The 55,423-nt window shown below is 52.4% G+C and carries 62 protein-coding genes (2 of these 62 only partly in view); 36 read left to right on the top strand and 26 right to left on the bottom strand.

Translation table 11 applies throughout. The features are described from left to right. The 5 genes from IE073_RS08385 to dapB form a co-directional block, all read left to right on the top strand. A protein-coding gene (locus tag IE073_RS08385) for a TetR/AcrR family transcriptional regulator (RefSeq protein WP_189584243.1) crosses the window boundary here: on the top strand, positions 1-158 show its 3' portion. Its footprint begins 430 nt before the window's first position; only the last 158 of its 588 coding nucleotides appear in the window; its start codon lies beyond the left edge, outside the window; its stop codon occupies positions 156-158. Continuing rightward, positions 158-958 carry a lysophospholipid acyltransferase family protein gene (locus IE073_RS08380; RefSeq protein ID WP_189584240.1) on the top strand — a complete coding sequence of 267 codons (801 nt, stop codon included), beginning with the start codon at positions 158-160 and terminating at the stop codon, positions 956-958. The genes IE073_RS08385 and IE073_RS08380 overlap by 1 nt, the downstream gene beginning before the upstream one ends. 8 nt (positions 959-966) lie before the next feature. Further along, positions 967-2,316 (top strand): MFS transporter, encoded by a 1,350-nt coding sequence (locus IE073_RS08375; RefSeq protein WP_189584237.1) that lies wholly within the window; start codon positions 967-969, stop codon positions 2,314-2,316. Between the two features lie 86 nt (positions 2,317-2,402). After that, positions 2,403-2,921 carry an invasion associated locus B family protein gene (locus tag IE073_RS08370; protein WP_189584234.1) on the top strand — a complete coding sequence of 173 codons (519 nt, stop codon included), beginning with the start codon at positions 2,403-2,405 and terminating at the stop codon, positions 2,919-2,921. 27 nt (positions 2,922-2,948) lie between these two features. Next, entirely contained in the window at positions 2,949-3,782 is an 834-nt protein-coding gene (dapB, locus tag IE073_RS08365) for a 4-hydroxy-tetrahydrodipicolinate reductase (protein WP_189584231.1), read from the top strand. Between the two features lie 3 nt (positions 3,783-3,785). Here the strand turns inward: dapB and IE073_RS08360 are convergent, their stop codons facing one another. Next, on the bottom strand, positions 3,786-4,289 hold the full coding sequence (locus IE073_RS08360) for a hypothetical protein (RefSeq protein ID WP_189584229.1): 504 nt from the start codon (positions 4,287-4,289) through the stop codon (positions 3,786-3,788). A 207-nt stretch (positions 4,290-4,496) separates the two neighbouring features. Here IE073_RS08360 and IE073_RS08355 point away from each other — a divergent pair, with 207 nt between their 5' ends. From IE073_RS08355 to IE073_RS08335, 5 genes are all read left to right on the top strand, one after another. Continuing rightward, positions 4,497-5,042: an NADPH-dependent FMN reductase gene (locus IE073_RS08355; protein WP_189584226.1), complete on the top strand. Its 546-nt coding sequence runs from the start codon at positions 4,497-4,499 to the stop codon at positions 5,040-5,042. Between the two features lie 3 nt (positions 5,043-5,045). Then, the gene (gene nth / locus IE073_RS08350; RefSeq protein ID WP_189584223.1) at positions 5,046-5,729 is read left to right on the top strand and encodes an endonuclease III; all 684 of its coding nucleotides are present in this window, start codon (positions 5,046-5,048) and stop codon (positions 5,727-5,729) included. Positions 5,730-5,988: 259 nt separating this feature from the next. Further along, positions 5,989-7,452 carry an outer membrane protein gene (locus tag IE073_RS08345; protein WP_189584220.1) on the top strand — a complete coding sequence of 488 codons (1,464 nt, stop codon included), beginning with the start codon at positions 5,989-5,991 and terminating at the stop codon, positions 7,450-7,452. Positions 7,453-7,607: 155 nt separating this feature from the next. Further along, complete coding sequence (locus tag IE073_RS08340; protein WP_189584217.1) at positions 7,608-8,021, top strand: hypothetical protein; 414 nt, start codon at positions 7,608-7,610, stop codon at positions 8,019-8,021. A gap of 13 nt (positions 8,022-8,034) precedes the next feature. After that, entirely contained in the window at positions 8,035-8,874 is an 840-nt protein-coding gene (locus IE073_RS08335; RefSeq protein WP_189584214.1) for a DMT family transporter, read from the top strand. Here IE073_RS08335 and IE073_RS08330 read toward each other — a convergent pair. After that, positions 8,871-9,809, bottom strand: a complete 939-nt coding sequence (locus IE073_RS08330; RefSeq protein WP_189584211.1) for an ATP-grasp domain-containing protein — start codon at positions 9,807-9,809, stop codon at positions 8,871-8,873. The genes IE073_RS08335 and IE073_RS08330 overlap by 4 nt on opposite strands. Before the next feature lie 117 nt (positions 9,810-9,926). Between IE073_RS08330 and IE073_RS08325 the strand changes: the two genes are divergently transcribed. The 3 genes from IE073_RS08325 (at position 9,927) to IE073_RS08315 (ending at position 12,595) form a co-directional block, all read left to right on the top strand. Further along, complete coding sequence (locus IE073_RS08325) at positions 9,927-10,946, top strand: adenosine kinase (RefSeq protein WP_189584208.1); 1,020 nt, start codon at positions 9,927-9,929, stop codon at positions 10,944-10,946. Positions 10,947-11,024: 78 nt separating this feature from the next. Then, entirely contained in the window at positions 11,025-11,708 is a 684-nt protein-coding gene (locus tag IE073_RS08320; RefSeq protein WP_189584205.1) for a LolA family protein, read from the top strand. Between the two features lie 53 nt (positions 11,709-11,761). Further along, positions 11,762-12,595, top strand: a complete 834-nt coding sequence (locus IE073_RS08315; RefSeq protein ID WP_189584202.1) for an exodeoxyribonuclease III — start codon at positions 11,762-11,764, stop codon at positions 12,593-12,595. Positions 12,596-12,639: 44 nt separating this feature from the next. Here the strand turns inward: IE073_RS08315 and IE073_RS08310 are convergent, their stop codons facing one another. From IE073_RS08310 to IE073_RS08300, 3 genes are all read right to left on the bottom strand, one after another. Further along, positions 12,640-13,284 carry a lysoplasmalogenase gene (locus IE073_RS08310; protein WP_189584199.1) on the bottom strand — a complete coding sequence of 215 codons (645 nt, stop codon included), beginning with the start codon at positions 13,282-13,284 and terminating at the stop codon, positions 12,640-12,642. Positions 13,285-13,361: 77 nt separating this feature from the next. Continuing rightward, the gene (locus IE073_RS08305) at positions 13,362-13,742 is read right to left on the bottom strand and encodes a hypothetical protein (protein ID WP_189584196.1); all 381 of its coding nucleotides are present in this window, start codon (positions 13,740-13,742) and stop codon (positions 13,362-13,364) included. 21 nt (positions 13,743-13,763) lie between these two features. Beyond that, positions 13,764-14,471: a response regulator transcription factor gene (locus IE073_RS08300; RefSeq protein ID WP_189584193.1), complete on the bottom strand. Its 708-nt coding sequence runs from the start codon at positions 14,469-14,471 to the stop codon at positions 13,764-13,766. A 107-nt stretch (positions 14,472-14,578) separates the two neighbouring features. On the opposite strand from IE073_RS08300, the gene IE073_RS08295 reads away from it, so the two are divergent. Together IE073_RS08295 and IE073_RS08290 are read left to right on the top strand one after the other, a co-directional pair. Next, complete coding sequence (locus tag IE073_RS08295; RefSeq protein WP_189584190.1) at positions 14,579-15,091, top strand: L,D-transpeptidase family protein; 513 nt, start codon at positions 14,579-14,581, stop codon at positions 15,089-15,091. Continuing rightward, a complete protein-coding gene (locus tag IE073_RS08290; RefSeq protein ID WP_189584187.1) occupies positions 15,088-15,654 on the top strand; it encodes a cysteine hydrolase family protein in 567 nt (188 codons plus the stop codon). The genes IE073_RS08295 and IE073_RS08290 overlap by 4 nt, the downstream gene beginning before the upstream one ends. Before the next feature lie 22 nt (positions 15,655-15,676). Here the strand turns inward: IE073_RS08290 and IE073_RS08285 are convergent, their stop codons facing one another. Beyond that, the gene (locus IE073_RS08285; RefSeq protein ID WP_189584183.1) at positions 15,677-16,348 is read right to left on the bottom strand and encodes a YggS family pyridoxal phosphate-dependent enzyme; all 672 of its coding nucleotides are present in this window, start codon (positions 16,346-16,348) and stop codon (positions 15,677-15,679) included. Here IE073_RS08285 and IE073_RS08280 point away from each other — a divergent pair. The 3 genes from IE073_RS08280 (at position 16,347) to IE073_RS08270 (ending at position 18,834) form a co-directional block, all read left to right on the top strand. Next, on the top strand, positions 16,347-17,264 hold the full coding sequence (locus tag IE073_RS08280) for an N-acetyltransferase (protein ID WP_189584180.1): 918 nt from the start codon (positions 16,347-16,349) through the stop codon (positions 17,262-17,264). The genes IE073_RS08285 and IE073_RS08280 overlap by 2 nt on opposite strands. A gap of 140 nt (positions 17,265-17,404) precedes the next feature. Next, positions 17,405-18,043, top strand: a complete 639-nt coding sequence (locus tag IE073_RS08275; protein WP_189584177.1) for a class I SAM-dependent methyltransferase — start codon at positions 17,405-17,407, stop codon at positions 18,041-18,043. A gap of 431 nt (positions 18,044-18,474) precedes the next feature. Then, positions 18,475-18,834 carry a hypothetical protein gene (locus IE073_RS08270; protein ID WP_189584174.1) on the top strand — a complete coding sequence of 120 codons (360 nt, stop codon included), beginning with the start codon at positions 18,475-18,477 and terminating at the stop codon, positions 18,832-18,834. A gap of 44 nt (positions 18,835-18,878) precedes the next feature. Here the strand turns inward: IE073_RS08270 and IE073_RS08265 are convergent, their stop codons facing one another. Continuing rightward, positions 18,879-19,220 carry a hypothetical protein gene (locus IE073_RS08265; protein ID WP_189584171.1) on the bottom strand — a complete coding sequence of 114 codons (342 nt, stop codon included), beginning with the start codon at positions 19,218-19,220 and terminating at the stop codon, positions 18,879-18,881. Positions 19,221-19,229: 9 nt separating this feature from the next. Continuing rightward, on the bottom strand, positions 19,230-21,092 hold the full coding sequence (locus IE073_RS08260; RefSeq protein WP_189584168.1) for a porin: 1,863 nt from the start codon (positions 21,090-21,092) through the stop codon (positions 19,230-19,232). A 225-nt stretch (positions 21,093-21,317) separates the two neighbouring features. On the opposite strand from IE073_RS08260, the gene IE073_RS08255 reads away from it, so the two are divergent. Continuing rightward, entirely contained in the window at positions 21,318-21,749 is a 432-nt protein-coding gene (locus IE073_RS08255; protein WP_189584165.1) for a DUF3576 domain-containing protein, read from the top strand. Between the two features lie 11 nt (positions 21,750-21,760). On the opposite strand, the gene IE073_RS08250 is transcribed toward IE073_RS08255, so the two are convergent. Further along, entirely contained in the window at positions 21,761-22,327 is a 567-nt protein-coding gene (locus tag IE073_RS08250) for a hypothetical protein (protein WP_189584162.1), read from the bottom strand. 143 nt (positions 22,328-22,470) lie between these two features. On the opposite strand from IE073_RS08250, the gene leuS reads away from it, so the two are divergent. From leuS to IE073_RS14270, 6 genes are read left to right on the top strand one after another with little or no spacing between them, the layout of a single operon-like run. Beyond that, complete coding sequence (leuS, locus tag IE073_RS08245; RefSeq protein WP_189584159.1) at positions 22,471-25,137, top strand: leucine--tRNA ligase; 2,667 nt, start codon at positions 22,471-22,473, stop codon at positions 25,135-25,137. Next, positions 25,134-25,688 (top strand): LPS assembly lipoprotein LptE, encoded by a 555-nt coding sequence (gene lptE, locus IE073_RS08240; RefSeq protein ID WP_189584156.1) that lies wholly within the window; start codon positions 25,134-25,136, stop codon positions 25,686-25,688. Before leuS ends, lptE begins: the two co-directional genes overlap by 4 nt. Before the next feature lie 59 nt (positions 25,689-25,747). Then, positions 25,748-26,800: a DNA polymerase III subunit delta gene (holA, locus tag IE073_RS08235; RefSeq protein WP_189584153.1), complete on the top strand. Its 1,053-nt coding sequence runs from the start codon at positions 25,748-25,750 to the stop codon at positions 26,798-26,800. Positions 26,801-26,803: 3 nt separating this feature from the next. Next, positions 26,804-27,643: a mechanosensitive ion channel family protein gene (locus IE073_RS08230; protein WP_189584151.1), complete on the top strand. Its 840-nt coding sequence runs from the start codon at positions 26,804-26,806 to the stop codon at positions 27,641-27,643. A gap of 10 nt (positions 27,644-27,653) precedes the next feature. Continuing rightward, the gene (locus IE073_RS08225; protein WP_189584149.1) at positions 27,654-28,259 is read left to right on the top strand and encodes a flavin reductase family protein; all 606 of its coding nucleotides are present in this window, start codon (positions 27,654-27,656) and stop codon (positions 28,257-28,259) included. Positions 28,260-28,290: 31 nt separating this feature from the next. Then, a complete protein-coding gene (locus IE073_RS14270) occupies positions 28,291-28,806 on the top strand; it encodes a septal ring lytic transglycosylase RlpA family protein (RefSeq protein ID WP_189584146.1) in 516 nt (171 codons plus the stop codon). Between the two features lie 68 nt (positions 28,807-28,874). Here IE073_RS14270 and IE073_RS08215 read toward each other — a convergent pair whose 3' ends face one another. From IE073_RS08215 to mnmE, 5 genes are all read right to left on the bottom strand, one after another. Continuing rightward, complete coding sequence (locus IE073_RS08215) at positions 28,875-29,876, bottom strand: ParB/RepB/Spo0J family partition protein (protein ID WP_189584144.1); 1,002 nt, start codon at positions 29,874-29,876, stop codon at positions 28,875-28,877. Positions 29,877-29,893: 17 nt separating this feature from the next. Continuing rightward, positions 29,894-30,673, bottom strand: coding sequence for a ParA family protein (locus IE073_RS08210; RefSeq protein WP_189584140.1), 780 nt, complete (start codon positions 30,671-30,673; stop codon positions 29,894-29,896). Positions 30,674-30,686: 13 nt separating this feature from the next. Then, positions 30,687-31,367 (bottom strand): 16S rRNA (guanine(527)-N(7))-methyltransferase RsmG, encoded by a 681-nt coding sequence (gene rsmG, locus IE073_RS08205; protein WP_189584137.1) that lies wholly within the window; start codon positions 31,365-31,367, stop codon positions 30,687-30,689. Then, entirely contained in the window at positions 31,364-33,241 is a 1,878-nt protein-coding gene (gene mnmG / locus IE073_RS08200; RefSeq protein WP_189584134.1) for a tRNA uridine-5-carboxymethylaminomethyl(34) synthesis enzyme MnmG, read from the bottom strand. Before mnmG ends, rsmG begins: the two co-directional genes overlap by 4 nt. Before the next feature lie 124 nt (positions 33,242-33,365). Then, positions 33,366-34,718 (bottom strand): tRNA uridine-5-carboxymethylaminomethyl(34) synthesis GTPase MnmE, encoded by a 1,353-nt coding sequence (gene mnmE / locus IE073_RS08195; protein WP_189584131.1) that lies wholly within the window; start codon positions 34,716-34,718, stop codon positions 33,366-33,368. A gap of 11 nt (positions 34,719-34,729) precedes the next feature. Here mnmE and IE073_RS08190 point away from each other — a divergent pair, with 11 nt between their 5' ends. After that, a complete protein-coding gene (locus IE073_RS08190) occupies positions 34,730-35,650 on the top strand; it encodes a glycerophosphodiester phosphodiesterase family protein (protein ID WP_189584128.1) in 921 nt (306 codons plus the stop codon). 61 nt (positions 35,651-35,711) lie between these two features. On the opposite strand, the gene IE073_RS08185 is transcribed toward IE073_RS08190, so the two are convergent. The 7 genes from IE073_RS08185 to IE073_RS08155 form a co-directional block, all read right to left on the bottom strand. Next, complete coding sequence (locus tag IE073_RS08185) at positions 35,712-37,862, bottom strand: hypothetical protein (RefSeq protein ID WP_189584124.1); 2,151 nt, start codon at positions 37,860-37,862, stop codon at positions 35,712-35,714. A gap of 537 nt (positions 37,863-38,399) precedes the next feature. Continuing rightward, entirely contained in the window at positions 38,400-38,867 is a 468-nt protein-coding gene (locus IE073_RS08180) for a CYTH domain-containing protein (RefSeq protein ID WP_189584121.1), read from the bottom strand. A 5-nt stretch (positions 38,868-38,872) separates the two neighbouring features. Continuing rightward, positions 38,873-39,592: a DNA polymerase III subunit epsilon gene (dnaQ, locus tag IE073_RS08175; RefSeq protein WP_189584118.1), complete on the bottom strand. Its 720-nt coding sequence runs from the start codon at positions 39,590-39,592 to the stop codon at positions 38,873-38,875. Positions 39,593-39,652: 60 nt separating this feature from the next. Then, the gene (coaE, locus tag IE073_RS08170) at positions 39,653-40,243 is read right to left on the bottom strand and encodes a dephospho-CoA kinase (RefSeq protein ID WP_189584114.1); all 591 of its coding nucleotides are present in this window, start codon (positions 40,241-40,243) and stop codon (positions 39,653-39,655) included. Further along, positions 40,240-41,106 carry a shikimate dehydrogenase gene (aroE, locus tag IE073_RS08165; protein WP_189584110.1) on the bottom strand — a complete coding sequence of 289 codons (867 nt, stop codon included), beginning with the start codon at positions 41,104-41,106 and terminating at the stop codon, positions 40,240-40,242. Before aroE ends, coaE begins: the two co-directional genes overlap by 4 nt. A gap of 10 nt (positions 41,107-41,116) precedes the next feature. Continuing rightward, positions 41,117-41,710 (bottom strand): Maf family protein, encoded by a 594-nt coding sequence (locus IE073_RS08160; protein ID WP_189584107.1) that lies wholly within the window; start codon positions 41,708-41,710, stop codon positions 41,117-41,119. A gap of 13 nt (positions 41,711-41,723) precedes the next feature. Next, complete coding sequence (locus tag IE073_RS08155) at positions 41,724-42,587, bottom strand: pyruvate, water dikinase regulatory protein (protein ID WP_189584104.1); 864 nt, start codon at positions 42,585-42,587, stop codon at positions 41,724-41,726. Between the two features lie 544 nt (positions 42,588-43,131). On the opposite strand from IE073_RS08155, the gene hemE reads away from it, so the two are divergent. Then, positions 43,132-44,163, top strand: coding sequence for a uroporphyrinogen decarboxylase (gene hemE, locus IE073_RS08150; protein WP_189584101.1), 1,032 nt, complete (start codon positions 43,132-43,134; stop codon positions 44,161-44,163). Between the two features lie 280 nt (positions 44,164-44,443). Next, entirely contained in the window at positions 44,444-44,884 is a 441-nt protein-coding gene (locus tag IE073_RS08145) for a hypothetical protein (protein WP_189584097.1), read from the top strand. On the opposite strand, the gene IE073_RS08140 is transcribed toward IE073_RS08145, so the two are convergent. Further along, positions 44,859-45,524 (bottom strand): DUF2959 domain-containing protein, encoded by a 666-nt coding sequence (locus IE073_RS08140; RefSeq protein ID WP_189584095.1) that lies wholly within the window; start codon positions 45,522-45,524, stop codon positions 44,859-44,861. The genes IE073_RS08145 and IE073_RS08140 overlap by 26 nt on opposite strands. Positions 45,525-45,674: 150 nt before the next feature. Here IE073_RS08140 and hemJ point away from each other — a divergent pair, with 150 nt between their 5' ends. Further along, positions 45,675-46,115, top strand: a complete 441-nt coding sequence (gene hemJ / locus IE073_RS08135) for a protoporphyrinogen oxidase HemJ (RefSeq protein ID WP_189584092.1) — start codon at positions 45,675-45,677, stop codon at positions 46,113-46,115. On the opposite strand, the gene IE073_RS08130 is transcribed toward hemJ, so the two are convergent. The 3 genes from IE073_RS08130 to IE073_RS08120 form a co-directional block, all read right to left on the bottom strand. Beyond that, positions 46,112-47,218, bottom strand: coding sequence for a DUF922 domain-containing protein (locus tag IE073_RS08130; protein WP_189584088.1), 1,107 nt, complete (start codon positions 47,216-47,218; stop codon positions 46,112-46,114). The two genes, hemJ and IE073_RS08130, sit on opposite strands and share 4 nt — an antisense overlap. 23 nt (positions 47,219-47,241) lie before the next feature. After that, positions 47,242-48,060 (bottom strand): esterase/lipase family protein, encoded by an 819-nt coding sequence (locus IE073_RS08125; RefSeq protein WP_189584085.1) that lies wholly within the window; start codon positions 48,058-48,060, stop codon positions 47,242-47,244. Positions 48,061-48,145: 85 nt separating this feature from the next. Next, entirely contained in the window at positions 48,146-49,717 is a 1,572-nt protein-coding gene (locus IE073_RS08120; protein WP_233349935.1) for a WS/DGAT/MGAT family O-acyltransferase, read from the bottom strand. Between the two features lie 295 nt (positions 49,718-50,012). Between IE073_RS08120 and rho the strand changes: the two genes are divergently transcribed. Next, entirely contained in the window at positions 50,013-51,278 is a 1,266-nt protein-coding gene (gene rho, locus IE073_RS08115) for a transcription termination factor Rho (protein WP_373298703.1), read from the top strand. Between the two features lie 12 nt (positions 51,279-51,290). Here rho and IE073_RS08110 read toward each other — a convergent pair whose 3' ends face one another. Continuing rightward, the gene (locus tag IE073_RS08110) at positions 51,291-51,773 is read right to left on the bottom strand and encodes a hypothetical protein (protein WP_189584079.1); all 483 of its coding nucleotides are present in this window, start codon (positions 51,771-51,773) and stop codon (positions 51,291-51,293) included. A 50-nt stretch (positions 51,774-51,823) separates the two neighbouring features. On the opposite strand from IE073_RS08110, the gene IE073_RS08105 reads away from it, so the two are divergent. The 6 genes from IE073_RS08105 to IE073_RS14155 all read left to right on the top strand — a co-directional run. Further along, positions 51,824-53,020, top strand: coding sequence for a PQQ-dependent sugar dehydrogenase (locus IE073_RS08105; protein ID WP_189584076.1), 1,197 nt, complete (start codon positions 51,824-51,826; stop codon positions 53,018-53,020). 75 nt (positions 53,021-53,095) lie between these two features. After that, positions 53,096-53,287: a (2Fe-2S)-binding protein gene (locus IE073_RS08100; protein ID WP_189584073.1), complete on the top strand. Its 192-nt coding sequence runs from the start codon at positions 53,096-53,098 to the stop codon at positions 53,285-53,287. A 132-nt stretch (positions 53,288-53,419) separates the two neighbouring features. After that, entirely contained in the window at positions 53,420-53,908 is a 489-nt protein-coding gene (bfr, locus tag IE073_RS08095) for a bacterioferritin (RefSeq protein ID WP_189584071.1), read from the top strand. A gap of 18 nt (positions 53,909-53,926) precedes the next feature. After that, a complete protein-coding gene (locus tag IE073_RS08090; RefSeq protein WP_189584068.1) occupies positions 53,927-54,535 on the top strand; it encodes a hypothetical protein in 609 nt (202 codons plus the stop codon). Positions 54,536-54,622: 87 nt separating this feature from the next. Further along, a complete protein-coding gene (locus IE073_RS08085) occupies positions 54,623-55,225 on the top strand; it encodes a hypothetical protein (protein WP_189584065.1) in 603 nt (200 codons plus the stop codon). 1 nt (position 55,226) lies between these two features. After that, positions 55,227-55,423 carry the 5' portion of a MotA/TolQ/ExbB proton channel family protein gene (locus tag IE073_RS14155; protein ID WP_233349933.1) on the top strand. The gene runs 154 nt beyond the window's last position, so the window shows 197 of its 351 coding nt (coding positions 1-197); the start codon lies at positions 55,227-55,229; its stop codon lies beyond the right edge, outside the window.

The raw sequence follows: 55,423 nt of genomic DNA, 5'->3' as shown, positions 1-55,423 counted from the left end.
TGCCCGCTGCGGTAGCGCCTGATCTTTTGGCTTCAATGGCCTTGGGCGTCGTCTTGCAAGCCGCCCATGGTAAGCTGTTGGGCGCAAACATCGAAGCCTTGTCCGACCACATCGACATGTTTGAGCGGGCCGTAATGGCCGTGTTGGAGGACGCGTAATGCGCACCTTAGCCTTTAATATTTTCTTCTTCCTCGCGACATTTATCTATGGTCTGAGCTGTCTGATTTGTTCGCTCATTCCCGGCCGCAAAGCCCTCATGGGGGCGCTCAAGCGCTATACGAAAATCATGGTTTGGGGGATGCGCCGTATTGGTGGCATGGATATTGAAGTGCGCGGAAAGGCTAATATTCCAGCGTCGGGTCCCGTGATTATTGCGTCAAAACACCAATCCTATGGCGATGGATTCGTCATCTTCTCACAGTTCGAAGACCTAAGCTTTGTAACAGGGGATCACTTGGAGAAGTTTTGGGGCCTGAAACGCATCCTGACCAAAATGAACGCCGTGGTCATAGACAGTTGCGGAGGCTCGGATTCCCAAGCCAAAATGGAAAAGCAGGCGGCTGCGGTTCGGACAGAAGGGCGGCGGCTTCTAATCTTTCCAGAAGGCCATCTGTCACGGATTGGAACCCATCACCGCTATCGCAAAGGTGTTTGGCACCTACAACAAGACTTCAATTGTCCCGTAATTCCCGTCGCCAACACATTGGGTCAACGCTGGAACCAGTCGGATTGGGCCAAATTCACGGGTAAGGCCGTTGTCGAATTTATGGAACCGATCCAACCCGGCCTCGACAAGGAAGCCTTTATGGAGCTGTTGCAAGATAAAATCGAAGGGCAGTCCATCGCTCTGCTGGATCTGGAGAATTTGGGCGCGCTGAATCCTGCCGATATCGGAAAAGAAGAAGAGAACCACGTTGCGCTCGCCAAAAGGTTGGCACGCGAAGAGAAAGCGGTTTAGGCACATCCATGGCTAATAACAAAATGATGAAGATCGACGTCAAACCTCGACCCCTTCTCCTCTCACGGCGCTTCGCCCCGCTGTTCGTGTTATTTCAGACAGGAACATTTAACGATAACGCGCTGAAGAATGCGTTGATTGCGTTGATTACTTATGTCGCCGTAATCGACGAGTCTTTTAACTTCCTACCAGGACTGCCCGAAGAGGCGAAAGTCCCGATCGCGGCCTTGATCTTCACAGGCCCGTTTTTAGTCTTCTGCTCTATTGCGGGGCAAATTGCGGATAAGGTCGATAGAGGCCAGATCTTCCGCTGGATCAAACGCGCTGAAGTCGGGATTATGTTATTGGCGAGTTTTGGTTTTGTTTTTCAGAACATTACAATTCTGGCGATTTCCTTGGGCCTAATGGGCACGCAATCGGCCTTTTTCTCGCCCACTAAAAATGCGGTCCTGCCACAATGGTTGACTAGTGATGAGTTGATCAAGGGCAATGGTTTAATGTCGGGGGCGCAGTTTGCCTTTTTGCTGATTGGCACAATTGTCGGCATCCAATTGGCAACCAACCACCCCCTCATTCTAGCTGGACTTCTCATGGGGCTTGCCATTGTAGGCTGGATAGCCGCCGAGACGTGCCCGCCAGCGGCTGCACCCAATCCAGATTTGAAGGTCAATTATAACCCCGTCACGGCAATCATCGGCGTCTTGAAACAAATTTTTCAAAACCAAGACGTCTTGCGGCCTTGGTTGGGGATCGCTTGGTTTTATGCGCTTTCCACAATTTTCATCACTGCCTTCCCCAGCTTTATCGCCAATGTGATGGGCTATGAGAAAGGTGTCCTTCAAGTCGTTTTAGTTGTTTCCACCGTCGCAATCTTAATCGGCTCATTAATCACCATGTTTGTCGGCAACTGGAAAATTTGGGGTCCAGAAGCAATCCGTCTCGTCGCTGTCGGAATTTTGGGCGTCACGGGTTTTTCGCTTTTGCTGTATCTCGCGCCGTCTCCAAAATATTTTGGCCCAGAGGCATTTGGTCCAGCGGGCGAGTTTTTGAAAGACCCAAATACGCCGTTATTCTTGGCGAGCGTCGCTGGCGCATCGATGTTTAACGGCATGTTTGTTGTGCCTTTACAGGCCATGGCACAGCGTCGGGCGCACCCAAAAATTCGCGCCCAGCTGATGAGTGCAGGGTCCGTGCTCTATAATTTCTTTGTAAACATTGTAACGTTCGGGCTGATCGGTTTGGCGCTGTTGAATATGCCGCCAAAAGCGCCGTTTCTGATGGTTGTTATCGGCAGCGCTTGCGTCGCGGCTTATGCGATTTGGCGGATGTTCCATCTGGAAAATCGCAAACAGTATTAGAGGTGACGGCTAATCTGTCATTGCACCTGTTTTCGCATGGATATTTAACGCAGGATTAACCGTGAGGGGCGCAAAGTTGAGGCCTTATGACACGACGCACATCCACAATTGTTCTGACCTATATCGCGGCGGCGGCTTTGACGACGAGTCCCGCCTTTGCGAATACCGATGCACGGCTGGCGGGAAAGCACGGCGACTGGTCTGTTTACACACAGGGCTCTGGGGCGAAACAAATCTGTTACGTCTTGAGCGAGGCACTGGCGAAATCCCCTAATAATGTGAACCATGGGGATATTTATTTCATGGTGTCGAATTGGAAGAATGGCGCCGCGACAGAGCAACCGTCATTCTTGGCCGGTTATGAGCTTAAAACCACACGCGCCCCGAAAGCGCAGGTAGGCTCAACAGCTTTGTCAATGTTTGCCGCCGATAATGAAGCTTTCATCTCAGAGAATAGTGACGAGCGAAAGCTTGTCTCAAAAATGCGCGCGGGATCAACAATGACCGTTTCCGCCGTATCCAAACGCGGCACGCAAACGCGCTACACATTTTCGCTTAAAGGCGTCACGGCGGCGCTTAAGCAAAGCAAAACGGCTTGCAGCTAAAGCCTGTTGCAGGATAGAGGTCGGGCCATGACACATAATGGCAAGACAACAAACATCGGCATTTTGGGCGCAGATGGCCGCATGGGCGCGGCCGTCATACGCGCCATCGCCGAACACCCAAATGCGCGATTGACAGCGGCCGTAACAGCCCCGCAATCCACAGAACTGGGGAGAGATGCCGGCGTTGTTTCAGGTGGCTCCGAAATCGGTGTGAGCTTAAGCGCCGATCTGAAATCAGCATTAAACGCCTGCGATGTTTTGATTGATTTTTCCGCGCCGAAAGCCGCCATTGACGCGGCTTTGATATTGGCGGGCACGGGTCATTCTGGGCGATGCCATGCGATGGTTTCGGGCACCACAGGCTTTACCAAGACAGAGGACGCCGCCTTTGAAGCGGCCGCGAATGAGATATCTCTATTGCGGTCGGGTAATTTTTCGCCGGGCGTCACAGCACTTTCGGCACTGGTCGAACTTGCCACAGAAAAATTAGGACGCGGCTGGGATATTGAAATCCTGGAGATGCATCACCGTCACAAAGTCGACGCACCGTCGGGCACAGCTTTGCTGTTAGGGGAAGCTGCGGCCAAAGGCAGAGGGCTGGATCTAAGCCAATCCCAAGTTCTCTCTCGCGAAGGAATGACGGGGACGCGTCGAGATGATGACATTGGCTTTGCAACCCTACGCGGCGGCGGCGTAGTCGGAAGTCATGAGGTGCGTCTAGCCTCCAGTTTGGAAATGATCACCTTATCCCATGATGCCTTTGACCGATCTGTTTTCGCTAGGGGCGCGTTGTCTTCTGCACTTTGGCTCGTGGATCAACCAAAAGGCCTCTATTCGATGCGGGATGTCTTGGGCTTTTAGGCCTTAAAATTCATCGCCAATATCGGAGCCGCCATAGAGGTGCTGGTCAATTTCATATTGTAAATTTCCCGGTGCAGTTTGATGATAACGTCGGGACGCGGCATAGCCAATGCCGACCCACGTCGCGATCATTCCGAAGAACAGGAAAAACTGCCAGACCAAATATCCGGGCTCGATCACACGGCTTTGACCCGACAGGTTATAAATCAGGTTTAGAAACGCTTCGAATCCCAACATTGCCAGAGGTGTGAGTACAAGGATTGCTAAGGCGCCGACTGCCGCATGGGCAGGCCCGCGCGGGCCATACACCCGTCTGTAAATGCGTTCATATTCGTCACGCGAAAGCGCGTCAGGCACCATGCCGTTCCCTTTTTTATAGTCGTAATCATCGCGCGCGTCGTCGCGCACACGGATCCAACCGATCACCGCCCGCAACCCTAAAAAGAGCGCAAGCGCGCCCATCATGATCAAGGCCCACCAAAATGAAATTCCGTCAAAACTACGCATAGTTACAATATAACGATACCCGTTCTGCGTTACAAGTGCGCGGGTCCGCACGCACTATTATTTCTACGGCGAGTCCCCTTTAGCTTGGGTCGCCAACTTTGTGACATCTAAAATGCTTTGCCCCAAATATATTGCTATGACGTATTAACGACAGTAGGCGACGTTCTATCGCCTTGTCACCAGATTTATTTGCTTAGAAAGTTTTCAATGTCCGCTGAAACTCCTCCCGTCATTGGCCTCGTGTGCGGATCTCTGCGTCTCGGGTCGATCAATAAAACCCTCGAAAAAGCGCTTATCAAAAAATTCAAACGTGCAGGTGCGAAAACGACCTCCATTAATTTAGCGACCTATGACCTTCCCCTTTACCACGGCGATATCACGCTGCCAGAGGGTGTTAAAAAGCTGACGCGCAAATTGCGGTCCTGTGATGGCATTGTCATAGTTAGCCCTGAATATAATGGCGGTCTGCCGCCGGTGTTGAAAAATGCAATTGATTGGACATCGACGGATGACACAACCCATTTTCGCGAGCGCTATTGGGGCATCGCCTCTTGCACGCCCGGCCCAATGAGCGGCATCATGTGCATGCGTCAGATTAATTATATTTTGATGCGCGTCGGCTGTCACGTATCACCCATTCAGGTTGGTGTTGGGAATGCATCAAAAGCTTTCGACGCGAAGGGTGAGCTAATAGCGGAACCTTCCGCCAGCCTCGCTGACAAAATGATCGCCGATATGTTGGCTCACGTTTGATCCATGGCGGCCAAAGAAAAGCTTTACAAAGATCTTCCGCGCCCGAAGTTAAATAGGGCGCAGATCGAAGAGATCTATCGACGGCTATCCGTGGAGCGACCGTCGCCAAAGACGGAATTGGATTACGTCAATCCTTATACGCTCGTCGTCGCTGTGGCCCTGTCGGCGCAGGCTACGGATGTTGGCGTGAACCGCGCGACCAAAGACTTGTTTGTTATTGCCGACACGCCCGAGAAAATGCTGGCCCTGGGTGAAGACACTGTCCGCGATTACATCAAAACGATTGGTCTATATAAAACCAAAGCCAAGAACGTGATCAAACTCTCGCAGCTTCTGGTCGACGAATATGACAGCAAAGTTCCCGATACGCGGGAAGACCTAATCCGACTGCCTGGCGTCGGACGAAAAACGGCCAATGTTGTCCTACATGAGATTTTTGGCCAGCCGACAATGGCGGTCGATACGCATATTTTCAGAGTTTCAAACCGCACAGGCATGGCCCCGGGCAAGGATGTCTTGGAGGTCGAGTTGAATCTTTTGCGGGTAACGCCAGAGTCCTATTTGATTGGCGCGCATCACTGGGTTTTGCTGCACGGGCGCTATGTCTGCAAAGCCAGAACCCCCGAATGTTATGCCTGCCCCATCCAAGACATTTGTCAGTATAAAAAGAAAACCCCCGCGCCTTAGCTGGGTTGCCAGTTTCGTCAAATCGCCCATCTTTCCGAGTGGGTTTTGACGTTTGGAAAGCGCTATTCCCGCCCGAATAGGGGCCTAATCATGCCCACAAATGAAGATGAACGTCCGTTAAATGCCCAACCCCTCGAAATAGGGCATTCAGAAAACATTCATATAGGGTGTGACCAAAGGAGGGCCTTAATGTTTAATTCACCTTAATTTTCATGAAGTTCGTTCGTGTTGATTTCGGAGATGGGATGGGGAATCCACAATGAAGGTTCTATTATTTACCGCAGCGTCAGCCATGAGCTTGCTTGCTGCAACGTCGGCATCCGCGGATGATAGCGAAGGTTGGTATCTGCGCGGCAATGCAGGTGTTGGCATCCACACAGACGCCGAAGTTCAGGGCGATATGACCTCGACAATGCATGGCAATGGCATCCAAAGCCAAGTTAACCCGGCTGCCTCTTTGGGCTTGGGCTATGATTTCGGCGACAATTGGCGCGTTGAACTAGATGCGGATACGCTTTGGACAGACTTTGGCTCGATCAGCCAAATCCCATCCAGCGCAGCAAAGCTTCGTACAAATACACTGATGTTGAATGCGCTTTATGACTTTGACGGTTTTGGGAAATGGGAGCCTTATGTCGGTGCAGGCCTCGGATTGGTCCAAGGTAAAGCCAATTTGACAGCGCATGATTTTCCGAGCGCAGAAAACATTCTAACGCGTACGCCAGCTTGTCTGGGCGCGCGTACACTCGACCAAGCTGAAAGCTGTGATATCTCCGATAAGGATTCAGGTTTTGGTTGGCAGTTGATGGCTGGCTTGGGTCGTCAAATTTCGGACAATTTAACGTGGGATACCCACTACACATATATGAACGGCCCAGATTTGGACGTCGAGGGACTTCGGACAAATGGTGTTACGGGCGGCTCGACACCAATCTCTGCAAAAATGTCTGATGTTGGCGCACATACCGTTATGACAGGTTTGCGTTATACATTTGGCAATCGCACGCAATCCATGCCGAAAATCGTAGCGCCAACACCCGCGCCAGCCCCTGTTCGCCGCCCAGACTTTACATGTTGGGATGGTGCCATGGTACAAGATGCCAGCCAGTGTGCCGCCAAACCTGCCCCTGCTGTTGAAGTTATCAGCTGTTGGGATGGATCGGCTGTTCCAGTTGGAACAAGCTGTCCTGCCGAACCCGTTGTTGCAGAGACTTTCACCTGTTGGGATGGATCGGTTACTTATGACTTGTCCACTTGCGCAGTTGAGCCGGCGCCTGTCGTTCAGCAAACCAACTTGAATGTTTGTGGTAGTTCGCCTGTCGCGATCTTTGATGTTCCGACGAATAAGGCGCCAAAGCAAATGGCCCGTTTAGGTACAATGCCTGAATTCGGCGATAGCCACGGCCTGACACCAACGCAGTTCTATGAAAAGCTCGACGCCCGCTACAATGCGACGGCCAATGATAAGGCCTATTTGAACTATCTGTTCAAATCTATGGGCTACAGCAATGGCTGGGCAGACGCGCAACCTTATATGTTTAGTGAAGAAGTTTTGCCTGTCGGCACACGCGGTATCTTGGGTCTGGGAGAGCAGCATCACTATAGCTACTCAATCCTCCCGACCAATGATCATGATCGCCAAGCGTTCCGCATCCAAAGCGCAAATGGCGTGGTTGTGCATTTCATGAAAACTTGTGGGAACTATATGTACGCGTGTGAGTAAATCATATGACTAGAATAGCTGCGGCATCTTAAGATGCTGCAGTTTGAAACCCGCGCGATGCCCCTGCGCGGGTTTCTTTTTGACTTTAAGAAATCGGTTCCTCGCCAAGCCTGTATAGTGCAAGGACAGCCCATTGCTTTTTAAGGTCCCTTATTATGACAGTTTCATTTTGGCTTTTCTTGCTTGCGACCCTTGCCACGCTGTTGATTGGGGCGGTGTATGCGACGCGTAAAACGGTCATGCCCTATCATCTGGACGCCCTCGAAACCTCATGGGCGGAGATTGATCCCAAAACTCAATTCATGCTCAAAGCCCTGTTAAACGGTGGCGGTTATTTTGGCCTTTCAACGGGGGTCTCAATGCTCATTCTGTTGAGTATTCCTTTTCGGAACGGCGAAGTCTGGGCGGGGTTTGCAATTGGCGCTATCGGCTTAATCGGCGCTTTTCCCCTGGGCCTGATCGTTCGCCATGTAAAAAAGAATACAGCAGGAAATCCACCCCTGATGGTGATGGTCGTGATCAATGCCCTGCTCGTCTTTGGGCTCATCGCTTTCGCATTAGGGTTTTAAACGCGCCCCTCTCATGCGCGTCGCCCTCCTCACACTTGTGGTTCTGATTGCCTTTGCGGGAAATTCTATTTTGGCGCGTTTGGCCTTGAGCGGGGGCGACATTGGTCCTTGGAGTTTCTCTTTGATCCGCTTTGTATCGGGCGCGGGGGTATTGCTCATACTCGCCAAACCGCTTGCAAGTTGGCGCAGCGGTCATTGGGGAGCCGCCCTTGCGCTTTGTGCCTATGGCGTGTTTTTTTCTTACGCCTATTTAAAACTCGCGACGGGGACGGGCGCGTTACTTTTGTTCGCGTCGGTACAGTTGACGATGTTGATCATCGCCTTTTCACGCGGAGAACGACTGCGCCTCTCGCAAACACTCGGCTTAGCGCTGGCCGTGGCGGGATTAATTTATTTGCTCTCGCCCGGGTTAGATGCCCCATCTCCCATTGGGGCAGTCCTCATGGCAGCGTCAGGGATCGGCTGGGGTATTTATTCCGTTTTAGGCAAAAGCGAAGGTGACCCCGTCGCGCGGACGTCGGGAAATTTTGCAAGAGCGGCGATCTTGCTCCTGCTTGCAACGCCAATATTTCTGACCATGTCGCCTGAAAGTATCCCAGCGCCCGATGGGATTGGGTTGGCCGTTTTATCTGGCACATTAACATCAGGCCTCGGTTACGCGCTTTGGTATCGGGTGTTGCGAGACCTTTCGGTCACGACCGCATCCATCTCGCAACTCTCAGTCCCCGTCATCGCCGCGATCGGCGGCGCGCTACTTGTATTGGAACCTGTGACGCTGTCTTTTGCACTCGCCTGTGCGACCGTCTTGATCGGCGTCGGACTTGCAACCGTCAACGTCAGGAAACCCAGCTAAGGTTTAGCTTTTTCATTTGCCGTCGCGAGGCGCTCTAACCGCGTTTTCAATGCGAGTGCGAATTTCTGCGCGCCTTCATTCTCTCCCCCATCCCCTTTGGCATGAGGTAGATAGAGATAGGGCTCGATCAGTTCCAACTCGATCAGCTTCAATGTCCCGTCACGTCCGCGCAAGAGGTCCACGCGCGCATAGAGCGGGGTGAAATCCAATACGTCCAAAATATCACTAGCCGTTTCACGTTCGAGCGGCGTCGGGACATAGGTTTCTTCCGAACCGCCATAGATCGACTGTATCCGGTAATCGCCAGATTTCGGTGTTTTGCGCGCCGCATGAGAAAAGCGACCGCCGAAATAGAGAAAAGAATATTCGCCCTCTTCCAATACGCTCGGCAGGAAGGCTTGCAGCAACGCGCCTTCGGGTGGCATCTCGCTCGCAGGCGGAAACGGGTCGCCCTTTTTATACAGAACTTGACGCCACGCCCCACCGCCGACGGTTGGCTTAATGACGAGCGTATCTGTTTCCAGCGTCTCAAAAGCGCGCGCAACATTTGTTTTTGTAACGCCATCCACAGTGATCGTCCGAATGACGGGCGCGCCCCGGGCTTCTAATTCTTCAAGATAAGACTTGTCGGCATTCCAGTTTAAAACATCAAAGGTGTTGAAGACGGGCGTGATCGCTTCGGCCTTGGCAATGGCCGACAGAAAGGCATCTTCATTGCCTTCAAAATAATCCCAAACCATCAGCGGCAGGATCGCGTCAAATTCGGCGGCACGCTCAGCGATTTCGCGCCAGCGGACTTCGACCAACTCCATATCCTGCGCCGCCAAAGCGGGTGATAGTTTCCCAACTTCTTCGGTCAATTCAAAACGGTCGGGTCGAGCATTTTCGGCCGTAGGCAGAAGATTATCCGAGATGAGGAGGGCAATTTTCTTCATCGTGCAATTCCATATAGTTTGCGCGGCATAAATACGGTAGGCGCGCGGTGTTGTACGCGCGGGCTACGGGGTAAATCCGTAGGACGCAATTTGAATTTTACCGTGAGAGTTCTGGACATGACTAAAGATATTGACGTTTTGGGCATCGGCAATGCCATTATGGATATTATTGCCCCTGTTCCAGATGGGTTCCTCTCGGCCCAAGGGATTGAGCGCGGATCTATGACATTGGTCGATGAGCCGCGTGCTTTATCTTTGAATGCGGCGTTGAAATCAGAAGCTGATCTTCGCGAAATCGCGGGCGGGTCGGCTGCCAATACAATGGTGGGGATTGCTGGTTTAGGTGTTCGCGCAGGCTATATCGGGAAAATTGGTGAAGATGGCGTTGGGCAACGTTTGGCCGAAGGTTACCGCGAAGCCGGCGTTTGGTTCGCGACCAAGCCAACGACGTCAGGCACAGCCTCTGCACGCTGCATGATCGCCGTAACCCCAGATGGCCAACGCTCGATGAGCACATTCCTGGGTGCAAATGCGGATTTCAGTATTGACGATATTCACCGCGACGAAATTGCGCGGGCCAAAACGATCTATCTCGAAGGCTACCTCTTTGACAGTGATACGCAAAAGGCCGCCTATGTGCAGGCGGCTGAACACGCCCAAGCCACGGGCGGCCAAGTTGCCCTGACATTATCCGACAGTTTCTGCGTCGCCCGACATCGCGCTGGGTTCCGTCACTTGGCTGAACATCAAACTGACATCCTCTTTGCTAATGAAGAAGAACTGCTGGCATTATTTGAAACCGACAGCTTGGACGCCGCGCTGGACGAATTGACAGACATGCGCCCTGTTGTCTGCGTCACGCGCAGTGCCAAAGGCTCCATTATTCAGATTCCAAAGTCGCGCCCAGAAGACGGCGGCCCACGCCGCCACCTTGTCCCGGCCGCCCCGATCAAACAGATCGTGGATACCACGGGTGCCGGTGACCAATATGCCGCAGGTGTTTTGGCAGGTCGCGAAATGGGCCTGAGCTGGGCTGATGCGGGCTATCTTGGCTCATTGGCCGCCGCCGAAGTCATTCAGCATTATGGCGCGCGCCCTGAAACCCCTGTTCACTTTATCGCGGCGGCAACGGCTTAGATTGCTGTTGCGAATTTGTAATGAAGATGTCTTCTTTATTCAGGCCCGGTTAAACCGAAATCCGCTATGGCGTTGAACATGATGAAAAAACTTATTCTTCCCATACTCTTGGTCACCACCGCTTTGGGGACTGCCGTCGGCACCGCTGTCGCGCAATCCTCTAAGACTGCGATGGGTCAAATCAGCGCCAAGACACAATATGCGGCGCCCTTTACGGACCCCGCAAATGTGCGTGCAGATTTGGCGCGGATTGATGCTAGCATGAATGCGACGACGACCTTTCAGGGTGACTTCACGCAAGTTGCGCCCGATGGAGTTGTCTCTAATGGCCGGATTTGGTTGCAACGCCCCGGTAAGGTGCGGTTTGAATATAATGAGCCTAATCCGCTTTTGATCGTCTCTGACGGTGTAACGTTGGTACAAAACGATCGCCAATTAGAAACCTTCGACCGTGTCCCGCTGTCCGCGACACCGCTGAATTACTTTCTGAAAGAAAATATCAACCTCGCCGAAGATACTGAGGTCACAGCGCTTCAGAAATATCCCGGTCAGTGGATCGTGACGGCTCGCGATGGGTCGGGTGAGCAAGAAGGCACGATGACGCTCGTCTTTGACTCTGAAACGCTCGCTTTGCAAACGTGGATTATTGCCGACGACTTTGGGGGCGCAACCCGTGTACAGCTATCGAACCTGCAATATAATGGTCGTATCGATCCGCGTAAATTTGTTCTGCGCGAAGATAGTAATCGCCGCGGGCGGTAAGTAATTCCCTTTCGGGGCTTTTATCCTTTCGCGGGGGCGGCTATCCCCGCGACATGCAAATCAAAGTCGCCACTTGGAATATTAACTCTGTCCGCTTGCGGATTGATCAGGTCATTCAATTCCTGACAGAGCAGCAGCCCGACGTCTTGGGCTTGCAAGAGATCAAATGCGTCGAAGAGCAATTTCCCTACCAGCCTTTCCGCGACATCGGATATGAATTTATCGAGGTCAAAGGCCAAAAGGGCTATCACGGCGCGGCAACCGTTTCGAAATTGCCGATGGAACGCTTGCCAACCAGCTTTTGCCCCTTAGATCATGCCCGTCACGTCTCTACACGGGTGATTGCCGGGGATCAGGACTTTGAATTTCACAATTTTTACGTCCCGGCGGGCGGCGATATTGCGGACCCTGTGGTCAATGATAAGTTCGCCCATAAACTCGAATTCTTAGAGAATATGCGGTGTTATTTTGAAGAGCGTTTCGCCACGGGCGACGCACAGCAAATCCTCGTGGGGGATTTCAATATCGCGCCGCATGAACATGACGTTTGGGGCCACAAGCAGCTTTTGAAAGTTGTCTCCCATACGCCGATGGAGGTCGAAATCCTCAACACGCTTTTGAAGACGCATGATTTCACGGATACCTCCCGCCTCTTCGCGGGCGATGAGGAAAAGCTCTATAGCTGGTGGTCCTACCGCGCCAAAGATATCATGAAATCTAATCGCGGGCGACGTCTTGATCATATTTGGGTGAGCCCAGCCCTAAAGCCAGCCGTCGAAGCGATGGGTAAGGCGGGCCACGAAATCCACGTGCCGTGCCGCACGTGGCACGCCAAGCCATCAGATCATGTGCCAATGACACAGGTCCTTGACCTGACGGCCAAGTGACGGCGACGCAGGTGTTGGATTAATCCGCCGCGTAACATGCGTCACTAAAACACGACCTTTGCCGACACCGCGATCAACGCCTGCGCGCCAAAATAAAGCGGCGTAATCGCCAGCGCATTTTTCGGCGTCCGCGTGACGAAGCGATCTCGCGCGACAAACATATCGGACACGGCAAACATCACGGCGCCGATCATCGCGAGGCGAGAATAGGCCAAAGGTGGGAGACCCAATGCGCTCACCACCATCACCAAAATTATCAGCGTATAAAGTCCAACTGCAATACGCATATCCTGCGGAAGCTTGGGTTTAAGCCAGATATAAAAACCAATCGTGCCCGCAATCACAACGGCACTCAGAACCACCCTACCCGTGGAATATGTGCCGCTTTGCAAGGTCAGAAATGCGCTGACATAGGCGATATGTCCTAACGCAAAGGCCGCCATACCCGCGAGAAATAATTTTCGTGAATTGCGAGAAAGCAATAGAACGTCCCCGACCGCACAAGCCGCCAAGCCCGCGAAAATAATCAGGCCATAAGTCGTGAGTAATGCCGTGCTAGAAAAAGCAATGAAAAGAAAGCCAAGGGCGGCCAGTGGTTTGAGAACACATTGCGCGCGGCGGTGTTCGGTCAGTTCCGCAATCGTGAGCGCCAAAACAAGTACGGCGTAGATCATGAGGGTTATGGTCATGCCCTGACCCTAAACGCCAAAATGCAAATTTAATAGGTCACACTGACGCGAACGAAGGCTCCCATGTGACGCTTGTTTTAAGATACATCCACTAACGGACCCGCAACTTCACCCTCGGGAAGGGTATAACCACATTCGGCGCATAACTTAGCAAGCGGCGTGCGAAAAGGTTTGTCACAAGAGGGGCAAATGCGGCCATATTGGGAAGCTTTCAAACACGGAGCCGCTAAAGGGTGGTCGAGCACCACACCAGACAATCTCTCGCTCAACGCAAGAACCTTTTTACCTGCTTCGACTTCCAAATATTGGTCTTTCAAAAGTATGAAACCCGTGCGGCGCTTATGTTCTTTTGCGTGTGCCAACATGTCAGACATTGCCGCCTTAATAGGAGCATATTCAACCTCGTTCAAAAGGTTGGCTGTCAACTTTAATTTATATGAATAAGTGAAAACGGACATGCTTTTCACCTATTCACATATTTAACTCATCGCTAGCGAATAACCGCCAGGTTGCGTGAGCAGCAATGTTGCCTCACCTTTGACGGGTTCGATTTTCTGACGGAGGCGATAAACATGTGTTTCGAGCGTGTGGGTTGTGACGCCGGAATTATAGCCCCAAACTTCTTCGAGCAGCTCATCACGCGCGACGGCTTTTCCACCCGCGCGGTAAAGATATTTCAGGATGTTGGTTTCTTTTTCCGTCAAACGAATGTCGCGCACAGGACGACCCGATGGATCTTCGGGTGGCGTCAATTTCTTCGCAGCAGGCTTAAAGCTGAAGGGACCGACGGTGAAAACCGCGTCTTCGGATTGCTCAAATGTGCGCAGATGGGCGCGCAAGCGTGCGAGCAAGACACCAAAACGAAACGGCTTGGTTACATAGTCATTTGCACCTGAATTTAGCCCAAGGATTTCGGAGGCTTCGCCTGTATTACCCGTCAGCATAACAATCGGTGTCGCAATCCCTGCGGAACGGATCAGTTGCGCGACATCCGTGCCTTGCATATCGGGCATGTCGACATCGAGGATAATCATATCAAAGGTCTGGGATTTTGCGAGGCTCAAGCCTTCGGCGCCTGAACCCACATCTACAGTTTCGAACTCGTCATAGAGCGCGAACTGCTCGACCAGCTCGCTGCGGAGCATTTCGTCATCATCAACGACAAGGACACGTTTCTTGACAGCCATTGCGGATTCCCTTCAGGTGTCTTTATTCAATTCAGGGGGCTATGCGCGTCGGCCCCGTAAAATGCTAATAACGGATAATCGCGATCACATCACAAAAAAGCGACCAAGTGAATATTACAATTCAAATAGACACCACGCAATTGACCCTAACCTGTGGCGACCTCGTGCTTCCCTGCCGCGTTGGTATGGACGGATTCGTGGCCATGAAAGACGGTCGCGAGGGTGATCGGAAGACGCCATTAGGCGACTACGCTCTGCGATTTGGGCTCTATCGGGCAGATCGCTTGCCCCCGCCGCGTTCGGCGCTGACATTTCGCCCCCTAAGAGAAGACGATGGATGGTGCGATGACCCAGACAGCGCCGCCTATAACCGCTTCATCCGCCTGCCCGCCTTGGTGAGTCACGAAAAGATGTGGCGAGAGGACGGGGCTTACGACATTATTCTCGTGATAAGCCATAATGACAGCCCGCCCGTCCCGCATTTGGGCAGTGCGGTGTTTATTCATGTCGCCCAACCCGATGATCGCAAAACCATGGGTTGCGTCGCCCTTGCGCCAGATGAGATGGCACAGTTGCTCCCCCATTTGAGAATGGGCATGACCGTCAGGATCACGTCATGACACAGTCGCTTCACGGTGCGCCCTTGGTGATTATTGATCTGCAGATGGCAATCGACCACCCCGACTGGGGCCCGCGTAATAATCCGGACGCCGAACGCTCAATCGCAAAACTTTTGACCGTTTGGCGCGAAAAGGGCTGGCCCGTCATTCACGTGAAACATAATTCTTCTCATTCGAATTCGCCCTATCGCCCTGGCCAAAGCGGAAACGATTTTAAACCCGAGGTCGCCCCGATTGCGGGGGAAAATATTATCGCGAAAACCACCCATAGCGCCTTTATCGATCCGGCCTTAGGCACCGCGCTCGCAAAGTTAAAAACCAAAACCCTCATCATCGCGGGGGTGAAAACAAATAATTCCATCGAAACCACGGTGAGGCATGGCGAGAACTTGGGCTATGATATTCACCTGCTGGCGGATGGGTGTTTCACTCACGACCAAGTCGATTGGAATGGCAAGAGCTGGAGCGCAGAGGACGTGCATGCACACGCGCTCTCAAACCTGGATGGAGAGTATTGCCGCGTGACGACGATAGATGCACTCTTATCAGAGATTTCAGCTTAGAGGTTTTCGGCGAAAAAGCCGCTCAGCCGTAATCCCGCGCACCGAATAAGGCGGATCCGACGCGGACGCTGGTTGCGCCCATTTCTGCGGCGATTTCATAATCCCCGCTCATGCCCATCGACAAACCTTTGATGCCATTGGCGTCGGCCAAATTTGACAATAGCCAGAAATGCGGGCTGGCGGCTTCCCCCATTGGCGGAATACACATCAGGCCTTCTGGTTCTAAATTATAAGTCTCGCGCATGAGCTTTAAAAACGCGGGAAGGTCAGCGGGCAGGACGCCAGACTTCTGATCTTCCTCGCCCGTATTCACTTGCACGTAGAGGCGTGGCATTTTCCCGTGGTCCTCACCCGCCTTCACCAGCGCTTTCAGCAATTTTTCACGATCAACGGTTTCAATAACGTCAAATAAGGCGACAGCATCCGCGGCCTTATTTGTTTGCAATGGCCCGATCAGGCGCAGTTCCAATTCCGCGCGATGGTCAGCGAAAGTCTCACCCCAACGCGTTTGGGCTTCTTGTACGCGGTTTTCGCCGTAAACGCGTTGTCCCGTTGCCAGCATGTCGGCAATGCGTTCATCAGGCTGAACCTTTGACACCGCCACAAGGGTCGGGACATCGCTTTGCTTTCCGCGCTTTGACGCGGCGGTCAACTTCGCTAGGACTTCGGTATGTTTTTGGGAAATATCTGACATGACCGCCCTCTATTCCGACTGGACGAAAAAGAAAAGCGTGCTTGCGCGTGTGGCGGGCGAATTACGTCAAGAGAGCAAATTGCGCGTCCATGAAAACACGCACCGCATTTCACCGTTAATTTTCATGACCGACCCTGATCGTGTGCCAGACCCGGTATCGGTGGCGCGGCGATTACCTGAAGGCAGTACGATTATTTATCGCCATTTCGGAAACCCCGAACATGCAGAAAATTTACGCCAAATCACGCGTGAACGGGGCCAACAGCTTCTCATCGGCAATGACCCCGAGCTTGCAGAAAAAATCCACGCAGAGGGTGTTCACTTTGCGCGGGACCCAAAGCTAGTCGGACCCATAACTTGGCGCGCCAAACACCCCGATTGGATCATTACAATGGCGGGGTTGAAGGACGGCGCCTATCTCGCGCCGCTCGACAGTCTTGACGCCTTGTTCGTCTCCAGCATTTTCCCCAGCCGCAGCGCATCGGCGGGAACACCCATTGGGGTCGAGGCGTTACAAGATCGTGCCGCCCGCCTGCCCGTCCCCATTGTGGGGTTGGGCGGCATAGATGCAGGCACCGCGCCCGCATTATTGGGGACAGGCATAATCGGATTAGCCGCCATAGAAGGATTGATCATGGATGTGAAAAAAGAAGTGACGTCGAGCGGCCACCGCTTCGTTATAAAAACAAAGGCCGGTGAAGCCGAATTGACCCTAGCCAAAGCGGGCAACGGCATATTTAACGCCAATCATACATTCACGCCAAATGCTTTGCGTGGACAGGGCATCGCAGGGAAACTCTACGCCGCCATGGTCGCCGACGCGAAAAAGAGCGGCTATAAAATCATCCCTGGCTGTCCCTATATTAAAGTGAAATTTAAACGGCATCCAGAGGATCGAACGGCCGTTGGAGCTTAGGGGACGGCGTAAATTTTCACGTTGTTGTGGTTCAACATGGTAATTTCTGAGTGTCTTACTTGAGGCGATTTTAAGCCGCTTGGCGAATAACTGCTTTCGGAGATTTGCAAACATATACTCGAAAAGCGTTTCATAAACTAATGTCTGATGCTAATATCTCACTCAAGTTATTTTCACCGGACTCTTTATTGACCCAAGATTTTTCAAATGGATATGAGGCGATTGCTGAGCGTTATATGGCAGTACGGTCACGGTCTGGTCGAGCATTAGTACAAAACTGGGCGGAGACACTACCGCAAGGTGGGTCAATCATTGACATTGGCGCGGGAAATGGACAACCGATAACGTCGGCATTAATCGAAGCTGGTTTGCAAGTATCAGCCCTCGATGCTTCGCCGAAAATGGTAGCAGCATTTCAGGCCTACTTTCCAGACATTAGAATTGCTTGCGAAGCAGCCGAAGACAGTTCTTTCTTCAATGACACATATGATGCTGCATTGGCAGTTGGCTTGATTTTTCTTTTATCCAAAAACAAGCAGAGACATCTTATTCAGAACGTCGCGAATGCGCTTAAAGAAGGAGGTAAATTTCTTTTCTCTTCCCCTTATCAAATTTGTGATTGGGAAGACAGTTTGACGGGTGAAGGTTCGCGCTCATTAGGCAGAGAAGAATATCACCGCATTCTCAAACAATCAGGTCTCTCACTCATCAGTGAGTCAGAAGACGAAGGCGGCACGCATTATTTCGAAGCTGAAAAAATCAGACATCTGATGGCATGACTTCCGCGAAATTCTATACCACAGGCACATCTCCTAATTCCTCCGCGGAATAGGTTTGGAAACCCAACACTTTCACCTGAAAGGAAGGCTGAACAGGCTGCAATCCCTATGGCGGAGCCCACCGTTTCCTATTATTTATTTGGTAGAGGTTGAGCAGCTTACTTTGGGCGTTTTAAGTCTCTGATATAAAGCCAACTACCGATTTTAAACGCGCCTAAACTTTATGCCCCAGCCACGAGTCCATATTCGCGCCTTCCGTTGCGCGGTTGGGGATTGTGTTTGGACCGATGTTGTCGAGTTACAAGGTATTACGCCGTAATGATCGGGCGCTTTTTCGTGCTGTGTACAGGTTTGGCTCATTTTAATCTTGGGTCACATCGGAACCACTTGTTCCTCGGAGCGTACCGTCAGGGAGAACAAGGAGACCCATAATGCGTAAGACTCGGATCGTTATTTTGATTGCAGCTCTCGGCTTGGTGACATCCTCAAGTTTGGCTTATGCGGATGAGATACGTGTCCTCGCCGATGAAGTCACATCGACATTTAAGTCAGCGACAACGCCTTATAAATATACGCCCACGATCGCGACGGAATTGGTGCCGGGCCTAAAAGTATATGCGGAAGACGGTCAATTACTCGGGACGGTTTCGGCTTTCACGCAACGCGATGGCGTCACCAAACGAATTTGGTTCGCCGATAGGTTTGCGGATGGCCAGCAAATTCGGCTTGGGAACGGGAAAGTCATTCTAATAGCGGACACACCCACGGGCGTCACGGGGTCAAACACTTAGTCAGAACGCAAGGTCCGTCATAGCGGAGTCGAATGACTTAGGCGTTATGGTCGGATGTGTTCGCCCATCAGAATTTTTTCGATGTTGCCTTTGGTTTTGAAGCTCAGCACGAGGAGATAGATACTGAGAAAGAGCATCCCACCAAAAAAGGCGAGGAGGCCCAAACCCAAACCCTTGGCCGAAAACTGATTCCGCCACATCGTCCAGAGCGCGGACAGGGCCAAGAACCACATAAAATCGAAATTAAATTGTCCGGGCCACGCCATGGCTTTCATATCGCCAAAAAAAACGGGAAGCAGGTTCAACCCGTGATTAGAGATCGTAATGCCTGTATAGATCAGAAGGCCGATCAAAGCAGCCAGAAGAAAAAGACGAAAACCCTGCATTGAAAACTCCTAAAACTTAAAGCTGCCTTGTACGAAGGCGCTGGTCGCGGTTTGGTCGAGTGGCGTTAGGACGCCGCCGACGAGGCCGTCGCTGGTGCGGCTCACATATTGAACGCCCGTGCCGAGTGTGAATTTGTCGAAATCATAAGTGACACCAAAGACCGCTTGGTCAGAGGTCAGGTTTACGTTCTCGTCCTCTGCATGGCCGTAATTCAGCGTGAAGCCCAGCGCGCCAGGTTTCCATGTCACGCCTGCATCATAGGCCGTGTAGTCGCCATCGAACAGACCATTATTGGACTGCAACCAAGAGCCGCCCAACGTCCAATCGCCATACCCAAGTTCGAGACCCGCGCCATAGCTTTGGAGATCATCTAGACCTGCGAAGCCTGATTTTTCAGAGCCGCGCGCATAAGAGAACGTCCCTTCGACGGACATGCCATTTTCAAATGTACGGTCGAGGGCGAGACCTGCTTCGAACACGTCTTCGATCTCAGGACGGATGAGGCCTGCGATGTCGCGATCGACACAATAATCGACGCCGCATGCATCAGCCTTGAGCGCATAAGACACGCCCAATTGTACGCCGACACCGATTTGGTCACCGAGCAAACGTGGCGAGGTATAAGTAATTTTCTCAGCAAAGCCCGATGCGTCATTGACCGTCTTCACACTGTCATAGCCTGTATAATCGACGGGCGAGTTTGAGGCCCCAATGGCGAGCAAGGTCGGTGCGCCGAGACTGAACAGATAGGCCGCGCCGTCGTCACGCCCCACGGTCACGTCACCATAGGCCGAACGCAGAAAGATATGCGCGCTTTCGAGCTGCGCTTGGAAATCTTCGGCTGTGTCTTCGCCGACGGTATAGAATTGCGATGTATGGCCTTTCAGACCCGAACATCCCGCGACAGAGGGCGGGCAATCGGCCAAGCGGCCCCCAAAACCACGACGGTAAGCATCATGTTGAGCCCGCGCGGCCAAGTTCAGGCCATATTCAAGGCCACCTTGCGTGATCGCGCTGACTTCGAATTCGACTTCGGCGTCACCGATAAAATCTTCGGACCACGCGTCATCTGGGCCAATTTGGTTTGGCGGTTGATCGCGATAGGTCGCCGCCGCGCCGAGGCTAAATTTGCCACGCAACATGGTCGCCAAATTACCGAGACCAAGACGATCTTTCCAACTCTGCGGCTGTTGCGGGGCAGGATAAGAGGTCGGACCTTGATTAGGGTAAGGCTGGCCAGAGGGTTGCCCTGTTGGCGGATAGGGTTGCTGATATCCCGCTTGCGGCGGGATTGACTGTCCCCCGCCATAGGGCGAGCCGTAATTTGGCGTGGCCGTCGACGGCGCTTGGGTGGTTTGTGCACGTTGCGGCGCGTAAGGCGAAGCCGAGGGTGCGGCGCTTTGATAAGGGGAGGCTTGACGCGGAAGACCCGGTGGCAGGTTCCCACCCGCCAGAGAGATCGGCTTTCCGAAGTCTGGCGTTTCGGAAACAACCGGCGCTGGGCGCGGATTATAATTATAGTCAGACCCAGAGACGGGCTTAGTCGCGGCCAGCGACTGCGCATTGGTACGCATTGGCGCATAGGCGGGCGCTTCGGGTTGATAGATCCGGCCCACATTGACGACGGGCTGACCCGTTGGCGGTGTCGACGACCCACGCGGATAAACAGGTGCGGTGTTTGGCGCGCTATAGGGTTGATAGGTCGAAGGCTGCGCGGCCGTTTGGGGGGCCGTAGGTATTGGCATATCCCAGGCTTGTTGCTTTTTCTTGGTCGCAAAGGGCGAACTGGATTGCGCCGACGCCAGTCCCATGCCGGCAACCGCCAAAATGACGAAGGGCGTGGCAGTAGAAAGTAAGCGCGAAGCAGACATGGATGGACCTTCAGCAGGCAAAGGGTGAATTTTGTTAACCTTTGCCCCACGCCGCCCTAAAAAAGGGTTAACGCATCTTTACCATAAGGTGTTTTTGCCCCTTTCGGGCGCTCACCCCTGCTTTCTTGCCATGAATTTATGAAAACGGCTCTGGTGGCGGACGACAGAGCGGTTTAAGACGACGCACGATATCTGATACAGATTTGCATTTGGGATGCCCATAAGATGACTTTTAAACCTGCCATCGCTGCCGTTCTCGCAACGACCCTTGTTCTGGGCGGTTGCGCGTCTAAATCTAAACCTCGCGCTTCGGCGCAGGCGGCCGCGCCAAATATGGGCGTGAACACATACCTCTGGCGCGCGTCCATGGAGACATTGAACTTCATGCCGCTCGAGCAAGTCGACCCCTTTGGTGGTGTCATCATCACGGATTGGTACGCGAACCCAACAACACCCGCCGAACGTTTCAAAGCCAATGTCTATATCTTGGACACAAATCTGCGCGCCGATGGTTTGAAGGTGTCAATCTTTAAGCAAACGCAAACAGCGGCAGGTTGGGCCGATGCGGCCGTTGACGGCGACACAGCGCGCAAGATTGAGAATGCAATCCTGACAAAAGCCCGCGAGCTTTACATCGCGACCGAAGACGCGCGCTAAACCCAACACCTCTAGAAGACGGTTCTGTCTTCTGGAAATTTTGTGACACGCTGAAAGATACTGGCCCCCGCCGCACAAAAGGGGGCCGTGAGTATGATCCAAAGCACGGCGTTATAAATCGCCGAAGTTGAGTACCCACTTGGGACATCCGCGAAGGCGTCAGAGTCCACTCCAGCTTCCGCAAGGCTATCGGACGCCGAGGTAAAAAACGCTTTAAACTGATAGTCTAAAAACAGACCGTAACCCAAAGTCATGAGAAGTTGCAGGCCGGTTGCAATGACCAGCGCCGTGACAAAACTTATCCGCCATTGGCTCAATTTCGCAGGGTCATCAATCCGACGCAGCCACCCGCAGGACAGCCACGCGGTCAGAGGCGACAAGATAAACAAACATAGAGCCGGATAAGCGACGGGCGAAATCATCATAAGGATCGAGGTCTGGCGCGTGTGCCCCACGGCTATATCGACAGCTAAATAAACGAAGCCGAACCCAAATATGATCGGAATGGCGCAGGCCCACATCGCGCCGCGTAACATTTTGGTCTCGCGGCCGGCTTGCATCTTTTTGATGGCTGTCATGAACCCGTCCTGCCTGCATTTGAGCGTCTAATCCAGAACCTTTGCGGGGACCGCAGACCTATCACGACGCAGGAAATGGACTAGCCGCCTTTTTCAGGTCTGCTATAGGTCCGCTTCGTCCCGCTTCCCTTTCGAGTAAAATAATGTCCGAAAATCCTAACGCACCTGAAAAGTATAATGCGGCAGAGGTTGAACCGCGTTGGCAGTCCGTCTGGAAAGCGCGCGATGTGTACCGCGCCCATGATGACAGCGATAAGCCAAAGTTCTACGCGCTGGAAATGTTTCCCTATCCGTCGGGCCGTATTCACATGGGCCATGTGCGCAATTACGCGATGGGCGATGTCGTGGCGCGCTATAAAAAGGCGCAAGGCTTTGAGGTCCTGCATCCAATGGGCTGGGATAGTTTCGGCATGCCTGCGGAAAATGCGGCGATTGCCACAGGCGGTCACCCGAAAGATTGGACCTATAATAATATCGATGAGATGCGCACCCCGATGCAGCGCCTCGGCTTTGCGCTGGATTGGTCCCGCGAATTCGCAACCTCTGACGTCGCCTACTATAAAGAACAACAACGGATCTTCCTGAAGTTCTGGGAAAAAGGTCTGGTCTACCGCAAAACTGCCAAAGTGAACTGGGACCCCGTCGACAATACGGTCCTGGCCAATGAGCAAGTCATCGACGGCAAAGGCTGGCGCAGCGGAGCCGTAGTCGAGCAACGCGACATGGACCAATGGTTCTATAAAATCACAAATTACGCCGAAGATTTATTGAAAGGCTTGGACGGATTAGACCGCTGGCCTGAGAAGGTGCGGACGATGCAAGCCAATTGGATTGGGAAATCCGAAGGCGCGTCAATTTGGTTCGGTTTTGCTGAAAATACTGAAACTTCTTCTCCTAAGAAAGAGTTGTTTGATGAAGCATTAGCGACGGACCAAGATGGCGGAATAGAGGTATTTACTACCCGACCTGACACATTGTTTGGTGCTAGCTTTCTAGCGCTATCTCCAGACCATCCTTATTCTAAGTGGCTAGCAAACAATTTGCCCGAAGCAGAAGCATTTCGCGCGGAATGTGCAAAAATCGGAACATCTGAAGCCGATATTGCTACAGCGCCAAAGCTTGGGTTCGACACAGGCCTTCGTGTTAAACATCCGTTCGTTGAAGGCGCGACTCTACCCGTTTGGATCGCGAATTTCGTGCTCATGGGCTATGGTACAGGCGCGGTCTTTGGCTGCCCTGCACATGATCAACGCGATTTAGATTTTGCGCGGAAATATGATTTGCCTGTGAAGGCTGTTGTCCTGCCCGACGGCGAAGATGCGGCCACTTATGATGTCGGCACCGAAGCCTATACGGGCGAAGGCAAGCTGTTTAACTCAGGCTTCCTTGATGGCTTAAATAAATCCAAAGGCATTAAAGCCGCGATCCACAAAATCACTGAAATGGACTTCGGCGAGAGCGTGACGAATTATCGCCTGCGCGATTGGGGTGTGTCCCGTCAGCGCTATTGGGGTTGCCCAATTCCTGTTATTAAATGCGGGGATTGCGGTTCTGTGCCTGTTCCAGAAGATCAGCTGCCTGTTGAACTGCCTTATGACATTAGTTTCGAGAAACCTGGCAATCCGCTGGACCATCATCCAACATGGAAATCCGAAGGCGTTACCTGCCCCACATGCGGGAAAGCAGCCGAGCGCGAAACCGATACGCTGGATACATTCGGTGATAGCTCTTGGTATTTTGCGGCCTTTGGCGGTTCGCTCTCTGCCGATGGTATGGATTGGGACGCGGCATCAAAATGGCTGCCCGTCGATCAGTATGTCGGCGGCGTCGAACATGCTGTTTTGCATTTGCTCTACGCGCGCTTCTTTACACGCGGATTAATTGATTGCGGATTATTGGACCTCTCCCACAGTCAATTTGGCGGCGAACCTTTTGCGGGATTATTTACGCAGGGCATGGTCACCCATGCGACCTATGCGTTGGCCGATGAAAGCATTGAGAAAGACTCTTGGGTCTTGCCCGAAGACGTTGACGCCAATGATGACGGGACTTTCGTCCATCTTCCAACAGGTCGCCCCGTTATTAAAGGCGACATCATCAAGATGTCCAAGTCCAAGAAGAACGTCGTCGACCCGAATGAAATCATTCAGGGCTATGGCGCAGATGTGGCGCGTTGGTTCGTGCTGTCCGACTCCCCGCCAGAGCGTGATGTGGAGTGGACCGAATCTGGCGTGATTGGCGCGTGGCGGTTTTCCAAGAAAGTTTGGAATGTTGTCTCCGATACAACCTCCGCAGAGGGACCATTGGCCGTTGCATCAGACGCATCGGGTGACGCGTTGGAGCTTCGGAAACTAGCCCATCGGGCGTTGGAAAAACTCACGGCTGGCATTGAAGCGTTCCGTTTCAACACCTCCGTGGCGCAAATCTATGAGCTGACCAATGCGCTGTCCAAATATAAGGGCCAAGATGCGGCCCGTATGGAAGCCCTCGGCATTTTGATCCGGGCGATTGCACCCTTCATGCCGCATCTGGCCGAAGAATGTTGGTCCAAGGTCGGCGGAGAAGACCTTGTCTATCACGCGCCGTGGCCTGTGGTGGATCCGAAAATGCTGGTGGATGACACGATCACCCTGCCTTTGCAGGTCAATGGCAAGCGCCGCAGCGAGTTGAATATCCCAAAAGACATGCCCAAGGACGAGATTGAAAAACTCGCCCTCGCTGATGAAGCGGTACAAAGGTCGATAGGTGACGCAACTGTCAGGAAAATCATCGTTGTACCTGGGCGTATCGTCAATATAGTGGCGAAATGATGCGCACTCTTTTCACCTCTTTAGCGGTTACAACGACCCTCCTCCTCAGCGGATGTGGGTTCACGCCTATGCATGCGACGGGATCTTCGGGAAAAACTTTGCAAGATGTCGTGGTCAACACGAAGAAGGTCACGAATGTGGCCGATAATAATGCTGGGTTCTTGATCACCCAACGCCTTCGGGACCGCATCGGTGTGCCAAGTTCTAGCACCCGTTACACATTGGAAGTGACACCGAAATATCGTCGGGCGCGTCTGGGCCTGACCGATGGTGATGTGGCCTCCCGTTACGATGTCACGGTCCAAGCCCGTTGGAAATTGATCAATAATAAGAACGGGCGGGTGCTCGGCTCAGGTAGTGTCTCTACGGTTTCGACCTTTGGTGCACCTGCGGGTCCCTATGGCGTGATCACGGCCGATAACGTCGGGGTCGAGCAAGCCGCGACGGAAACGGCCGATAAATTGGTGATCGAAATGGCGCGCGCCTTTGCCAAACGCGATAAAAAACGGGCCGAAGAGAAAAAGAAACTAGACGCCGCAGCTCAGCCATAAAGCGCTGTGACGCGCGCACGCCGCGTTGCAAAACCTACTTTTTATGAAAATAAAATCCGATGAAAATTACTGGTGCGCGACAAAATAGGTTCCTCTCTGCTCCGCCTGCGGACATCATTGGTGTTCTGATTTTTGGTCCGGATCGCGGACGCGTTAAATCGCGGGGCGCGGCGTTGTCCCAAACTTTTGTGCCAGATGTGGACCCGACATTTGGGTCGACCTTAATTACCGCAGATGATCTGTCTTCGGACCCCGCTAAACTTGCCGATGAAATGAGCGCGATGAGCCTGCTTGGCGGTGGACGGCTGGTGCGGTTGCGCCTCGACCATGAACGCCAAGCCGCTGCGATTGCCAAATTGATTAAGGGGTTCGATACAGACCCCTCGCGCGCCGAAGCCAAACTTATCATCGAAGCGGGGGACATGACGCCGCGCTCTGCCATTCGGAAAGCCGTCGAAGCCGCCAAACATTTCGCGGCTGTGGCGTGTTACGCCGCCAGCACAAATGATTTGAAAGACCAAATTCGCGAAGGTTTGGACGCGCACGGCATTCGGATCACGCCCGAAGCCCTCGAAAATTGGCTGCCCCTTGTCGAAGGTGACCATGCCCTCGCCGCCGGTGAGATTGAGAAGATGGCGCTCTATAAAGGATATGGCTCTGTTGAAGGCGCGGTTGTGTCCCTCGCCGATATTCAAGCCGTCGCCGCGGGCGGGCAGTCGGCCTCTATTGATACCATCGTCACGGAAGCACTTTCCGGTGAAATTGATGCGATGGACGCCAGTTTCCGCCGGGCTGTCGCGGGCAAAGTCAGCCCCATCGGCATTCTATTCGGCTTGCAACGCCAAATTATGCGCCTGACCGAAGCGGCCATCGCAATGGATTCGGGGCAACCCAAGGGCCAAGCGATGAAAGGTCTGCGGCCGCCCGTCTTTGCCATGCAAGAACGCGTTTTTTCGCGGCAGCTCGACATTTGGGGATTGCGGATGTTGCAACGCAGTTTACTGGAATGCCAAATGGCCGAACGCGCGTCGAAAACAGCTGGCGCCCCCATCGACTCGATTGTATCGCGCCTCTTATTGGCCCTCGCGGGATATGCCGCGAAACGGAGATAGATCATGGAACAAGCTCTCTCTTATTGGACACTGGCACGCGATCAATTCCCGATGCTCCTCAGCCTGATGGGGAACGTGGTTTCCGCGCTCATCATATTTGTTATCGGCATGATTGTCGGGCGCTGGGTCCAACGTCGCGTTCGCGGGACAAAAGTTGGCGGCTCGCATCTCGACGCCACTTTGAAACCCGTCTTGGCGTCGGTTTTCTTCTACATCATTCTGGCGATGACGCTTTACGCTGTCTTGATCAAACTGGGCGTTCCACCCTCTGCGATCATTCCGATTTTTGGCGGCGCAGCCCTAGCGATTGCCTTGGCGCTCAAGGATACCTTGTCAAATATTGCGGCGGGATTGATGCTGCTATTCTTGCGCCCCTTGAAGGTGGGCGAATATGTTGATTTGCCAAATTCGTCTGGGACAATTCAGGAAATTGGGCTTTTCTCAACCAGTCTAACCTCCCCCGAAGGTGTTTATAATTATGTGCCAAACTCCCAAGTATGGAGTGGCCGTATTCAAAATTTCGGGCGGCATACAATCCGTCAGTTCCGTCTGGATATTGGCGTAAGCTATGACACAGACTTGCGCCACGCGCGGGCCGTGATTATCGACACGCTAGCCGCTGCGAAAGATCGCGTCCTTGAAACGGCGCCGACCCCGCCTGAAGCCTTTGTCATTAATTTTGGAGATAGCTCCGTGAATTTCAATTGCCGCGTGTGGCTGCCAGGAGACGCGTGGTTCGCGCGGACCTCTGAATTGCGCATTGAAATTTTTGAAGCTCTCGGCAACGCCAATATCGAAATTCCATTCCCGCAGCGTGTTGTGACAATGAAAAAGGGCGATTAAGGCCCACAATATGCATTTTGAAGCGGATAAAATCTCTTCGGCGACTGCGTATAAATTGCTGTCGTCGACAATATTGCCGCGTCCCATCGCTTTCGTCACCTCGATGAATGCAAGTGGGCAGTTGAACGCGGCCCCGTTTAGTTTCTTCAACGCGATGGGCAGTGCGCCGCCCGTCGTCGTGCTAGGGTTTCAACCCAATGCCGACGGGTCGCAAAAAGATACGCCCAATAATATTATGGAGACGCGAGAATTTGTGGTGAATCTGGTGGACGAACCACTAGCAGCCCAGATGAATATCTGCGCGGCGACTTTACCCGCTGATATTGATGAGGTCGCGCTCGCGAAATTGGAAACAACGCCCTCTCTGGGAGTAAAACCGCCAAGACTGTCGGCCTCACCGGTGAGTCTTGAATGTAAATATTTCTCGGACACGGTGCTGGGCGGAGGCGGTCGCATTATCATTGGCGAGGTCCTGCATTTTCACTTGCGCGATACTATCGTCAGCAGCCTAAACCCGCTCCGCATTGATATAGACGCCCTCGCGCCGATCTCTCGTCTGAACGGTCCGAAATATGGTCGTATTACAGATCAGTTTGAGATTGAACGCCCAAAGTAATTCGCGCTATGACCGGTCAAGAGGTGCAAAGATGACGATAATTAATTCAACCGTGAGAAATTTTGTCGCCCTCGCCTTTTTGGGCGCAAGTTTCGGCTTTGTCGCCTCTGGCTGCTCAAGCGGTAAATCCACAAAACCCGTCAGCGCTGCAAAGTTCAAACAAAACCACGTCGAAAAGGCGCTTCAACCCAATCAAATCGTCGGTAAAAAATATAAAGTCAGGGGCAAAACCTATCGCCCCAAACATGAACCAAAATATGACGAAACGGGCACGGCCTCTTGGTACGGCGCTAAATTTCACGGAAAACCGACCGCGACAGGCGAGCCGTTTAACATGTATGCCCTAACGGCGGCGCATCCGACCTTACCCCTAAATAGCCTGCTCCACGTCACAAATTTGGACAATGGAAAACAGATCATCGTGCGCCTGAATGACCGTGGCCCTTTCACAGATAAACGTATTATCGATCTCTCAAAATCAGCGGCCGATAAATTAGGCATTCAGGGACTGGCGAAAGTGCGAGTTCAATATGCTGGGCCAGCCTAGGGCAACCCTCTTGCAAGCTCGTTTTTCTCATGGGTTTTGGAGTTAGACATCGAAAGAGAAGAAAAGCGCTAATTCTTCAAACGCCGCATCACCTCTTCCAGCTGTGCACCGCTTTTATATTTGATTTTTAGCTCTCCGCTTGGGCCCTTGTGGTTCAGCGAGACTTTTAGACCCAGCAGATCTGAAAGATCACGCTCTAATGCGGTGATGTTCGGGTCCGTTTCACGTGGGACGCTGAGATTTGATACTAGCGGCGCGCCCTCTTTATAACGTTTTACATATTGTTCGGTGGCGCGAACGGACAGGCCTTCGCGGATCACCATATCGGCGGTTTCGGTCGGGTCAGGCATCGTCATGATAGCTTTGGCGTGACCAGGGGTAATACGCCCCAATTCCACCCAGCGCATCACTTGGTTCGGCATCTCCAAAAGTCGGAGCAAATTAGCAATGTGACTGCGCGCTTTGCCAATCGCTTCAGAGACTTCAACTTGCGTTCGGCCAAAATCATCCATGAGCGCACGGTAGGCGCGGGCTTCCTCGATCGGATTCAGATCGGCACGTTGAACATTTTCGACAACGCCGATTTCAAGGACTTCTTGATCGTTCAGGTGACGGATCAAGACGGGCATGGCGTCGAGCCCAGCTTTTAATGAGGCCTGCCAACGCCGTTCGCCCGCCACGATCTGAAAATCAACAGAGGCAGATTCAGATTTTGAACGCGCACTTTCAGGAATGGGTCGCACGAGGATGGGTTGCAACACACCCTTGCGTCGGATGGATTCTGTGAGTTCAGCCAAATCCTTTTCATTGAACATTTTGCGTGGCTGATCGGGGTTGCGATCAAGGCGCGAAATAGCGATGAATTGGACGTTGCGAGAGCTGGTATCGGGCGTGTCGGTGATTTTATTGGCAGTTGAAGATGAGGCTTTAGACTCTTCGGCGGAGGCTGTGTCAGGGGCTTCGACAGGCACGGAAACATCTGCCATCAATGCGGATAAACCTCGACCCAAACCGCGCGCACTTGCTTTTTTCGCAGTTGATTTTTTTGAGGGTGTCTTATCGTCTGACATAAGGTTAACCTATTGTTTTATCTGCGGTTTCTATGCTTTTTAATCAATTCATCGGCCAAATCCAAATAGGCTTTCGCCCCCTTGGAGGCTGGCGCATATGTAATGACAGGCTGGCCGAAACTTGGAGCTTCGGCAATGCGGACATTGCGCGGAATGATCGTTTCAAATACGGCGCGCCCCAGATGCTTACGAACATCTTCTGCCACCTGCGCCGACAGACGGTTCCGTCGATCATACATTGTCAGCATAACCCCATCGATTGCCAACGCCGGATTGATTGAAGACTTCGCCATCTCGACGGTCTGGAGAAGCTGACTCAATCCCTCGAGGGCAAAGAATTCGCATTGCAGGGGCACGATCACAGAGCGAGCGGCTGACAGGGCATTGATTGTCAAAAGGTTCAGTGAAGGTGGGCAATCGATCATCACATAGTCAAATTCGGACGTCGCGGCCTGTAAAGCGTCCCGCAACAAGCGTGTGCGGCCTTCGGCATGGCCAATTTCCATCTCTGCCGCGGATAAATCGACATGACTTGGCACAACGGACAGGTTTGGAACCTCCGTCGCACAAATTGCGGCGTCAATTTCAAGGCCTTCGGTCAAGACATTATATATGGTCGTTGTGCGTTGCGCCCGCGAAATACCTAATCCCGTCGAGGCATTGCCTTGTGGGTCCATATCGATGAGCAAAACACGCAGGTTTTTCGCGGCCAAAGCCGCAGCCAGATTGATAGAGGTCGTGGTTTTTCCCACGCCGCCTTTTTGGTTCACAATGGCGATAATGCGATCAGGATTCATGTGCGTGCGTTCATTAGGTTGAGCCTGTTTTGGCGGTTGGACCTGTTTTGGCACGTAATTCTGTAATGCGGAGAATCGATGCGCTGGGGTCAGTTGCGCTTGTGAAGGCCTCTAGGTTGAAATTCCAGTCCACGCGGGCGTCTTTGACTTCGTTATCCGCAGTTTCTCCCTTTGGAAGGATGAGAATTCCATCAGGTTTCAAATGTGGCGCGGCATAGGCAAATAATTTGGGAAGCGGCGCAAAAGCCCGCGCTGTGATCACATCTGCATTGAGGGGCGCAAGCTCTTCGACCCGTTCGGTATGTACCGTGACCGGCAAGCCAAGTTCACGGGTCACAGTTTTGAGGAAACTCGTCTTCTTACCCACTGATTCTACCAGATGAACCTCGCTTGATCCCCGGGCTTTGGCAAATATACCCAGCGAAAGCCCTGGAAAGCCTCCCCCCGAACCCAGATCGACCAGACGGTCCCACGTCTCTGGCAAATATTGATTTAACTGATAAGAATCAAAGGCATGGCGGTTCCAGAATGCGGCGACTTCCTTGGGCGCGACCAGATTGATCCGCTTGTTCCACTTGCTCAGCAGGCTTTCCCACCGCACGTAATCGGATAATGTTCCACGTGGAACATTGGAATGATCCGCGAAATCTTGCGCTGTCCAGCGGGTATCCACGGAAGGGTGATCTGTTCTCATGCTGCGCGCTGCGCTTTCTTCATATGGGCCAAAACCGCCATCAGAGCGCCCGGTGTCACGCCTTCAATCCGCGCGGCTTGCCCCAAAGTCGCGGGGCGCGCTTCGGTGAGCTTTAGCCGGACCTCGGTTTTCAACCCGCCGATCTTTGAATAATCCAACGAATCTGGAATTCTCAAACCTTCATCGCGTTGGAAGGCGGCGATGTCCTTGGCTTGGCGCTCCAAATATCCTGCGTAGGTGGCATCCGTGGTCAGAAACTCCACAGTCTCCGCGTCGAAATCCGCAAGTTCGGGCCAGACCAATATAAGGTCCGCCATATCAATATTGGGGTAAGCCAATAAATCCATGACAGAGCGATGCACACCATCTTGGTTGATCTTAATCCCCGCCTTAGACAATGTTGACGGCGTGTCGGATAATGTCGACGCGAGGGCTTTGGAATTGTTAAATTTCGCAATTTTTTCAACAGTGTAGTCGGCGCGCGCTTTGCCCACTAAGCCAATGTCTGTTCCCATTGCTGTTAAACGCTGATCTGCATTATCGGCGCGTAATAACAGGCGATATTCCGCCCGGGATGTGAACATGCGATAGGGCTCTGTCACGCCTTTGGTGATCAAATCATCGATCATCACGCCAATATAGGCTTGGCTGCGATCCAAAATGAAAGGATCGCGTCCCTGCACGGCCAGCGCCGCATTCGCACCCGCCATCAAACCTTGCGCGGCCGCTTCTTCATATCCGGTCGTCCCGTTGATTTGACCTGCGAGGAATAGCCCCCGCTGAGCTTTGACTTCCAAAGTTGCGCGCAGCTCACGCGGGTCAACATAGTCATATTCAATGGCGTAAGCGTAACGCTGAATCTCGACATCTTCCAAGCCACGGATGGTCCGCATGAACGCGTCTTGCACGTCATATGGTAGTGAGGTCGAAATTCCGTTTGGATAAATCGTATTCCCATCTGGATTCCCAGGAAGCCCCTCAGGCTCGAGGAAGATTTGGTGGCGGCTTCGATCCGCGAACCGGACGACCTTGTCCTCTACAGCCGGACAATATCGCGGCCCTTTTCCAGAAATTCCCCCGCCGTAAAGCGCTGATTTACTTATATTATCGCTGATGATGCGATGCGTCGCTTCATTTGTATGGGTAATCGCGCATGTGATCTGCGGGATGGTAATTTGCTTGTTGAGAAATGAAAATGGCACAGGCACGTCATCAGCAGCCTGTTGGTCTAACGCGTCCCAATCAATCGAGCTCTTCGCGATACGGGCTGGCGTACCTGTTTTCAGGCGGCCCATTTTCAGGCCCAACCCATAGAGACGCTCTGACAGCCCTAATGCTGGGGCTTCCCCCCAGCGACCCGCAGGTGTGCGCGTCGTCCCGACATGGATAACACCTTTAAGGAAAGTCCCCGTCGTCAAAACGACTTGCCCAGTGAGGTATTCCACACCCGCTTCGGTACGCACACCAACGACACTGCCAGCGTCGACAATGATATCATCAACCGCACCCGAGATAATGGTTAGGTTTTTCTGCGCTCGCAACGCCGCTTGCATTTCAGTTCGGTATAGATACCGGTCTGATTGAGTTCGCGGCCCGCGAACGGCTGGGCCTTTCGAGCGGTTAAGCATCCGGAACTGAATACCCGACGCATCCGCAACACGACCCATGACGCCATCCAGCGCGTCAACTTCGCGGACCAAATGGCCTTTGCCCAACCCGCCAATCGCTGGATTGCACGACATTTCGCCAATCGTTTCGACCCTATGCGTGAGCAAAAGTGTCGACACACCGACTCGCGCAGAGGCGGCTGCGGCTTCGCAACCTGCGTGACCGCCGCCGATAACAATGACGTCGTATGTGTTGGATGAATTCATAGCGGCGATATAGGTGGGGAAATCGAAACTGTCGACTCTTCCGTTCAGGCCGAGCTGAGCCGAATTATGCCCTGCGCGAAATGTTCCACGTGGAACATTATTTTCTTAACCGGGGAGAGATCGCCTATTTTCCGATGCAGAAACTTGAGAAAATGCGGTCGAAGACCTGCTCCATGTCTGAGCGGCCTGCCAATTCTTCTATGTTTTTCAGTGCGTTACGCAAATCTTCACTGGCGAGCTCTGGATCGGACCCCAGTTTTTGCCGCGCAACATCGACCGCCAATAACGCGGACGAAATGCACTCGACATGACGAATTCGCGTTAGCGCCGCATTTTCTAGCCCAGCATAGCGCTCTAAAATCAATTGCTCCAAAAGATCGAGCAAGGCGGACACGCCCGCCCCCGACAGCGCGTTCCCGACTATTGTCGAAGCGGTGCTCGGCTCAGAACTCGCGCCATCGCCTTCCGTGTTCCTAAATATAATGTCGGCGTCTAAAGCCGGTGCTTGACTTTCGCGCACCACGTGGATGACCAAATGCGCGTCGTCTGCGCGCGCCCTTGCACGCCGTACGCCTTCAGCCTCAATGGCGTCTTCGCTGTCTCGTAATCCTGCGGTGTCTGAAAAGGTTACAGGCAAACCCGCGATGATGGCTTGCGCCTCGACAATATCGCGCGTTGTCCCAGCTTGCGGAGAGGTGATCGCAACATCCCGCCCGATCAACGCATTCAACAGTGTCGATTTCCCCGCATTCGGGACGCCAATAATTGCCACCTGCAAGCCATCTCGCACCGCGCGACCGCGACCTGCCGCCGACAAAGCTTCCGCCATACTGTCATATGCAGCGGTCAGATAGGGATAGGCGGCATGAGAGAGCGCGTCCGGCACATCTTCTTCATCGGCGAAATCAATCTCGCCTTCAATTTGCGCCAACCCATCCAAAATCAAGCCCTGCCAGCCTTCATATATTTCGCGCAAAGCCCCGCCCATATTCGAGAGCGCCTGAACCCGTTGCCCTTCGGTTCGGGCATCGATCAAATCGGCCAGACCTTCCGCCTCGGTCAGGTCCATTTTCCCGTGTTCCACCGCCCGTCGTGTAAATTCACCGGGACGCGCTTGGCGCAGCCCAAGTTCCGTCAAGCGCCCCGCAACAGCTTCCAAAATGGCGACGCTGCCATGCACGTGGATTTCGGCGCAGTCTTCGCCCGTGAAACTTTTCGGTGCGGGAAACCAAAGAATGAGCGGCTTGTCGATCACATCGCCCTGCCCGTCACGGATCGCGCGCAAACTGGCCAGACGCGGCGTTGGCAATTTTCGACCCGTCAAAGCCTTCAACGCCTCTCCCGACATTGGCCCTGATAGGCGCAGAACACTGACACCCGCACGCCCTGGCGCAGAGGACAATGCGAAAATTGTGTCGCCTGAATAAGACGCAGCCTCGGCGTTGGGATTTTCTTGCGAAGGTTGATGGTCTGACATATGGCCGACCTATGATGCACACGACCCTTTTTAAAGCCCCAATTTCTCGCAATCTCGCCGCGGGCTTCACCGCCCTGCTCCTCTCCAGCGGATTATCTGCTTGCGATGCCAGCCTGAGCAACACCGATATCAAACCCGCAAGCGCGCCCTCTTCCGCTCAAACTTTGCCACCCATTCGCAAACTTCTGAGCTGCCTCCCCGAAAATGCAGCGATTATGGCGGCCCACCGCGGAACCGATAAAAATTGGTCGGATCAGGCCGAAAACTCAATCACCGCGCTAAACAAATTAATCGACCACGGTACAATGATGGCTGAAATCGATGTGGCAGGCCTGAAAGACGGTACGTTGATCCTTTTTCACGACGGTGTTTGGGACGAAGTTTCAACGGGCAAAGGCCCTATCGCGGTCTCGCGAAAATCAGATCTCGAAAACATTCTTTTGAAATCTCGCGCAGGCGAATTTACGGCTGACCGACCGCCATTGCTGGCCGATTACTTGGCGGCCGCCAAAGGTAAAACTTATCTCGAAATCGACTTCAAATCTTCCGCTAACCGCAAAGCCACCATCAAGGCAATCCGCGATGCGGGTATGGCCGACCAAGTCCTTCTCATCGCTTATACACCCGAAAGCGCGGCAGAACTCAACGCCCTCGCGCCCGAGATGTTACGCTCCAATCCGCCAGAGGCCACACAGGCCGGCCATGCGGTCTGGCTTGGCTATGATGTCGCCAATGGAAATACAGCTAAAACATTGAAATCAAATGACAATTTTATAATCGGACGCTTGGGTGATCCAAAACGCCAACCGCCCCGCGCCGCAATTATAAATGCCTCAGACATCCTCGTCACAGATTACGCACAACGCGATGAGGGTATTGTGGGATTGAACAGCAAGACACGCTCTGCGTTTGAGGCGTGTTTAAACCAATAAAACCGCTTTAGCACATGAACATCGCTAAGTTAGACCTATGACATAGAGATCGGATCAATTGTCATTTCGGGGGATCAGTCATTTCCAGCGCGTTCCACTGGGGCATACCAATTCGGTTAATGGGGATTTTTCTCATCTTTGTTCCTGGGAAAGCCGCCCAATTCGTGTCCCACGCCGGACCTAGGGTTTGCCAACCATTGAAGCCTGCGAAGAATGCAATCGGGAAAACCGTCAGAGGAGAATCGGCGCCGAACAATTTTTGCATAATGATGGGTGGTGCAGATGTGGTGCCGTCCACAATCGCGAAACCCGTATGGACGGTTAAATCGCAAACATCGATGTATTCACACGGCATAGACCACGTGTAGCGATATTGCCCTTTTGCTGGGTCCCATGGGTTGACTGGCCGCTTATCTGAAAAGCTCAGCACCGACGTTACAGTGTGCGCAACCCCGAAAAGCCGCTTGTAACAATATACCAACCAAGCGTTTGCTGCTGCGTCGCCGACCTGAACACCTACATCGTGAATGCGCCCTTTGTCAGATCCGTCGGCATTCGCTAGACCACTAAAGAATTTATCTTCCGAAATGATGCCTTCGACGACACCATCAGAGAACGCCTCTAACCGCCCAAAGTTCGCGAAAAGCCGCAATTTCTGAATCTCAGCCGCCTTTTGCATCTTTATCAGGTATTTATTTAACTCCCCGGCCATCTCCGCCACGGTGGCATTGATGGGTGCGTTCACCGGCATTCCAGGCACAGTGTCCTTAACAACCGTCCAGGCCACCGTCAGGGAGGCCGCCAAAACCGGACCCGCGCCCGGAATAATGGCAACTATGGAAATAATCGCGCCGAAGATATCCTCAAGGATCGATATGATGTCGGTGGTCTCAATTGGGATGCTCATAAGCTCAGCGGCTTCAGTTAAATCATTTGCAGATAGAATCGCGACGCTGCGATTGACGGCATCCATAATCCCATCGATCCCAAACCACTTATCTGCTTTCGCAAAATAAGTGACTTCGCGCACCAAATGACTTCGAACAACCAGAAACTCTGCCTCTGTAAACCCAAGGTCAGGGCTATATTCCACCGCTGAAATGAGGCCAGAGTCCAGATTAGAGCCCGTCTTAGGCTCTGTTTTCCCCGGTAAGAAAGACACGATATAGTCATAGGCTAGTTTAGAACCACCGGAATAGGAATCCTCTGGCCACACTGCATCGTATTTGGGTGTCGCCATTAAGTCGTTCAGCCAAATCGACAGCTTGTTCTGTACGGAAAACGTGTATTGATCACCATCTACATAGGCGTGGTTCTCCCGCGCCTCTACAACATAAGTTGTGTCATTGTCCGAAGCGGGAATAATCCCGCGCGGCAGAACCCACGGTTTTACAACATATGAGCCATAATAGCTGTTCGACCAAACAAAGCGACGGAAGTTCCAAATCGGATAATTGTACTTTGGCCAAACAAATACGGATTGGTTGCCAATATGAGTAGAAACATCTTTTGCCGCGGTGCCAAGGACCACCGATGAATTGAATGGATATTTCTCGTCGACCATTGGGGCATAAAAAGAGTCATAGCGTCTACTAATCAACTGGGACGACCCAACCGCAACGCTTAGCGTATGATCAATATCCAAAGGCTGATCAATCGACACATTTTTGTCACCGGTTACTTGCGCTACCAGTGCTGCCAAGGAGAAACAATGTTGTGACACAACCCTAGCGCCCGGGGCTAATTCCTCGACAAACTCGCGAGCAGCGCCAAATGTAACCGTATCAAGCAAAAGAACGTCAGAAAATGACGCCGTTTCTGGCAATTTCAACCAAAGTCCAACATCATCGGAATCAACCGCTTTCAACGAGGCCGCCACCTCTGGCATACGTGGTAGGAAAACTGCATATTTCGGCATTTCGCCAGCCTTTACCCTCGAAGTTTTAATCACCACAGGGGAAACTTGGAACGCAAATGAGCCCTCAAAAGCCGCGAGTGCCGTCATCACCACCTCTATGGTCGAAGCCTCCACAACGATTGTAAGGCCAGAGGCATTATGATCGGGCGTGGCGATTTCGTGTAAGATTTTGACGTCAGCACCAAGGCGCTTCTTCATATATTTTCGGACTGCGAATTGTCGTTTATCTGCATTGGACGTCGACTCCATTCCGCAGAAAATAATGAAGTTTTGATCGGTAGATGGTGTTGTCATAGCTAGGTTCCTAGAAATAAAACCCGCCCCGCGCGGATTTAAATATCGCCATATTTCAAGGTGCGCCTATTATCTATAATCCAGCATGTGGGCTTATCCGCCCTTGAAACAAAGGCAGACCAACCCAACGTAAACGTATGCAATAAAGCGCCCCTTTAAAGATACATGTAAAAAACCGTCGTCGTTTTTGCCGTCTGTGTCAAGATTTTCATATCACCGCCGCAATAAATTAAATAGCTGAGCCATTGCATGAGGGACCCCAAGCTCAGCTCTAGTCTCACAAAGCGGGCCTGCCAGATGCCGGATCAATGGCTGGCAGTGAGGAAGATTCGGTTCACCCAGATTATGTCTGCGAAATGTCTTGTGTGGACTGGTACGGCAACACGCGCCCGATTTTTTTTAAACCGACGGGTCTTTGCGTTACTCGGAACGGAGCTATTAGAAGCTCAAATGACAGGGACAAATATGAGAGAGTTGTCACGCATTGATCTGTCGGCGCCCCTCACAGCCCATCCGACAAATTGAGGGGTCCCTAATTCAAGAAGAATTCCACCTCGTGAAAGGTTTAACCGACAGGTTAGAGTTTGCATAGCGGGGGTCATCTGTGACTTCTTCACCAACCCAATCGGGTTTTGCGAAAGTTTGATCTTCTGATCTAAGCTCTATTTCCGCGACCACGAGGCCTCCGTTCTCTCCGAAAAATTCGTCAACTTCCCAGATCAAATTCTCATAGCTGACCTGCCAGCGGGTTTTCTCTATGATCGCCCCCTCACACATATCTAACATCTGTTGGGCATCCGTAGCCGGGATTTCATATTCAAACTCTGCGCGCGATATGCCGACGGTCGGGCCTTTGATCGTCAACCATGCCAAATCGCCCGCTAGCCGAATGCGAACTGTGCTGTCTTTGGAACTGGCTAAGTAGCCTTGGGAGAGGCGCGTGGGTGTGCCGGACTTCCAAGCGTCCCCAGTGACCAAAAATTTCCGCTCAATTTCAACGGCCATGAAGCTTAGGGTCGTCCGCGCGCGCGGCGGGCCCAGAGTTTATCCCAAACCACATCGCCTTTCAGCGCTCCGACGAAAGCTTTATGCGCTTCGGTCTCCGTCGCCGTCGGCGAGATTAAAACCGGTGATGGGCGGCGGCGAGCAGTTGGGAAACCGCTCTCATTTTCCGTCTCTTCGGGCACCTTGTCCAAACCCAGGCTCATGGCGCGACCGCCTGAAAGCTCTAGATAAACCGCCGCCAACAGTTCGGAGTCAATAATCGCGCCATGTTTGTCACGCGCGGATAGGGAAATATCAAACCGCTTACATAAAGCGTCGAGCGTCGCGGGTGACCCCGGAAACTTCGCATGGGCCATCGCCAGCGTATCTTTGAACCGACTTTGGGGCAGGGGATCGCGGCCCGCGCGCTCCAGCTCCGCATTGATAAACCCAATATCGAATTGGGCATTATGCGCGATCATCGTGGCGTCCCCGACGAATTCCAAGAAATCATCCGCGATGTCTTTGAACAAAGGTTTGCCGCGCAGAAATTCTGTGGTCAGGCCCGTGATCTCAACGACTTTGGGCGGGACGTCTCGCAATGGATCGCAATAGGTGTGAAACTGTCGGCCCGTCGGTAAAAGATCGACGATCTCAATACAGCCAATTTCGGTGATGCGGTCATCATCGCGCGCATGAAAGCCCGTGGTTTCCGTATCAAAAACGATTTCGCGAATGCCGTCCATGTTGCGGACTATAACCGGTGACGCCACAAAGGGCAGGGGTTGCCCTCATTTCCTCTGGCTTTAGGTGTGGAGAATCTGGTCCAGAATTTCGGCGACTTGTGTTCGGGCCGCCTCTAATCCCGCGTCCGACCGTACAATATAATCGGCGCGTTTGCGCTTCTCCGCATCGGGCATTTGTTTGGATAAGATCATCTCGAACAAAGCTTCGGTCATTCCTGGTCGTGCCATGACCCGCTCGCGTTGAACCTCTGGCGCGGCGCTGACAACGACCGTCGCATCGACAGATTTATCGCCACCTGTCTCAAATAGAAGCGGAACATCAAAAACGACCGCCTTAGCCCCCGCTTTGGCTGATTGGGTCAAAAACGCCTGACGCATCTCGCCAACCCAGGGATGAATAAAGCTCTCGAGGACTTTCAGATTTAGTGGGTCGGCCCGCATATGATCGCCCAAACGCGTGCGATCCACCGCATCGTCTTTGATCGCATCGGGGAAAACCGCACGGATCAACGGGACAGCGCGCCCACCCTCGGCATACATTTCATGAACGGCGGCATCGGCATCAAAAACAGGGCAACCCAGTTCGGCAAACATCTGCGCCGTAGTCGATTTCCCCATCCCAATGGAGCCTGTTAAGCCGATAATCTTCATCGTTTGCCTGATTTCAGCGCCGCAAATAACATATCGGTGGGATCAATATCTGTCGGCGGTGCGACGCCATAGAAGAGTTTGAAACTTGGCCGCGCCTGCGCAATCAACATCTCCAATCCGCCCAATGTATCCAGTCCTCGGGCCTGCGCCGCTTTCATCAAGGGCGTTACGCGAGGCGTGTAGATGAGGTCGTAGATCAAGGCGCTGTCGCGGCAATCTTCCAGCGACAGGTCTAAAGCTGGCTTTCCGCTCATGCCTGCAGCACTGGCGTTAATGATCAAATCGGCCCGCGCCGCCGCTTCCTGCCGCCGCGACCAGGGCAAAGCATAAAGACTGGGCACATTGACTTGATCGACAAGGCTTTCGGCCTTCGCATCTGTGCGGTTCACAAGGCAAATCTCTGGCACGCCGAGAGAGAGTAAAGCCCCCAACACGGCACGGCTTGCACCGCCTGCGCCAATCACTAAAACCGACCCGCTTTGCAAACGGTCTACGCCAATCTTTGCAATCAGCGGCGCGGCGAAACCTTCCAAATCAGTATTATGGGCAACCAGCTGTCCACGCGATTTATAAAGACAATTGGCAACCCCTAATTTCTGCGCATCTTCCGTCGCAATGTCGGCAGATTCAAAGGCTGCCGTTTTCAAAGGCAAAGTCACATTCACCCCAACAATCGAAGTTTGCTTCAAGCTTCGAAAAGCCGCCACGGCTGTCTTCGGGTCTACCGCAAAAGGCACATAAGCACCGGGCAGGGCAAGGTGTTTCAACCACCAACTATGCAGCAGCGGCGAGAGCGAATGATGGATAGGCCATCCACACACACCCGCAAGTTTCGGTATCGGCCGTTCGGCAGCAGGTTTCACGTCTCATGCCTCATGTCCGCGCGATGCCCCGCGTTCGCAAATAATCCAACACAGGCAAGAGATCGAGCCCCAGAATGGCAAAGAACCCGCCCTCCACTTTTTCAAATAGCTGCGACCCGGGACCTTCGAAACGATAAGCCCCGACAGATTTGGTCAAAGCGTCCCCTTCGGTTTCAATATACCAGTCCAGAAATTCTTCGGAAAACTCGCGCACCCATAATTTCGTGCGGCAGATATGCCGCCACACAGGTGCGCCATTTTCGCAAATCACGACAGCGCCAATCAGCTCATGCTTTTTCCCGCGCATAGACAGCAAACGCGCGCGGGCCTCTGCCATGTCTTTGGGTTTATCAAATAAAGTATCATCCATGACCATGATTTGATCAGCCCCAATCACGAGCCCGGGTTCCTGACGCGACACGCGCATGGCTTTGGCTTCGGCGAGTGCATCAGCAATATCGCGCAACCGCGCACCATCGGCCAACATGGCCTCTTTGATCGCGGCTTCATCAACTGGACGCACGATTACCTCATACGCCAGCCCTGCACCGTCGAGAATTTCACGGCGGATGGCAGAGCCACTGGCCAAAATAAGGCGGCTCATGATCTTATTCCACTCATAGTCTCGTGCCTCTGCGACGTTCTTCAATCGGACGGGCTTTGTTATATAGGTTAATGATTTGTGCGGCTGTTTCTTCAATCGACCGACGCGTCACATCAATGACCTTATACCCCTTGCGCACAAACATGCGTTTGGCATCGCGAACTTCATCCCGCACGCGGTCTTGATCAATATAATCGGTCTGCCCATCTTGCCGTAGCCCCATTAGGCGTTGCTCACGAATTTGCACAATGCGGTCCGGCGAAGCCACCAGCCCGACGATAAAGGGGTCTTTAAAAGTATCCAATATGGCCGGCAAAGGCGCCCCCGGGACCAAGGGGATATTCCCCGCGCGATACCCACGGTTAGCTAGATAAATACAAGTAGGGGTTTTGGACGTTCGAGAGATACCAAGCAATATAATGTCGGCCTCAGCCAACCCCGCAACAGACTGCCCGTCATCATGGGCCATGGCGTAATCCAGCGCATCGATGCGCGAATAATAAGCATCATCCAAAGTCCGCTGCGCCCCGACCTCATCCGTCATGGCAGACCCCAAATACCGTCCTAAGACAGAGAGAGTTGGATCCAAGATCGAGACTGTCGGGATATTACGGGCGCGACAAAAGGCTTCCAATCGGGCGCGGCGTTCAGGATTGACCAGCGTATAAAGCACCACACCTGGCTTAGCCTCGATGGTTTGCAGACATTGGTCCATTTGATCTTCGGAGCGCACCAATGCGTGCAGATGTTCCAACGCCGTGGCTGACCTAAATTGCGCCGTTGAGGCTTTCATCATGGCAACCAAGGTCTCACCCGTGGAGTCAGAGACCAGATGGACATGAAAATACATCGCCATATTGGGATTGCGCGTGGTCATATGGGGCTTTCCTCAACTTTGGCAGGCGCAGCAAAAACGGACATTACAATGAACGCCTCGTTTCGCGCGTTTGCCCCGTCCTGTCCACAGGCAAAGCCGTTTCAGCGCTTTCTCCACACCATAACGGGCATGAATTTCAGTAACCCACAGCCCACATCCACACCCGAGCGCCATAACCGTTAATATTGTGAATAATGTGGATGAAACTTATGCCAAATTTTATCCCAGCATATATCCCCAGCACGAAATCCTCATAAATCCCTGGAAAATACACTTATCCAATCAGCGCAGTGGCGTCCTTCTCCACAGTAGGAAGAAAATCCAATCCAGATTCAGGGCGTGCATATTAATTTCCCCTAACAAAAGGTGAATCCGCCCACATCCCCACAGGCTCTACAACCACTCCTCCTTTAAAAAAATTTTTTAGAGGGAAGGAAGGAAGCTTGGATATGTGTGGGGGAAAGCCTAAGACACGCCTTGTAATCAGGCTTAGCGATCCCTTAATTTCAGGATACGAAGTCACCTTTCAAAGTAAGCCGAACCTATGAAACTGCTCGACGTCCTGAATGGTCAACAGACTGACACCCCACCGATTTGGATGATGCGCCAAGCGGGTCGGCATTTGCCTGAATATCTGGAAGTCCGGTCTACCTGTAAGAATTTCATCGATTTCTGCTTCACACCGGACAAGGCTGCGGAGGTTACACTTCAACCCATTCGCCGTTACGACATGGATGCAGCTATTCTCTTCGCAGATATCCTGCTCATCCCGATCGGATTGGGCCGCAAGGTTGAGTTCATCAAAGGCACTGGCCCTGTTTTGGAACCGATTGATGTGGACGCGATTGCAAAACTGACCGTGAATGGAGCGGCTGATCGGATTAGCTCTATCTATGAGACGGTTAGACGCGTTCGGGCAGGACTAGCCCCCGAAAAGGCGTTAATCGGCTTTGCGGGCGGTCCTTGGACTGTGGCGACCTATATGATCGAGGGAAAAGGCAGCCCGACGAAAGAGATCGCGAAACGTTTCGCCTATGAGAACCCAGAAGCCATGTCTGATTTGCTTGCGGCGCTGGTTGAGAGCACGGCAGAATATTTGATCGGCCAAGCCAAAGCCGGCGCGAATGTGCTCAAGATTTTTGAAAGCTGGGCGGAAGGTCTCGCACCGGACCTGTTTGATCGTCTGGTGATCAATCCAACGCACGATATTATTGAACGGGTCCGCGCAGCAGGCGTGACCGTACCCATCATGGGCTTTCCACGCGGCGCAGGTTTGAACGCTGTTCGTTACGCCCATGAAACGGGCATCACAGGTATTGCCGCGGGCACACAAATGCCAATGGAGGATTACCGCGCGACTCTGCCAGAAGGCATGCCACTCCAAGGGAACCTGGATCCTTTAGCGTTGCGCATTGGTGGGACCACGCTCTACCGCTCTGTCGAAGCCGTTCTGCGCGACGCCGCCGGCGGTCCACATATTTTTAACTTGGGTCATGGCGTCACGCCAGATGTAAAGATTGAGAACGTGCAAGCCGTTGTCGATCATGTGCGCGGTAAAGAACCGAATTACGTTTAGTTGAATGTTTCTCAAATGAGAAAACGCATCTCAAAGAAAAATGAGGTTAGCTTCATAGAGACTTCAGATCTGAATACTGTTTTTTCAATACGCAAACGACCTGATGGTCATTTTCAATTTTATATTGAAACGTTAAATTTTGAAGAGGAAGAAGATGTTTTATACTGGTCTCAAGACACTCTACCTCGCCCGAGTTTATTCGGTTCAGTGGACGACGCAAAAGCAGAAATTTACGCTCAATTCTCTCACTTGATGAACCCAAATTAGTTCTGAACACATAATGATCGTAAATAACGTAATCGAGCCAGAGTTCCGGTTTTGGACAATTGAGTCCATAGAAAAAATCGCAAATGACTTTGATCTACCTAATGAGTCATCGATGCAAGATTGGGCTTTTGAGATTGCAGATCCGAACAGGCTTTCCGAGTTTTTTGAAGCTCTAAAGAGTTATAAATTGGAACCAGATGTTCAATTTACTCTCATGGATATTGTTCTTCAATCTTTGGAGGAAAGTGACATAGACTTTCTCGAAGACCAGATTGCCTTCGCAATCAAAAAATATCTTACGAAAAACTATTCCATTCACGCCTATCAAATTTGGTACTGGTCTGCGTTTGATAATGAACTGGAAGATGCCTTCCGCATTAGTTCATTGATGAGAGCAGTTTGGGATAACATGAATCCTCAAACCCTACCTAAGACCCACCCATCTCCTGAATGAACGCATCGGCGGCTGAGATGGATTGTTCCATTTCCGCAATTAATCGAGCGACGTCGCTTTCGATATCCATGGTTTCAGAACTTAGCGCGGAGATCGCGCGGGCATTTAGGTTATGCTTAAGGTATAAAACGCGGTCTTTGAAAACGGTGAGGACAGGGTCCATTGACGCCGTTGCGGCATCCATTTTTGCGGTCAACGCTTCATATTTTTGTTCTGTCTCGCGCAATTGAGCCTCAGAGGCGCGGCGAAGGTTTTGATCGGAATAGACATTCAGCTCGGACTCCCATTCTTTGAACAAATCACGCGCCACGCGTTTGACGGACGCGACGCGAGAGCGAACCTCTTTGGCTTGGCTATCCGCATTTTTATAGGCTTTGTTCAAATCATCATAGGTTTGTTCAAGCTCTCCGCCGTCAACCGCGACGACTGCGCGAAAAGCTTCCAGCGCGTCCTCGAATTCCTCTTTGGCTTCGGTTTGGGATTTGGACACATCAATGACGCGGTCGACCAGGATATCGCGCTTCTCAATGCCGAATTTCTCTTGGATATTATAAGCCGCTGTCGCGCACCCCGTCAGATAGGTGGGTGCCAAAACCAGCAGGCCCAATGTGACGGCCCATTTGTTCAAATTATGTGTCATGATCGAATTCAACCTGTACTGCCAAAACGTGCTTCGCTGTATTTATAAGCAGATGAATGTGAACTGGCTATGATTTGTCGCAGGGTCGGCCCGACAATCAGGCGTGATCCTGATCTTCCCATTTCGGTTCGATCGGTCTAAGCGCAGGTTATGTTTGATATTCTCTACCCGTGGCTCAAAGCCGTTCATCTTATCGCCGTTATCTTTTGGATGGCGGGACTGCTCTATTTACCGCGCCTGTTTGTCTATCACAGCGTCGCAAAAGTCGGGGGTGAGCTCGAAGCTAAGATGGAAGAGGCAGAGGTCAAACTCCTGCGGACCATTATGAACCCGGCCATGATTGCGGCTTTTGTATTGGGACTGGTCCTGATCGGATATAACGCGAGCGCTGGCGGCGTGGCGCTATGGCTATGGATAAAAGTGGCAATTGCTTTTGGTTTGATCGGCTATCACGGATTTTTGGCGAAAACGCGCAAAGGCTTTTTGGAAGGCGGGCGTCCGAAGTCTGAAAAATTCTTCCGCCGTATCAACGAAGTTCCAGCCTTCGCGACCATTGCGATTGTTATCCTCGCGATTGTGCAGCCGTTTTAGTCAGCCGATTGCAAAGGCTCTGTTTCGCGGTCGCTTAACCACGGGAACGGCAGCTCGGCATAGGGCAGTTCAATCATCCCACGCCGCAATCCACCGCCATTGTAAATGTGATAGGCATCCTGCCTATTATCAATGCGCGCGTTGATCTCTGCGCGGTAATCGGCGGTCAATTGCCCTAGCTCGGCGCGGGTTTGCGCTGGCGGCAGCGCCGCATAGCCATCTAGTGTTTCTGCCAGAATATCGAGCCGAATGCGCAAATGTCCCAATTCATGATGAGACGCATTACAAACCAAATCATCCCATTTGGCTTGGTCCTTCGCGGAGGCGTCCTCATAATTTTTCCAAGCGGGCAAGGTGATCACAAAAGCGGATGTTAACTCAGTCTGGCCCGCCAAAAGTCTGTAATGATCTCGCGATCCAAAAGTGGTGTAAGACAGCAATGTTGGCGACAAGATATTGGCCAGTGTCGCAATATTACCTTCTCGGTCCGGGCTGATCAGGTCGGGATCGATGTCGTAATTTCTTGATTCATCCAAAGGTTTGCGTTTGACGATATCGGATTGCGCCTCGCGAAAGCTGCGCCCCGTCACCTGGTAATATTTCACGACCGGCTCCACCACCCGCAAGGTAACGCCATTCCTACTCTCAAAGCGATAGGTGGGTTGGTTCAAAATATCTTGCGCGCTCACAGCTTTCAGCGGATCGGTCAAAGGTCCACCGTCCTGACGCGGCCCAAGACCTGAAAGAGAACGAGGGGTCTCGAAAATATCAACACCGCAAGGCGCATCATCAATCCAAAGATCATGTTTCGCGATCTGATCAAACCCTTCAATCCGAGGCAAACGCTCTGAATCTGGCACGGCGGTAATTGGCAGGACTGGCGCGTCTATCTGTTTCGGCGGCGGCGGAGCGGATTGATCAGGCTCCTCTACCTCAACAGTAACCCCGGAATCCGAAAGGCCTAGCGCGTCTTGGAGATCCACGACGACATAGGGATTAAACGCGAGGAAGATGAGGCCTGCAAAGCTAACGGACAACAAAAACCCGCGGACAGGTTTCTTTATCAGAACAGAAGTTTTTCGATCAGCTCTATTTTGAAGCATAGAAAGGGCCGTAAGACAGTCGTTTATTTAAAGACGAACCGTTTCAAGCCCTCAGCTTCAAACGGCGCCCATTTGCCTTCGGCTTGGGCGAGGCGATCCGCTAGCGCGTACATGACGAGCGGGTTAACGCCGAGGCCAATATGGCTGGCAGGTACACAAATGTTTTCTGTCTGGGTTTTTTTATTCGGACGCTGGATCGAACCCTTCCACGCGACAACGCCATCTGTTTTTGTGTAGATTGACGTTGTTGGGACGGGCGGAGCTTGGCTGATCGTTTTCAATCGCTCTCCCATGGTGTCGTCAGGTTTTCCATTGAAAGCTTCGTAGAGTCGGCCCGCATTTGAATGTTCCATATCTCCTGAAATCGGGCTGCCGAGCGAGATTACGCTACGCACCATATGTGGATTTGATTTAGCGACTTCACGCGCAAAAACGCCACCGAGGCTCCAGCCCACGAGGGAGACTTTCTCGCCGTGTTTTTCATACACAGACACAAGCAAAGCATTCATTTTGGCTTCGCGGTCCTCATTAAACCGCAGGTTCCGACCCAAACCCCAACCATGGGTTTTATACCCCAGATCTTTAAGCAGTTTGCGCATTGGTTTGGTGGAATAATCGCTGGCCACAAAACCTGGGAAGAAAATAACGGGATGGCCGTCACCTTTGGGCAGACGTTTCATCAACCGACGCAGCATCACAAAGCTCGTCATTTCAACACTCGCACGAGCCCCTTCGGTGAGGGTCCAGAATAGAGCAGGCCCTTTCCGAGACAAGCCGAGTTGCGCAGCGCCTTGGGGCGCGATCTTTGAAGACGTCAAAGACGAGGTAAGCGAGATCGACATGTTATTTCCTTTGGGTCGTTTCATTGAATTCGGGACCCGTATTTATTCGCAACCAATGTGCGGTGATTTCTCTAAGAAGATCTTACTACGCCTTGGGCGGCGTTTTAGGTGACCCGTTAGATGTCTTAGTAGTGGTTTTGACAAGCGTCTTATCCGTTGTCATTTTCTTTCGTACCACCCTCTTCTTCGTCTTCACTTTGCGATCAGCAGCTTCCGCTCTAGCAGCTTTAGATTTTTCAAGTTCTACAACGGCAGCAATGTGATCATCAAAACTGGCCTGCAGACATTCCGAGTAAAAATCAGGATCAGGAACTGCACTCCGACAGGCGGTAAAGGACAAAGTCACCTTATCGACATAGCTATGCACGACATGGCCTAACTTCACGCCATCGACGAGACAGAGCATTCCGAAGATATCAATAAGTTGCGCCCCTGCCGAATAAATCGGGACGGGCGGGCAGGGAACATTCGTTACGACTGTATTGACGAAAGGCTTTACATGATCGGCCAATTTGAACTGGGAGAAAATTTTCGCGCCGATGTTCATCATGGGAGCAGGCGCGAGTTTCGCCATCTCCGTCATTTGACGCGCGCCCATGGCGCTGGTGAAACTTTTGGCTTTGATTGTTTCTTCCGTAACATATTTCATCCGCTCTCGCGCCGATCCAATATGTGAGCCGAGCGGCACAAACATGGCTGACACTTGATTGCCCATCGTGTTTTTCTCGGCTTCGTCGCGCACTGATATCGGGGCCATTGTGGTGACGGATGTGTCGGGTAGCTCATTATAACGGTCCAGATAGAGGCGCATGGCCCCACCTGTAATGGACAGCATCACATCATTGAGTTTTGATCCCTCTGCCAAAGCGCGAAGGCGTAAGATATCTTTGAGCGCAAAGGTCCGCGCATCAAACATGCGATGCGGGGAAACCGTGCCATTAAATCGAGTTTTGGGCGCGTTCATCAAAGCTTTAAAATCAAACTCTTTTTTGATCAGGCCTTTGGCTGTGCGCATCATGCCGGGCACGGTGTGGCGCATCGCTTTGGCTTGGCGGATGGGGTTCGTTAAATTGCGAACATAGCCGCGCGCAAACATCCCAATCTGGCTAGGGTCGGCTTCTGGGCGCCATGTGTCAGGTGGCAGGGGCGCGTCCTTATCAATCGTCAGCGTATGCAGCGCGTTCATCATGTCGACACCAGATACACCATCAATTGCAGAGTGATGTACTTTGGTGAGCATGGCGTAAGAGCCTTTTGGCACGCCAGGAATATTGTCCAAGCCCTCGACAACCGTGATTTCCCAAGGTGGACGGGACAGATCTAACGGCCGCGCAAAAACGCGTGCCGCTTGAATACAAAGCTGTCGCCAATCCCCCGGCTTGGGTAGGGCGACGTGGCGGACATGATATTCGATATCGAAACTACTGTCTTGAACCCAATAGGGATAATCGAGGCCAAAGGGAACTTTGACCATCTTTTGACGCATCGTTTCGCACAAATGCATGCGGCCTTCGATGAAGGATAGAATATCCTTGAAACGGACAAAGCCTCCCGGCGCTGTCGACGGATCATAGATCAAAACAGACCCAATATGCACGGGTGCAACGGGCCGTTCCATGGCGACAAAAACCGTGTCCAAGCCCTGCATCTGTTTCATAATATACCCCTATGACGCCCAATTATCTTGAGCTTTCGTTCTTATCTTTAGAAACAGCACCCTAATTCGAACCATGTCAAGCAATCGTCCTCCTTGGGGCGGGATCGCTATTCATCTTGACGATTACCCGTTTTTGGCACATATGGCTGGTATTGAAGCAAGCCGTCCTGGTCTTGCCGCCAATTCCGACCTTCATTTCCATATGTTCTGATCGCGCCACGCGCCCAATCGGATGGCTCTCTCCCTAGACTGAAAATACCCTATGACTGACCTTTTAAACCAAGACCTTGATGAGATGACCGCCATCTCATTGGATGATCTTAAAAAACTCAAACCCAAAGAGCTTATTCGCTTTGCCGAAGAGGTTGGCATCGAAAACGCGGCATCGATGCGGAAGCAGGACATTTTCTTTGCTGTCCTAAAAGACCTAGCCGAAGACGAAGTGCGCACCGATGGTTCGGGCGTTTTGGAAGTGCTCCAAGATGGCTTTGGCTTCTTGCGTGCGCCTGATGCCAATTATTTGCCGGGCCCAGATGACATCTATGTCGACCCAAAATTAATTCGCAAATATGGTTTGCGCACGGGTGATACGGTTTCAGGTGAAATCCGCTCTCCTAAAGAGAACGAGCGTTATTTCGCGCTGTCCGATTGTACGTCGATCAACTTCTCCACGCCGGAACAGGCGCAGAATAAAGTTCACTTCGACAACCTCACGCCGCTTTATCCAGATGAGCGTATGCAAATGGAAATCGAAGACCCGTCCCGCAAAGATAATTCGGGCCGCGTTATCGATATTGTTGCGCCAATCGGTAAAGGCCAACGCGCCTTGATCGTCGCGCCGCCGCGCACAGGTAAAACCGTCCTGTTGCAGAACATCGCCCATTCCATCGAGAAAAATCACCCCGAGTGTTATGTGCTCGTGCTGCTGATTGACGAACGTCCAGAAGAAGTCACCGACATGCAGCGTAGCGTTAAAGGCGAAGTTGTGTCTTCGACCTTTGATGAGCCTGCTACACGTCACGTACAGGTCGCCGAAATGGTCATTCAAAAAGCCAAGCGCCTGACAGAAAACGGCAAAGATGTTGTCATCTTGCTCGACTCGATCACGCGTCTGGGCCGCGCCTATAACACGGTTGTTCCGTCCTCTGGTAAAGTCTTGACTGGTGGTGTGGATGCTAACGCCCTGCAACGTCCAAAGCGTTTCTTTGGTGCGGCGCGGAACATCGAAGATGGTGGCTCGTTGACGATTATCGCAACGGCGCTGATCGATACGGGTTCACGTATGGATGAAGTTATCTTTGAAGAATTCAAAGGTACAGGTAACAGCGAAATCGTCCTCGACCGTAAGGTTGCGGATAAGCGCATTTTCCCGGCGATCGATGTGACGAAATCTGGTACGCGGAAAGAAGAGCTTCTTGTGCCGGCTGACGTGCTGCAAAAGACTTACGTCTTGCGCCGCATCCTCAACCCGATGGGCACAATGGACGCGATTGAATTCTTGCTGTCGAAATTAAAAGACAACAAAACAAATGCGGACTTCTTTGATAGCATGAATACGTAGTAGAAGACAGGTTTACCAAATTGAAGAGGCCTCTGAGTTAAGCTCAGGGGCCTTTTTTGCGTTCTGGGACAGGCGCGAAAATATATAGCCGCCAAGACCTCCCGCCAACATTTGCAGACCAATTCCAAATCCGCTGCGCGCGCCTGCGATCAGAGGCACGCCAAAAAAGACGGTTTGCATGGCGTAAAGCATAACGATCATCGCGGTAGCGCCCGCCACGACATAGACTATGGGACGTCCAAATTTTGCAAGACGGAAGACAAGTCCGCCTGCAAAAAATGCGACGACGAAGGCGAGGGCGATAAAGGCCCCGTAAAGGCCGCCCAGATGGAGAACGTCATAGGCCGTCATAGATAGGCGCTCGCCAATGGTAACGTCCGCACCAACCCCGACCAAACGCGCGAGTACATTTTGTGTTTGTAGAATCACCGCTAAGACAGTGGTCGTGACGACTGCGGCAAACCAACTGACAACATATTTGAAAATCTGTTTCATATGGCTATGGCTAGAGCGGAAGCTGACAACGGGTCAAGCGGGAGTTCGCCATGCTGAGTGTTAATCGGAGTGGGTCAAAACGGGGACTGAGCCTCGTCCTTACGAGTGCTTTGCTGACAGCGTGTCTCGAACCTCAACCTGCGCCAGACTTACCAGCGCGTCCGTCATCGGATTTCACCATCACGAACTTGGTTGATCGCCTAGAAAAACCTTGGTCCGTTGCGGCGCTGCCTGATGGCGGATTTTTGATCACGGAAATTTCGGGAAAATTATTGCGGCACACTCCCGGCGTGGCACCTGTCGAGATCAGCGGCCTGCCAAATGATATTTTCGTTGGCGGACAGGGCGGGTTATTAGATGTTGTCCTATCTCCCGATTTTACCCGTTCTGGCGAGGTCTATATATCTTACGCCTATGGCACAGAAGATGCGAATGGAACCGCGCTTTTGCGGGCCACGTTCAATGGCAACGCCTTAGAAAACCCTACAGTCATTTTCCGTGCCAGCCCGCCCAAATCTGCGGCGCAACATTTTGGGGGAAAGATTGCGTTCCTCCCTGACGACACGCTGGTGCTGACGCTCGGCGATGGGTTCGCCTATCGCGAAGACGCGCAGAAAGCTGATACGCATTTGGGTAAATTGGTGCGCCTGAATCGCGACGGCGGTGTGCCGTCAGACAATCCTTTCATCGGTAAAGACAAAGACGGCCGCGCATTCAAACCGCAAATTTATTCGTTGGGGCATCGTAATGTGCAGGGCCTCGCGGTAGATTCAGAAACAGGTGAGCTGTGGGAGCACGAACATGGCCCGCGTGGCGGCGATGAATTGAACCGTATCATAGCGGGCGCAAATTACGGCTGGCCATTGGCCACCAAAGGCCGCGATTACCAAGGCGCACGAATTTCGCCCTATGAGAGTTTTGAAGGCATGATCGACCCCATCCATAATTGGGTGCCGTCCATCGCGCCGTCAGGCCTCGCGATCTATCGCGGCGATATGTTTCCCGACTGGAATGGCGACGCGCTTATTGGGGGCCTCGCCAGTCGTGACCTCCGTCGGGTTGACCTCGAAAATGGTGTGAGCGTCGGCGAGGAAGATTTACTTTCTGACTTGAACGGGCGCGTCCGCGATGTGCGGGTTGCCTCGGATGGGGCCGTTCTGATCTTGCTCGAAAGCCGCGACGTGGATGGCGACGGGAAATTGGATGCAAATTCAGGTCAACTTCTGCGAATAACACCCAAGTCATAATCCCAACTGCACATGTTCCTGCGAATGATTTGCAAAGTTGTTGACACGCATTCGCAACTACAGTAGCGAAATTGTATGATACATTGCATCTGCAATAATATTAACACAGCCAAGGTCGATGCGGCGGCAGCGCAAGGCGCTGAAACGGCCGCTTGCGTGCAAAAAGCTTGCGGGACGCGTTTTAACTGTGGTCAATGTCGTGTCGATATTGATGCCCGCCTGCGGAGCCTTCGCGCCCTAAATCCGATCCTTCAAGCCGCAGAATAGCTTAAATTTGCGCGAATGATTTGCACATGCACGGATAGCGGTTGACCGCTGCCGCGTTCCTGTGAAGACTTGCATTCAATGACGTCACATCACTGATGTCTTCTCAATTTTTATAAACATATGAGGCACCACATGCGCGGCGACCCAAAAACAATCGAATGGCTCAACACGGCTCTCAAGGCTGAATTGACTGCGATTAACCAATATTTCCTTCATTCCCGCATGCTCAAAGATTGGGGCGTGACCAAGTTGGCGAAGAAAGAATATGAAGAATCGATTGAGGAAATGAACCACGCCGATGAAATCATCGAGCGCATCCTCTTCCTCGGCGGCCTCCCAAATCTCCAAGACCTCGGCAAACTTTTCATCGGGGAAACGGTCGAAGAAATCTTGCAATGCGACATGAAACTCGAAGACCACGCCGTGCCGATGTACCGCGACGCGGTTGAGCATTGCGAGAAAGTCCGCGACTACGGTACGCGCGACATCCTGCAACGCATCCTGACCGAGGAAGAAGAGCACGTCGATTACCTCGAAACGCAATTTGACCTCATCAAGCAAATGGGCATTCAGAATTACATTCAGCTGCAAAGCGGCAGCGTATTGGACAAAGAGGGTTAGGGCGTAAAGCGGCTCTTTATGAAAATCTTCAGACCCATTTTAACCTTGGGTCTTTGCGCAAGCTTCATGGCTTGTGCACCTGCTAACATCCCGTCTGATGCGGCGCGTGAATGGGGCTTCCTAACGAGCCATGTTTGGACGTGGGGTGAAAAGCTAGATCAAGGCTGCGTGTCTTGGATGGCAAAAGAGGCTTGGGCGAGCGTTCAAATTTTCGTTGAAACTGAGGGCCCTTGTCCTAGGACAGACAGCTTCTCCCCCCTAAACGGTAAAGGTCTTTCCTATGACTCCTCACGGGATCATCTAACGTTCCAAGGCTATTGGCCTTGGTCGACCTCTGTGTTTACCGACCTCATAGTCTTTGATGATAAAGGGATGTGGGTCGAGACTTTGCCTTGCCCATATACGCTATCCTCCGCGCAAATTGGCACAATGAAAATTGCGGCCAAACAAGCGCTCAAAACGGCGAAAACAGCGGGCGAAGAAAAAATGCTCACCCGTATAAATGAACGCCTAGCTGTGATGGATGGAGCTGCCCTATCCAGCTCCCAAGGCGGCTGTACGGATGTTCCCGCAGATCGCGCCGCATCTCAATCAAGCCGTGACCTCAAACTCTGGGTGACCGATTAGACCGCTAACACATCTAACGTAAATGTCATCTGCAAGGAGCGCTCGCTTAACCCCCTGCAAAGACTTCCGCTTTACGACCTGTTCACGATGTTACGGGTTGGTTTCATATGTTTGGCGGCCGCGCTATCTTCGGTCTGGCTCTCTGGGTGTGGCTCCGCGCCTCGCGTGAATGAACCTGCCGCACAAACCTCTGGCGGCGGAATTGTCCTCCGAGACGCTGTCGCCTATTCACAAATTGACCCCCGCTGGAAATCTGACCGCTTGGGTAACACGCGCGACACAATGGGCAGCGATGGATGTCTCGTGACCTCGGCTGCGATGGCGCTGACAAACCTCGGTTTTCAGACCAATCCCCAAGATCTCAACAAGCGCCTGACGGAAACAAAAAGCTACACCAACCGTGGTTGGTTGATTTGGGATGGCATTCGGCGCGTGACCGATGGGCGAGCGAAAGCCACCTTTTTCGATAAGGTCGATGCGCCGACGATTGATCAATGCCTACGTGACGGTGACTACCCCATGGTTCAATTTTACTTGCCGAATGGCCGATCGCACTGGGCCATGATTGTCAAACATGACGCGCGTGGCTATCACATGCGCGATCCGCTGCGCACGAGCAAGAAACCGCTTATTTTCCCAGCGGGCGTAAAGGGCTTCCGCGCTGTGCGCTGTATTGGGTTGGCGGATTAAAATGTCATTTCTTATTTTGTTTGTAATCGGACTCACCGCCATTCTCCTAGTCCCCAGTTTGATCGTCATTTTTTGGAAACGGAGGCCAATTTTGGCCTTCGCTGTTGGCGCGACCGTCGCCTATCTGACGATGGTGGCCCCCGGTATAATCAAAACATTTCAAGCCAGGATGATTTACGGAACGGGTGACCCAGAGCT

Source organism: Litorimonas cladophorae (genome assembly GCF_014652455.1).
In the GTDB taxonomy this organism is placed as follows: Bacteria; Pseudomonadota; Alphaproteobacteria; order Caulobacterales; family Maricaulaceae; genus Litorimonas; species Litorimonas cladophorae.
Note: the sequence above shows the minus strand (reverse complement) of the source record. Positions and strands in the feature narration are given on the sequence as shown.

Excerpts from the sequence above, each read along its gene's own strand:
- IE073_RS08380 (WP_189584240.1), top strand. The coding sequence starts at position 158 with ATGCGCACCTTAGCCTTTAATATTTTCTTCTTCCTCGCGACATTTATC.
- IE073_RS08375 (WP_189584237.1), top strand. The coding sequence starts at position 967 with ATGGCTAATAACAAAATGATGAAGATCGACGTCAAACCTCGACCCCTT.
- IE073_RS08370 (WP_189584234.1), top strand. The coding sequence starts at position 2,403 with ATGACACGACGCACATCCACAATTGTTCTGACCTATATCGCGGCGGCG.
- dapB (WP_189584231.1), top strand. The coding sequence starts at position 2,949 with ATGACACATAATGGCAAGACAACAAACATCGGCATTTTGGGCGCAGAT.
- IE073_RS08360 (WP_189584229.1), bottom strand. The coding sequence starts at position 4,289 with ATGCGTAGTTTTGACGGAATTTCATTTTGGTGGGCCTTGATCATGATG.
- IE073_RS08355 (WP_189584226.1), top strand. The coding sequence starts at position 4,497 with ATGTCCGCTGAAACTCCTCCCGTCATTGGCCTCGTGTGCGGATCTCTG.
- nth (WP_189584223.1), top strand. The coding sequence starts at position 5,046 with ATGGCGGCCAAAGAAAAGCTTTACAAAGATCTTCCGCGCCCGAAGTTA.
- IE073_RS08345 (WP_189584220.1), top strand. The coding sequence starts at position 5,989 with ATGAAGGTTCTATTATTTACCGCAGCGTCAGCCATGAGCTTGCTTGCT.
- IE073_RS08340 (WP_189584217.1), top strand. The coding sequence starts at position 7,608 with ATGACAGTTTCATTTTGGCTTTTCTTGCTTGCGACCCTTGCCACGCTG.
- IE073_RS08335 (WP_189584214.1), top strand. The coding sequence starts at position 8,035 with ATGCGCGTCGCCCTCCTCACACTTGTGGTTCTGATTGCCTTTGCGGGA.
- IE073_RS08330 (WP_189584211.1), bottom strand. The coding sequence starts at position 9,809 with ATGAAGAAAATTGCCCTCCTCATCTCGGATAATCTTCTGCCTACGGCC.
- IE073_RS08325 (WP_189584208.1), top strand. The coding sequence starts at position 9,927 with ATGACTAAAGATATTGACGTTTTGGGCATCGGCAATGCCATTATGGAT.
- IE073_RS08320 (WP_189584205.1), top strand. The coding sequence starts at position 11,025 with ATGATGAAAAAACTTATTCTTCCCATACTCTTGGTCACCACCGCTTTG.
- IE073_RS08315 (WP_189584202.1), top strand. The coding sequence starts at position 11,762 with ATGCAAATCAAAGTCGCCACTTGGAATATTAACTCTGTCCGCTTGCGG.
- IE073_RS08310 (WP_189584199.1), bottom strand. The coding sequence starts at position 13,284 with ATGACCATAACCCTCATGATCTACGCCGTACTTGTTTTGGCGCTCACG.
- IE073_RS08305 (WP_189584196.1), bottom strand. The coding sequence starts at position 13,742 with ATGTCCGTTTTCACTTATTCATATAAATTAAAGTTGACAGCCAACCTT.
- IE073_RS08300 (WP_189584193.1), bottom strand. The coding sequence starts at position 14,471 with ATGGCTGTCAAGAAACGTGTCCTTGTCGTTGATGATGACGAAATGCTC.
- IE073_RS08290 (WP_189584187.1), top strand. The coding sequence starts at position 15,088 with ATGACACAGTCGCTTCACGGTGCGCCCTTGGTGATTATTGATCTGCAG.
- IE073_RS08280 (WP_189584180.1), top strand. The coding sequence starts at position 16,347 with ATGACCGCCCTCTATTCCGACTGGACGAAAAAGAAAAGCGTGCTTGCG.
- IE073_RS08285 (WP_189584183.1), bottom strand. The coding sequence starts at position 16,348 with ATGTCAGATATTTCCCAAAAACATACCGAAGTCCTAGCGAAGTTGACC.
- IE073_RS08275 (WP_189584177.1), top strand. The coding sequence starts at position 17,405 with ATGTCTGATGCTAATATCTCACTCAAGTTATTTTCACCGGACTCTTTA.
- IE073_RS08270 (WP_189584174.1), top strand. The coding sequence starts at position 18,475 with ATGCGTAAGACTCGGATCGTTATTTTGATTGCAGCTCTCGGCTTGGTG.
- IE073_RS08265 (WP_189584171.1), bottom strand. The coding sequence starts at position 19,220 with ATGCAGGGTTTTCGTCTTTTTCTTCTGGCTGCTTTGATCGGCCTTCTG.
- IE073_RS08260 (WP_189584168.1), bottom strand. The coding sequence starts at position 21,092 with ATGTCTGCTTCGCGCTTACTTTCTACTGCCACGCCCTTCGTCATTTTG.
- IE073_RS08255 (WP_189584165.1), top strand. The coding sequence starts at position 21,318 with ATGACTTTTAAACCTGCCATCGCTGCCGTTCTCGCAACGACCCTTGTT.
- IE073_RS08250 (WP_189584162.1), bottom strand. The coding sequence starts at position 22,327 with ATGACAGCCATCAAAAAGATGCAAGCCGGCCGCGAGACCAAAATGTTA.
- leuS (WP_189584159.1), top strand. The coding sequence starts at position 22,471 with ATGTCCGAAAATCCTAACGCACCTGAAAAGTATAATGCGGCAGAGGTT.
- lptE (WP_189584156.1), top strand. The coding sequence starts at position 25,134 with ATGATGCGCACTCTTTTCACCTCTTTAGCGGTTACAACGACCCTCCTC.
- holA (WP_189584153.1), top strand. The coding sequence starts at position 25,748 with ATGAAAATTACTGGTGCGCGACAAAATAGGTTCCTCTCTGCTCCGCCT.
- IE073_RS08230 (WP_189584151.1), top strand. The coding sequence starts at position 26,804 with ATGGAACAAGCTCTCTCTTATTGGACACTGGCACGCGATCAATTCCCG.
- IE073_RS08225 (WP_189584149.1), top strand. The coding sequence starts at position 27,654 with ATGCATTTTGAAGCGGATAAAATCTCTTCGGCGACTGCGTATAAATTG.
- IE073_RS14270 (WP_189584146.1), top strand. The coding sequence starts at position 28,291 with ATGACGATAATTAATTCAACCGTGAGAAATTTTGTCGCCCTCGCCTTT.
- IE073_RS08215 (WP_189584144.1), bottom strand. The coding sequence starts at position 29,876 with ATGTCAGACGATAAGACACCCTCAAAAAAATCAACTGCGAAAAAAGCA.
- IE073_RS08210 (WP_189584140.1), bottom strand. The coding sequence starts at position 30,673 with ATGAATCCTGATCGCATTATCGCCATTGTGAACCAAAAAGGCGGCGTG.
- rsmG (WP_189584137.1), bottom strand. The coding sequence starts at position 31,367 with ATGAGAACAGATCACCCTTCCGTGGATACCCGCTGGACAGCGCAAGAT.
- mnmG (WP_189584134.1), bottom strand. The coding sequence starts at position 33,241 with ATGAATTCATCCAACACATACGACGTCATTGTTATCGGCGGCGGTCAC.
- mnmE (WP_189584131.1), bottom strand. The coding sequence starts at position 34,718 with ATGTCAGACCATCAACCTTCGCAAGAAAATCCCAACGCCGAGGCTGCG.
- IE073_RS08190 (WP_189584128.1), top strand. The coding sequence starts at position 34,730 with ATGATGCACACGACCCTTTTTAAAGCCCCAATTTCTCGCAATCTCGCC.
- IE073_RS08185 (WP_189584124.1), bottom strand. The coding sequence starts at position 37,862 with ATGACAACACCATCTACCGATCAAAACTTCATTATTTTCTGCGGAATG.
- IE073_RS08180 (WP_189584121.1), bottom strand. The coding sequence starts at position 38,867 with ATGGCCGTTGAAATTGAGCGGAAATTTTTGGTCACTGGGGACGCTTGG.
- dnaQ (WP_189584118.1), bottom strand. The coding sequence starts at position 39,592 with ATGGACGGCATTCGCGAAATCGTTTTTGATACGGAAACCACGGGCTTT.
- coaE (WP_189584114.1), bottom strand. The coding sequence starts at position 40,243 with ATGAAGATTATCGGCTTAACAGGCTCCATTGGGATGGGGAAATCGACT.
- IE073_RS08160 (WP_189584107.1), bottom strand. The coding sequence starts at position 41,710 with ATGAGCCGCCTTATTTTGGCCAGTGGCTCTGCCATCCGCCGTGAAATT.
- IE073_RS08155 (WP_189584104.1), bottom strand. The coding sequence starts at position 42,587 with ATGACCACGCGCAATCCCAATATGGCGATGTATTTTCATGTCCATCTG.
- hemE (WP_189584101.1), top strand. The coding sequence starts at position 43,132 with ATGAAACTGCTCGACGTCCTGAATGGTCAACAGACTGACACCCCACCG.
- IE073_RS08145 (WP_189584097.1), top strand. The coding sequence starts at position 44,444 with ATGATCGTAAATAACGTAATCGAGCCAGAGTTCCGGTTTTGGACAATT.
- IE073_RS08140 (WP_189584095.1), bottom strand. The coding sequence starts at position 45,524 with ATGACACATAATTTGAACAAATGGGCCGTCACATTGGGCCTGCTGGTT.
- hemJ (WP_189584092.1), top strand. The coding sequence starts at position 45,675 with ATGTTTGATATTCTCTACCCGTGGCTCAAAGCCGTTCATCTTATCGCC.
- IE073_RS08130 (WP_189584088.1), bottom strand. The coding sequence starts at position 47,218 with ATGCTTCAAAATAGAGCTGATCGAAAAACTTCTGTTCTGATAAAGAAA.
- IE073_RS08125 (WP_189584085.1), bottom strand. The coding sequence starts at position 48,060 with ATGTCGATCTCGCTTACCTCGTCTTTGACGTCTTCAAAGATCGCGCCC.
- IE073_RS08120 (WP_233349935.1), bottom strand. The coding sequence starts at position 49,717 with ATGAAACAGATGCAGGGCTTGGACACGGTTTTTGTCGCCATGGAACGG.
- rho (WP_373298703.1), top strand. The coding sequence starts at position 50,013 with ATGACCGCCATCTCATTGGATGATCTTAAAAAACTCAAACCCAAAGAG.
- IE073_RS08110 (WP_189584079.1), bottom strand. The coding sequence starts at position 51,773 with ATGAAACAGATTTTCAAATATGTTGTCAGTTGGTTTGCCGCAGTCGTC.
- IE073_RS08105 (WP_189584076.1), top strand. The coding sequence starts at position 51,824 with ATGCTGAGTGTTAATCGGAGTGGGTCAAAACGGGGACTGAGCCTCGTC.
- IE073_RS08100 (WP_189584073.1), top strand. The coding sequence starts at position 53,096 with ATGATACATTGCATCTGCAATAATATTAACACAGCCAAGGTCGATGCG.
- bfr (WP_189584071.1), top strand. The coding sequence starts at position 53,420 with ATGCGCGGCGACCCAAAAACAATCGAATGGCTCAACACGGCTCTCAAG.
- IE073_RS08090 (WP_189584068.1), top strand. The coding sequence starts at position 53,927 with ATGAAAATCTTCAGACCCATTTTAACCTTGGGTCTTTGCGCAAGCTTC.
- IE073_RS08085 (WP_189584065.1), top strand. The coding sequence starts at position 54,623 with ATGTTACGGGTTGGTTTCATATGTTTGGCGGCCGCGCTATCTTCGGTC.